We start from the raw sequence: 57,671 nt of genomic DNA on the forward strand, positions 1-57,671 counted from the left end.
ACATTAATTTATAGTGGGAGGTTTTTATTCGTGAGTGATCAAGAGGTACAGATCATTGATTTTGAAGAAATGCTGCGCTTTATCGAGAGCAGGCTTGCATCGGCCGGCTTGTATGCAAAGCGGGATGCCATCATCGCGATTTTGCAGGCAGAAGAAGCGTTTCTGCTGGAAAAAGGAGTCTTGCAAGAGTATAACGAGTAATGAAATGAGACAATCTGCCTGTGGCGGGTTGTTTTTTTGTGTCCAGGTTGTGGATATTCAATTGCAAAAAGAGGAAATTTATCCAGAATGGTGAATATTGTCCATAATCTTTTAACGGGTAATGAGGTGCATGATCTTTGCAAACGCGGACAACTGGACTCAGTGAGGTTCCTATTGCGGAAGAATTGTTAAGGACAGTGGAGAATATGCATAATCAAATCTTTAAGTATTCCCGTAATGAAGAAGGGCATTTTGTCGTAACCTTATCCGTCGGTAAAATTGCCCGTGAGTTCGGGCTGGAAGGGGAGCGGATTGAAGACATCCTGCTGGAGGATGCTGCGAGGCTCATGCCATTGTTTGAAAAGGCTTACAGCGGGCAGGTCGTCGATTACGAGTCCCAACGAGACGGCAGAGTCTTTCACACAATTCTTTCGCCCGTCCACATTGACGGAATCGTCCGGGAAGTGATCGGGTCCTGCATGGAAATCACGGAAAGAAAGCAGATTGAGCAGCAATTGCTTGAAGCGCAGGAACTGTACAGCAGTCTTGTAGAAGACACTCTCATTGGCGTCTACATCGCGTTTGTCGAGCAGGAAGGATTCGTCTACGTCAATCCTCGCCTGGCCGATATGTTCGGCTACACGCAGGAAGAGATGGTCACGATGACGGCAGCAGAGCTGGCAGTCCCCGAAGGAAGAGACACGATAATAGAGCATCAAAGGCTGCGGCTGGAAGGAGACCGCAGGAATTTGCATTACCCTTTTCGCGGACTGTGCAAGGATGGCAGAGTGATCGACGTGGAAGTCTTGCAAAAAACCAGCATGTACAAAGGCAAGCCGGCAGTCATCGGCATTTTGCAGGATGTCACCGAGCGCAAGCAAGCAGAGGAAATGGTGCGCAAGTCAGAATTGCTGTCTGTGGTAGGCCAGATGGCGGCAGGAGTGGCGCATGAGATCCGCAACCCTTTGACCTCTCTGAAAGGGTTTGTTCAGCTTTTGCAGACGCATGGGGGAAAACAGGAATATTTCTCGATCATGCTCTCGGAGCTGAACCGCATTGAATTTATCATTAGTGAATTTCTCGTGCTTGCCAAGCCCCAAGCCGTCGTTCATCGATTGTGCGAAATCAAGCCTCTGCTCGACCACATCATCGCGCTTGCCAAAACACACGCCATCATGAAAAATGTCCAGATCATCACACAATACGAGCCCAACCTCCCGTGTATCAATGCGGAAGAAAATCAGATCAAGCAGGTATTTCTCAATCTGCTCAAAAACGCCATTGAAGCCATGCCGAATGGTGGCGAAGTCAGAGTCACCGTCAGGCGGGAACAGCAGACGATTGTCATTTCCTTTCGTGACGAGGGATGTGGGATTCCGGAGGACAGACTCGCCAAGCTGGGAGAGCCCTTTTATACCACAAAAGAGACAGGGACTGGCTTGGGCCTGATGGTCAGCTTTAAAATTATCTCGCACCATGGGGGGACTATAAGTGTCGACAGCAAAGTGGGAGTGGGTACTACCTTTGAAGTGAGATTGCCTGTACCATGACCCCATTCGCCTGTTTGCGTCTACCGGAAAAAAACGGTATGATGAAGTCGAAAAGACTATTCCATCGTAAGGACGTGAACGCATTGACAGAAGAAAATAAAGACCTCCAACTAGGCGATATTTTTACACTTGATGATGAAGATGGTGAACCGTTGGGCGATTTCGAGGTAATTGCCATGTTTGACTTGAACGGTAAAGAATATATTGCCTTGGTCGAAGCGATCGAGGATGAGGAAGAGGAAGAAGAATTGGAAGAAGAAGTGGATATCTTCGTATTCCAACTCGATAAGGGTGAACTCGTTCCATTGGAAGAGAACGAAGAAAATGCTGTCTACGAGAAACTGAACGAGGTATTGGAAGGCATCGAATTGATCAAGGAAGACGAATAAAATAGGAAGTCACTGCTCTTTTCCCAGCAGTGACTTTTTTTGTATCTGCTTTTTCAATTGTGCATCTTGATGATGTTATCCTTCAAATCACGGACCACCAGCAAGCAGGTGTAGTCCGTCTCCTGCAACTCCCTGACAAGTGCCGAAGCCTCGTCTTTGGTCAGCCCCAGCTTTTCCAAGCGAGTCCGCATCTCTTCTCCGCCGTTGTCAAAAAAGTGAGCCTTGCTGTCAATATCCCCGACTGCACTTTCGAAATGGGTGCTGAATTTATAAAAATTGTTCCGCTGATTCGAGTGGTTCTTGTCCGGGTTCCATTTGATGACCCAAATGTCATCCTTATGGTAGCCGGAAGAATTGAGCGCCTGAATATCGGATACCAGTTCCTGGTCGTAGCGATGAAATTTGACGAACGGTTTGGTAGCGCTGATCATAGATATCCCCCTTATGTCGATCACTGCATCGTGCCTTCTTAGATTTACCCGAACTGTTCATAACATAAATGGTAAAAAATGTACAAATATGGAGGAAATGATAGGAAATTGTTGAACTTTAAAGTAAATCGAAGAATTGATTTTTGAAAGTATGTATCGGAGGGAATGCAAATCATGCCTTCACATTCTGCATGGACGGTTGTGCATGAGCCGTATGAAGTTCCGTTTGCCGCCAGTCATTGCGCTACGATCCCTTTGCAAGCTTTACTGAATGTCCCCCCACCTGCCTTTCGCAACGAACAACTCCTGCATATGTACACGAGACTGACCAGACATGAAGACCCTTTTTCCGACTCTGCCTTGGATGCAAACGCTTATGTCTACAAGCGGGTGGGTCGTGAGGAAAAGGATTTGCACCAGACCATCAAGGACATCGTCAACTGCAGCTATAACTTTCATTACCTGCATGATCAGCTCACCTACGAAGATATTGCCTCCGAAAGCGAAAAGAGGACAGAAGTTTTTATTGTTTACCAGCAAATAGGAGAAGTTATGCTGCCGTTGGTGAGTGTCAGAGTGCTGATGGATCAGGAACTGGATTGCTTCGAACTTTTTACCAGGCAGCAAGCAGATGTCCGCGCAGTGGAATTCTCCCGATTTTCCTACCACCCGCTGTTGGACGTACCAGTCGCATTGCTGGACAAGGAGATCAGGCTTTTGCTGGACTTGCACAAGCGGCATCTCTTTCGCGTCTTGCTGCGGGGAGCCTTCCGCTTTTTGAAAAGCCGCAAATACCGGACAAGCTTCGTGATTATGCCGCCGCATGTAAAACGGTATATGGTCGGGTGCGGATTCGTGATGCACGATATGCCGGAGTCGCAGTTGATTGCATCAGAGGAGCATGACAGAATGCGCCGTTCCTTCAGCAAATATTGGAAGCCGGATCGGCCCGTTCGGGAACAGCCAGCCGTGTATAAGCTCGATTTTCGCATCAAGCCTCTGGTCAAGGAAGTAAAAGGTCAAAAAGTCTTTCTGTAGCAAGGAAGCTCGGATGAGGGGATGAGATTGTGCAAAATTCGATGACGATACTGAATACTCGCTCAAGAGAAGGAGAAAAGCTGCATACCTACAAGCCGCGTTTTTATTGCCTCGCGAATCGCCGGGATAAAGAGCAAATGTCTGCCTTGATGGAGACGGTTCCCCATCTGGAAGTGATGGACACGTATCTCAGTCAACTGGAGGAATGGGTCAAGGCGATGCATCCGGGACGAAGATGGACAACAGAAGAGCTTCGCCAGGAGGTGGAGCGGCAGATCGGGGAGAAGGATGTGGCAGAGCTGGGGGTATGGGTGTACTATCCTTGGAAACAACTCCTCGTTCATCTGCTGGATGAAGAAGCATTCACTTTTGTGCGAACCAATCGCAATCGCAATAAAATCACGGCTGAAGAACAGCTTCGCCTGCGGGAACAAAAAATCGGGGTGATCGGACTTTCGGTCGGCCACTCCATCGCCATGACGCTGGCGATGGAACGAATTGCAGGAGAATTGCGCCTGGCTGATTTTGATGCGCTGGAGCTATCCAATCTGAATCGTATACGAGCAGGCGTCCACGAATTGGGCGTGCCGAAAGTCGTGATCGCTGCCAGAGCAATTGCGGAAATCGACCCATTTTTAAAGGTGATATGCTATGAAGAGGGAATAACCGAAGAGAACATCGACGACTTTTTTTCGGAAGGCGGCAAACTGAATCTGGTACTGGACGAATGCGACAGTCTGGATGTGAAGATGCTGATTCGATTCAAAGCGAGGGAGATGGGCATTCCCGTTGTCATGGAGACAAGCGACAGGGGAATGATCGATGTCGAGCGCTTTGATTTGGAGCCGGAGCGGCCCATCTTTCATGGCCTGCTGGAAGGAATGGACATGGAGGTACTCAAAAACCTCAGCAACCAGGAGAAAATCCCGCATGTCCTGAAAATCGTAGGCTACGAGACGATGTCTTCACGGCTGAAAGAGTCGCTTCAGGAGGTGGGCTCCACAATTTTGACATGGCCGCAATTGGCGTCATCCATCATGCTGGGGGCGGCGAGCGGTACCGATGCTTGCAGAAGAATCGGATTGGGACAAACCTGCGAATCGGGAAGGTATTATGTCGATTTGGAAGAATTAGTGGGGTATAGAAAGCAGGAACAGGCAGGCCGTTCTTTTTGACCCAGCCTGACCACGAATGCTACACTATACGATGTCATTCGATATCCAATCACTATGCGTCAGCCATCTCGCTTAGGGTGAGGTGGCTTTTTGGGTCAACCACGACTGCACAGCAGCCAAGCAGGAGAAGTTCAGGGGCTGTTTAGGGAAAGGAAAAGGGATGAAGTTGAATACATTCAAACGCATACGGTACAATAGCGATTAAGTGTTCGCTTTTTTTGTCCGATATGTATAGGGTGATCTTATTCAGCAGGGGATCAGGAACGAGGCTGGCCGATACGAAGGCTGCCTTGTCCTGGAAGTACGATGAAGTTGCAAATGGCAGAGGGGAGAGCGCGATTGAAGGAAGCAGATACACTCCAAATGACGTATACAGAAGATGATATTCAGGTCCTGGAAGGCTTGATTGCCGTCCGCAAGCGGCCTGGTATGTACATAGGTTCCACCGGAAGCAGAGGGTTGCATCACTTGCTGTGGGAAATCGTCGACAATGCCAAGGACGAAGTGCTGGCGGGAGCCAATGACAGCATTATCGTCACCCTGTACAAGGATGGCAGCATCAGTGTCGAAGACCATGGCAGGGGAATTCCGATAGGCATGCACAAAACGGGCCGTCCCGTACCTGAGGTCATTTTTACGACCTTGCATGCGGGAGGCAAATTTGGCGGCGGCGGCTACAAAAAAAGCGGCGGTTTGCATGGCGTTGGCTCCAGTGTCGTAGTAGCCTTGTCCAAATGGCTCGAGGTGGAGATCCACCGGGAAGGCAAAATTCACAAGCAGCGGTTCGAGTATGTGGTAGACGACAAGGGAGTCGAGCATGTCGGGAAGCCCGTGACTGACCTCGAAATCGTAGGCAGCACGAAGCGAACAGGGACAACCGTTCGTTTTCTCCCGGATGAAGCTGTGTTCGGCACGGTCCGCTTTGATTATGAAACGATCCGCGAACGTTTTCGCGAAACAGCCTTTCTGCTCAAAAAGCTGCGCATGGTGCTGATTGACGAACGCGGACCGGAGAAGAAGCGGGAAGAGTTCTATTTTGAAGATGGGTTGAAATCATATGTTGAGTATTTGAATGAAGGCAAGCAAACGCTGCATCCAATCGTCTATTTTGAAGGCGAGAAGGACAATGTGTATGTGGAGCTTGCTTTCCAGTACAACGACGGCTATGCGGAAACGCTGGTTTCCTATGTCAACTCGATTGTCACGACAGATGGCGGCACGCATGTAACCGGGTTTCGCAACGGGACAACCCGAATTTTCAACGAGTTTGCCCGCAAGAAGGGATACCTGAAGGAAAAAGACCCGAATTTGACAGGAAATGATTTGCGCGAAGGGTTCCTTGGCGTTTTGTCCCTGCAAATGGCGGATGTCCAGTTCGAGTCGCAGACCAAGGACAAGCTGGGGAATGAAGAAGCGCGAACCATCGTGGAGCAGGTCATATCGGAAAAACTTGGCTTTTTCCTGGAGGAGAATCCAGAGATCGGCAAGCTCTTGGTGGACAAGGCCCTGCGTTCGGCAGAAATACGCGAAGAATTGCGCAAGCAGCGCGAAGCCTTGCGCGGGGACAAAAAAGGGAAATCCGCGAAGAAGCGCAAGTCCATATCCGAGAAGTTTACGCCGCCACAGTATAAAGACCCGAAGAAAAATGAATTGTTCCTGGTCGAGGGAGATTCGGCGGGGGGCTCCGCCAAGCAAGCGCGCGACTCCGAATTCCAGGCTTTGTTCAGCTTGCGAGGCAAACCGCTCAATACGGAGAAAGCCAAGCTGTCCGAAGTGTTGGCCAATGAAGAATTCAGGACCATTCTCGAAGTTTTGGAGACGGACATCGGCGAAGAGTTTTCGATCGAGAACTGCGCTTTTGACAAAGTGATCATCATGTCTGACGCGGACGTCGACGGTTCCCACATCCAGACGCTTCTGCTCACCTTTTTCTTCCGCTACATGCGGCCGATGATCGCAGCAGGCCACCTCTACATCGCCCAGCCGCCGCTTTATCAGGTGAAAAAAGAAAGCAAGGGCAAAGGCGCCGAATCCATCTACTGCTGGAGCGATCAAGAGCTGGAGCAGGCGATCAAGCGTCTGGGACGCGGGGCAGAAGTGCAGCGCTACAAAGGTTTGGGTGAAATGAACGCAGATCAATTGTGGGAGACGACGATGGATCCGAAAACCCGCAAGCTGATCAAAGTACAGATCGAAGACCTCGCCCAGAGCGAGAAGCTCGTCACCGTCCTGATGGGCGATAAAGTGCCTCCGCGCCGCGAATGGATCGAGAGCCATGTCACCTTTGAAGTCGGGGAGGATGAATAACGATGTTGTCCAATCAAATCATCGAGCAGAGCTTTGCAGAGATCATGGGCAAGCGCTTTGGCGATTATGCCAACCTGGTCATTCTCTCCCGCGCGATCCCGGACGCCCGCGATGGGCTCAAGCCCGTGCAGCGACGCATCCTGTACGCCATGTACCAGGAAGGAAACACGAATGACAAACCGTACCGCAAATCGGCGAAAACAGTCGGTTATGTGATGGGGACCTATCACCCTCACGGCGATACGGCAATCTATGAAACCATGGTCCGCATGGCGCAGTGGTGGAAGATGCGCCAGGTGCTGATTCAGGGTCACGGCAACTTTGGAAGCCTCGATGCCGACCCTCCTGCAGCCATGCGTTATACCGAATCCCGGCTGTCTGCGCTTGCGAGTGAAATGCTGCGCGACATCGAAAAGGATACGGTCACGTTTATTCCTAACTACGACAATTCGGCACAGCAGCCTGCTGTTTTGCCTTCTCGTTTTCCCAATTTGCTGGTCAATGGCGCGGCAGGGATCGCAGTTGGGTTTGCGACAGATATACCCACACATAATTTGGGAGAAGTCATCGATGCCGCGATCGCACAGATGAAGAACCCGAATATCTCGTTGGATGAGCTGATGAAGCACGTCAAGGGTCCTGACTTTCCGACTGGCGGAATCGTCCAGGGGGTATCTGGAATCCGCAAGGCGTTTGAGACCGGACGGGGTCAGTTCATCATCCGCGGCAAGACGCATGTCGAGGAGCCGAAGGGTGGCAAGGTCAAAAAAATCGTCATTTCCGAGATTCCGTTCGAAGTTGTCAAGTCCAAGCTGGTCGCCCAAATCGATGAGCTGGTCATGGAGCGAAAAATCGAAGGGGCCTTGGCAGTGCGCGATGAAACAGGCCGAAAAGAAGCGGACAGAAAACAGGTGCGCATCGTCGTCGATATTCGCAAGGAAGCGGATGAACAGGCGATTCTCCACTATCTGTTTAAAAATACCGACCTGCAAATCTATTACAACTACAACATGAACGTCATCCATGAGGGAACGATTCGCCAGATGGGACTAAAGGCGCTTCTGGGGGCATACATCGACCATCAGAAGGAAGTCGTGACGCGCCGTTCCCAATACGATCTGGACAAAAAGCAGCACCGCGAGCATATCGTGGAAGGGCTGATCGCAGCCAAATCCATTCTGCGGCAAATCGTCGATACCATCATGGATTCCGAAGACCGTGCGGATGCCAAGAAAAATATCATGGAGAAGTACGGCTTTACCGAGATCCAGGCCGATGCGATTCTCAGCATCCAGCTCGCTTCCTTGACTCGCTTGGACATCATCAAGCTGGAAAAGGAACTGGCGACGCTGGCGAAAGAGATCGAGGAGCTGAAATCAATCCTGGCCAGCGAGAAAAAACTGATTCAAGTGATTACAGCCGAATTGAACGAAATCAAGAAGAAATACGCCGAAGAGCGCCGGACCGAGATCCAGGGCGAAATCGAGGAGATCAAAATCGATATCGCGATGCAGATCAACGCAGAGGACTGCATCGTGACCTTGACGAATGAAGGCTATATCAAGCGGACAAGCCCGCGCTCCTTCAAGTCGATGGGAGGAACGATCGAGACTTGCGGAGTCAAGGACGGGGACAGGGTGCGCCACTTTGTGGAGACGAACACCTCCCATACCGCATTGTTCTTTACCCAGGACGGCAAATATTTCGCTACACTGGTCAATTCCTTCCCGGATGACAAGTGGAAGGATATTGGATCGGCAGTGGTCAATGTCATCCCGCTGGAAAAGACGCAGCGGATCGTCGGGTTCGCCATTGTCGAAGACTTCAAGCAGCCCCTGTACGTCTACCATGTCAGCCGCAGCGGACTGATCAAGAAAACGGCCTTGGCAGATTATGAGACAAACCGCTCCAGTGCATTGGTAGCAGCCAAGCTGAAGTCGGCTGACGATGAGTTCATCACAGTTTTTGTTAGTGGCGAACAGGGCGCTCTCTTGGGAGCGACCCGGGATGGCATGGGCATACGTTTCCTCGCAGAAGAGGTAGGAGCCACAGGGCGTGCTTCCAGCGGCGTGAAAGCAATCACCTTGGCGAAGGAAGACGAGCTGATTAGCTTTATGCCAGTCGGGGCAGAGGACGAACGCGTATTTTCGCTCATTACTGCGGACGGTGTGGTCAAGCGTACGAAAATCGCTGATATTCCGCTGCAAGGACGCGCAGGAAAAGGCGTGCAATTGATTCGTAAAAGAAAGACGAGTCCGCACCAGCTGCTGGCGATCAGCGTAGACGAGACGATGTACGCCCTGACCAAACAAAACGAGTGGCAACCAGTACCGGTGGATCAGGTCAGCATCAACGAGCAGGGAGGAATCGGGCGAACCGTGATCGAAGGCGGCATTGAATCGATTGCCTATGAAACGGTACTGCCTACCGATGAACCCAAGGAGAGCAATGCTACTGATACGGCTTCCGGGAAAAAACCGGAAGAACAAATCAGCCTGTTTTCAGATGAATCCGGTGAGAAAAAAGGATGAGGATAGCATGACAGTTCCATTTGCAGCATTCACTTCCCCGCTCAACTGGCAGCAGGTCTCCCTGTTGCTTGATACGGTACAGTATTTTGAGGATGCACCGAAGTGGTTGTCCATCCCTGATGAGGAGAAAAGAAGCGTCCCCGTCCCCATGACGGCAGATACGCTGCGGGCCATGCTTGAGACTTTGGATGAAGAGGATGCCTTTACAACGCAAGTCTTTACCATAAAATGGGATCCCTCTGAGGCAGAGGATTCCGGGACATTGATCGTAGGATTGCCTTCAGGTGAGCAGATCCGCCAACCTGCCGTACTGTCTCAGTTTTCCCCGGTCTAACAGGCCCATTGGCTTTTTGCTGTCTAAAAGGGATGCCTCCTGCGCACACTATGGTAGGAGGTGTCCACTGTGGAGCGCAATATGAATGTGAATGGCAGAGAGTATCATTTTGCCACTACCTATGACGGGGATTCGCAGTACAATGTGCAGGTACGCAGCGGCGACAAAGTCGTGACGATGTTCAAAATTGCTGCTGAGTCGGAAGAAGAAGTATTCGACGCAGCCAAGGCTCATTTTTCTGCAGATGTAGAAATGGGCAATATAAACGTATAAGAGTTGGCAAGTGCGCTGCTTCCGGTCGTTGGGGGCAGCGTTTTCTTTTCATCCTGCTTGAAATATGCTACAACAGGGAAGAAGGAATGGAGCGGAAGGAGCAATGACATGGATCAGCTTCAGGAACGGGACTTGTACACCACGATCCAGCAGTGGCGAAAGGAGTTTCCCAAAACGGCAGAACTTTCGGAAGGAACCTGCATGGCTATGCTGGAAGAGATCGAACAGCGAAGATCAAAAGAACCGCTGGAATGGCTAGATCGGGCAGAAGCGGTCGTGCTGACCTGCCTTTCCTCGCTGCGCTGGAACAAGGCTGGCGGGCATCGCTTGGCAAGGGAATGGCTGGAACGCGCTGTCCAGTTGGACCCGGAATACCATGTTGCCCTCGAACTGTTGCTTCGTCAGGAAATCTTGCATTTGCGGGAGGAACAGGCATTAAACGAAAATTTCCCGACCATCCGGGAGACCGATAACGTAGTGACGCGCAGGAGAAATGTAGAGGTCTTGACGAAGCTTGCTGGCGAAGCAAAGCAATTCACGGCTCGGCAGCTTGCCAACATCGCGCATGTCCAGGAGCTGGCCCGCAAACTGGCGGATGAGCAGACAATCAAATGGACGGCTGATTTGAACCAGCTTTTCAAAGATCGCGAAGAACTTGTAGAGAAATTGCAGCTCCAGGTGGATGCTTACGCCGCCTCGTTGTCAGGCGTCTTTTTTTCCACAGAGCTGTTGGGACAGCTGCAAGAGACCATTCGCGCCATTCAGGAGCAGCGAAACCGTTTGGAGCAGATCTGGCAGGATTTTGAGCTGCGACAAGACACAGAAGAAAAACCGGCAAAGACGGAATCATCGGCCCTTGAGGAATTGGAAGGATTGATCGGACTGAATGAGATCAAGGAGCGCGTCCGACAGCTTGCCCAGTTTTTGCAATATCGGCAAAAGCGTGAGGAGAAGGGCTGGCACATGCAGGACGAATTGCCCCTTCACCTCGTCCTGATGGGCAAACCCGGCACGGGGAAAACGACCTTGGCGCGTCTGATCGCCCGTCTGTACAAAGAGCTGGGGCTGCTCGCGTCCGGACAGCTGATTGAAGTGGACCGTTCCCATCTGGTCGGCGGTTATGTCGGTCAGACGGAACAGCGAGTCATGGATGCAGTCAAACGCGCAGACGGCGGGGTTCTTTTTATCGATGAAGCCTACAGTTTGAAACGTGCGGACAGTTCCGGAAGCGATTATGGACAGGCTGCGATCGATACGCTGGTGGCTGCGATGACAGGCGGGGAGTACGCCGGGCGTTTTGTCGTCATGCTGGCAGGCTATCCCGAAGAGATGCGGAACTTTTTGTATGCCAACCCCGGCTTGTACAGCCGATTTCCAGAGGCGGGACATTTTCTGCTGCCGGATTATTCGACCGATGAGCTGGTGCAGATCGCATCCCAAGTCGCCCAGCGAAATGACTTTCTCCTCACAGAGGAAGCAATCCGCAGCTTGCGGCAGCGCATCGAAAAATCACGAGTCGACGAAAGCTTTGGCAATGCACGGACGGCCGCCAACCTCATACTTGACGCAATTTTTGCCAAAGGAAAAGCAACGGCAGGCAAAGACCTGCAATGGAGCGATTTCACCGTCCTGTACCCGGATGATATTCATGCAGATGCCTCAAACGAGGAGCCTGCTGCGGCATCCGAGCGGCTGCAAGCTTTGATCGGGCTGGATCAGGTGAAGGCGGAACTGGCGAAAATCACGGCTTTTGTTCGCGTCCAAAAAGAGCGTGCTGAAAGGGGAATGAAGGCAAGCCCCGTGGAGCTGCATGCTGTCTTTACGGGGAATCCCGGGACTGGCAAGACGACGGTGGCTGCCTTGTACGCACAGATTCTGCAGGAGATTGGCTATCTCAAGCGTGGGCATCTCGTCGTAGCAAGCAGAGCGGATCTCGTCGCGGGTTATGTAGGACAGACGGCAGCGCTGACGAAAAGAAAGATTCGGGAAGCCCTCGGGGGAGTGCTGTTCATCGATGAAGCATACGCCTTGTTTGGTACAAGTGAACAGGACTACGGGCAAGAGGTCGTCCATACGCTCGTAGAGGAAATGACGAGACATGGCGAAAATTTGGTGGTTGTCCTCGCTGGCTACACAGAGGAAATGAATCGCTTGTTGCTCAGCAATCCGGGGCTGGTCTCCCGGTTTAAAAAATATGTCCATTTTCCGGATTATACGGTGGAACAACTGGTGCAGATCGTGGCACGGGAAGGGAAGAATGCCGGCTATCTGATCACGGACGAAACCGTCGAAAAGCTGGCCGCTAGGCTCGCAGAGATTGCTGAGAAGCATGGCATCGGCGGCAATGGACGCTTCGCCAAAAATCTGGTGCAGGAAGCGATGCAAAATCAGGCGATTCGCTTGACAGAGATTCCACAAGAACAATGGGATCCCATGCAGCTTGCCGAATTGACGTGGGCAGATTTTCAGCGTTGTCTGGAGTAAATTTTTTTCGTTTTGTGATGATCGTTACAGATTTTTCCCTCTGTACCCTCTATAATCAAAATCAAGAGATAGCACGCAAGAGAAAAGAAAGGAGGTGTAGCTCATGTACCCAGCAAAACCAAGTGTAAAAGAAATTGTCAAAGGAAGCGGCTTTGGCAAGATTTTGAAAACGAATGAACTGCTGAGAGTTAAACCAGCCATTTCTGCGAAGTAATCAAGAAGGTCCTTTTTTCTTCCATTAATGCCCCGCATGAATTCCGCAAACGCCCGAAAATGGGACAAAGCCAACCTTCCTGTTGAGGGTACAAGCCATTCATTGGCTGAATCGTAACGAAAGGAAAAAGGCGTGTGACTGCTAACAGCCCACACGCCTTTTTCCTATTTCTGCATCGAATTCGCAGGAGACTCCTTCTGCACCCAGCTTAGCGAGCGCAGCGCAATCTCCAGACAGATCCGGCGTTCCGGCGAGGTGAAATCTTCTCCGATGCATTCCCTGATTTTATCCAGACGATGGTATAGCGTTTGCCGATGGATAAACAGTTTCTCTGCCGTTTCCTGTTTGGAGAGATGGCAATCGAGATAGACGCGCAATGTGTGGACGAGGGAGGAGCCGTGTTTATCATCATATTGGATCAACGGGCCCAGATAATCCGCGATAAAGCTTTGCAGCACCGGCTCCTGGGGAATGTGGAAAAGCAGCCGGAACAAACCGAGATCCGCGAAGTAGGGACTGGCAGACTCATGCTGAAACAAAAGCGCTTGCTCCGCTTCAGCCAGATGCTTGGACGCATCAGAGAAGCGGTGGCTGCTGCGGCTGACCCCGAACCGGATTGTGGTATCAGCCCCCATCAGCTGGGCAAGAATTCGCTGCAGCTCAGCCATGACTCGATCCAGCAGCTTGCGGGGACGGCTGACCGGCTGTTTTTCCACAAGCAGAAAAGTAAAGCGATTGCCGACACAGCGGATAAAGGGCCGAAAGCCCAAACGCTCCAGCAGTGAACGAAAGACGGCCGTTGCGTCATGGGGCGGAAGCGTCTCTTCCTGACTGCCATTGCGCTCAAAGGCAAGCATCATCAGATGATAAGCTGGCGGACGTGCAGAGGCGGAGATACCCAGGATCGTGCGGATCTGCTCCTCTGTCAAAGGACGTCTGGCGAGCAAATCGTCGAATAAACGGTACTCCATCGCCAGGGCCTGTTCTTCCACAAACATCTTGCGCATCAAAATCTGCGCGATCGCATGAACGGTATTGTCCAGCGTGAGGAGGATGAACTCATCGGCTGTTCGCTCGTATAAAATCATGCCGACATAGGCGAGAAGATGTCCCATCGCCATGACTGGCTGGTAAACAATCTGTTTTTTATCATTCAAGGGTAAAAAATGGGCATTGGGGTTCGCTTTGTCATCTGCTAAAAATTGTTCCCGCATCAAAGCGGACAGCTCCGTTTGAACTACTTGCGCGACCGGAGGAGAGAACAATGGTAAAGAATCCGGCGTATAGAGAAAAACTTGGGTTTGTACAGCTGATTGAAAGTGCTGGAGCAGCTTCGGCAAACCGTGTGACTGCAAGCTGAGCTGTTGCAGGCTTCGCGAGTAGGATTCGAGGTCTCGCAACGCCCGGAGCTGCCGGTTCGTCAGATGCTCATGCAGATCGAGCGTAATGTCGACGAAACGGACAGGCTGATGAAAAACGATCAGGGGGAACTGGTGATGATCCGCCATTTCCAGCATATCAGCTGGAATCATCGGCAGATAGGTGCCCAATTCCACGCATAATCCGACTGCTTTGCGATGAATCAGCTCGGACAGATAGGCCAGGCGCTTTTCCTTCGCTTCCCCGAAGCCCAATCCGGTCGTGAGAATCAGCTCACCCCCATTCAGGTACTTTCCCGTATCAGCAGATTCCAGTACATGAACCCAGCGGATCGGACGGGACAAGCCTTTGCTCCCCGCGACCACCTGGGCGTGCTGAAAAGAAGGACGGCGCAGCGCTTCCCCTACACTCAAACGCCAATCATTGCTCATCTTCCACCTCGTTACAGACTCCAATTGGAGGAACTAGACATACTGTAAGATCAATGTAAGTCAACCAATGACGCTTTGTCTAGTGATAATGGATTGAAAATTCCGATAAAATAAAGCTGAGAAGAACAATGAACGCAAGGAGTTGATAGGATGAGTCAGACAACTGTCACCCAACCTTTGAAAAATTACATCGGCGGTCAGTGGATCGAAGCGAAAGCCTCCCGCTACGAGGATGTACCGAATCCGGCAACGGGAGAAATTCTTTCACAAGTACCGATCTCTACCAAAGAGGATGTGGACAAGGCTGTTCAGGCAGCAAAGGAGGCCTTCCCGGCATGGAGCGAGACGCCAGTAATAGACAGGGCACGCATCATGTTTCGCTTCCACCATCTTTTGACCAAGCACGAGGAAGAATTGGCGCGGATGATTACCATGGAGAACGGAAAAAACCTGCCAGAGGCGCATGCCGAGCTATTGCGCGCACTCGAAATGGTGGAATTCGCCTGCGGCATGCCCACCCTGTTAATGGGCGAGACCTTGCCCAATATCGCAAAGAGTATCGACAGCCATGTCATTCGCTTCCCGCTCGGTGTGGTCGCAGGGATCACGCCATTCAACTTTCCCGTCATGGTGCCAATGTGGATGTACCCCATCGCAATCACGGCAGGCAATACCTTTGTCTTGAAGCCGTCTGAGCGCACGCCGATCTCCAGTGTGCGGATCGCAGAATTGCTGAAAGAAGCGGGACTGCCGGACGGGGTGTTCAATGTCGTCAACGGGGCGCATGATGTCGTCAACGGCTTGCTGGAGCATCCCGATGTGAAGGGCATCTCTTTTGTCGGATCGCAGCCAGTGGCCGAATACGTCTACAAGACAGGAGCGGCCCACGGCAAGCGCGTACAGGCACTGGCGGGAGCGAAGAATCATCACCTTGTCATGCCGGATACAGACCTGCGCCGTGCCGCGAAAACGATTGTCAGTTCGGCATTTGGCTGTGCAGGAGAACGCTGTATGGCAGCCAGTGCCGTCGTTGCTGTCGAAGAGATCGCAGATGAGCTGGTTCAGCTTTTGATCGAGGAATCGAACGCTCTGGTGATGGGCGATGGGCTGGAGCAAGGCGTGGACCTCGGCCCCGTAATCCGGGACAGCCATCTCGCCAAAGTCCACGGCTTCATCGAAAAAGGACTGGAAGCGGGCGCAGATTTGGTGCGTGACGGCAGGGAGGATGCGAAAGGGAAGGACGCGGGTTATTTCCTCGGCCCCACGATTTTTGACAAGGCTGATGCCGAGATGGTGATTGTCCGCGATGAGATTTTTGCTCCGGTGCTGAGTGTCATGCGGGTCGGAAGCTTCGAGGAAGGCCTGGAGACGATCAGCCGTTCCCGCTACGGAAATGGCGCGACGATCTACACCAACAATGGAAAATGGGGACGCGAGTTCGTGCAGCGGGTAGAAGCCGGCATGGTAGGCGTCAACGTCGGAGTGCCGGCACCAATGGGCTTTTTCGCCTTCTCCGGATGGAAGCAGTCTTTTTACGGCGATCTGCACGCGAACGGCAAGGATGGTGTAGAGTTTTTCACCAAGAAAAAGACAGTGACATCACGTTGGTTCGAGGATGGAGATACGAGTATCGGATCGCAAAAAGTCTTTGTGAAATAAAAGGGGGATGCTGCCATGGAACAAGAGCAACTGACAAAACCTTACGATAAGGAGAGCTTGCTTGATTCAGACCGCACGCATATGTGGCATCATATGTCGCCGTACAACCCCAATCCCATGATCGCTACCGAAGCGAGCGGCTCCTGGATCACGGATATCGACGGCAATCGCTACCTGGATGGCATGTCGGGCTTATGGTGCGTCAACATCGGCTACGGCAGGCAAGAGCTGGCTGATGCCGCTTATGAGCAGTTGAAGCAGTTGGCCTATTTCCCACTAACACAAAGCCACGTCCCCGCCATTCGACTCGCCGAGAAGGTAAGCGAGTGGCTGGGAGCGGAGTATCGCGTCTTCTTCTCCAACAGCGGGTCGGAAGCCAATGAAGTGGCGTTTAAACTGGCGCGCCAATACCATCATCAGAATGGCGAGCCGGGACGCTACAAGTTTATCTCCCGTCACCGCGCTTATCACGGCAACACGATGGGCTCTCTGGCAGCGACCGGACAGTCGATCCGCAAAGAAAAATACGAACCATTGGCTCCGGGCTTCCTCCATGTCCCGCCGCCGTATTGCTATCGCTGTCCAGTCGGAAAAACGTACGGGGATTGCAGTCTGGAATGCGCCCAGTTCTTCGATCAAGCGATCAACTGGGAAGGCGAGAAAACGGTGGCGGCGGTCATCATGGAGCCTACGATCACAGGGGGCGGCGTCATCGTTCCGCCGCCGGAATACATGCCCAAAGTACGCGAGATTTGCGATAAATACGGAGTGCTTTTGATTGTCGACGAGGTCATCTGTGGATTCGGACGTTCAGGCCAGAAATTCGGACATCAAAACTTCGGGATCAAACCGGACATCGTGACGATGGCGAAGGGGATTACAAGCGCTTATCTGCCGCTCTCCGCGACGGCTGTACGAGCGGAAATCGCCGATTCCTTCAAAGAACAGGGAACCAACCAGCATTTCCGCCACGTCAATACCTTTGGCGGCAATCCGGCAGCTTGTGCGCTGGCGCTCAAAAATTTGGAGTTGATGGAAGAGGAGCAATTGGTGGAGAGAGCCGAGCAGTTGGGTGCCGAGCTGCGCGCCAAACTCGCTTTCTTGGCTGATCATCCACTGGTTGGCGACATCCGCAGCTTCGGCTTCCTGATGGGTATTGAGATGGTGGAAGACAAACAAACCAAGGAACCGGCGGCCCCGGCCAAATTGACCCAGGCCATCGCGGAATGCAAGAAGCGAGGGCTGATCATCGGTCGCAACGGCGACACGATTCCGGGATATAACAATGTGCTCACCCTGTCTCCGCCATTCTCTACCACAAGCGAGGATCTGGATTTTATTGCCAATGTCATGAAGGAAGCTTTCGAGACGCTCTAAGCTGAAGATAGATCCTGTTTCCCAGTAAAAGGGGAAGCGGGATCTTCTTTTTTGGTATTCTTGGATGACTCAGCATGGTCTTTCACAAAATTATCCTGTACACTATCAAAGGAACGATCAAACAACAACAGGAGGGGCGAGATGAAACGAATTTGTGTCTTTGCAGGATCGAATCCGGGTGTACATACAGCGTTCAGTGAATCTGCTGAGCAGTTAGGAAATGAGTTGCTCGCCCGGAAACTGGACTTGGTGTACGGCGGCTCCAAGCTTGGATTGATGGGACGGGTCGCCAATACGGTGTTGGAAGGCGGCGGTCACGTCATCGGCGTCATGCCGACGGGCTTATTCCGCGGCGAGATTGTCCACACCAGCCTGACCGAGCTGCATGAGGTAAGCACCATGCATGAACGGAAAGCGAAAATGAATGAGCTGGCGGACGGCTTCATTGCCCTGCCGGGAGGATATGGCACGTTCGAAGAGATTTTCGAGGTGGTAAGCTGGGGGCAGATCGGCATCCACGACAAGCCGATCGGATTGTTGAATGTCGAAGGATACTACACTCCCGTCATGGAGTTGGTCAAGCATGCGACTGAAGCTGGCTTCATTCCGGAAACGGCGACGCCATTGCTGATCTGTGAAAGCGATCCGGCTGTTCTGCTGGACCGCATGCGTGATTATCGTCCGCCCGAGAAAGTCAACAAGTGGTCAGAACTTCCTGATGCGGAATAAACGTCGGAATGGGCGGTAAGCCCGTATAAATCTCCTGTCGCAGGATGAACCTATCAGGGATCATCTTGAAACGCACGGGAGGAAACCATCATGAGAGCTGTGACCTATCAAGGCCCCAATCAAGTGGAAGTAAAAGAAGTCGCGGACCCAAAAATCGAGAAGGCAGATGATATTCTCGTTCGAATCACCAGCACGGCTATCTGCGGATCTGATCTTCATCTGTACAAAGGAAATTTTCCTTTGCCCGAAGGATACATCATCGGCCATGAACCGATGGGAATTGTTGAAGAGGTGGGTCCAGAGGTAACGAAAGTGAAAAAAGGGGATCGCGTCGTCATTCCATTCAATGTCGCTTGCGGGGAGTGCTTCTACTGCCAGCATGAACTGGAAAGCCAATGCGACCACTCCAATCCGCATTATGATTCCGGCGGATACCTGGGCTACTCGGAAAAATTCGGCAATTACCCGGGCGGACAGGCTGAATATTTGCGGGTGCCCTTTGGCTCCTTTTCCTCATTCGTCATACCGGAGGCCTGCGAGCTGGAGGATGAGGCATTGCTCTTTTTATCGGATGTCCTTCCTACAGCCTATTGGAGCGTCCTTCATGCCGGGGTAAAAGCAGGGGATACGGTTATCGTGCTGGGGGCAGGTCCAGTTGGATTGATGGCCCAGACATTTGCCTGGTTGAAAGGCGCAAAGCGCGTCATCGCCGTAGATTATCTGGAATACCGCCTGAATCGTGCGAGGGAAATCAATCGAGTGGAGACCTTTGATTTTACCCAGTACGACGATATGGGAGAGCATTTAAAGGAGATCACACAGGGTGGCGCTGATGTTGTAATCGACTGTGTCGGGATGGATGGGAAAAAATCTCCCTTGGAATTCGTAGCGCAAAAGCTCAAGCTGCAGGGAGGAACGATCGGTCCGATTCAGATCGCGACGAAAGCGGTGCGCAAATGCGGCACTGTACAACTGACTGGTGTGTATGGCGGCAACTACAATAACTTTCCGCTGGGCCCGTTTTTCGCTCGTAACATCAGCTTGAAGATGGGACAGGCTCCTGTCATCCACCTGATGCCGGAGATCTTTCAACTCATCACCGAAGGTAAAATCGACCCTACGAACATCATTACGCATCGCATGAAACTGACAGAGGCAAGTCGAGCGTATGAGATTTTTAACGACAGAATGGACGATTGCATCAAAGTCGTCCTGAAGCCGTAAAGCATGAGCAAACAAAGCATGGATGCAAAAAGCAGTTCTCAGCCATCGAGGCGGGAACTGTTTTTTTATCGAAAAGAAGGATTCATGCCTTGACCCCATCACGAAAGAATGGTAGCGTAAGGAAATACATTACCAAGTAAGTTGGTAGGAATTATAGTTGTCTATATGGACAGTCTACAGGAGGAAGAAAGAGAAAATGAACAAACAAAAGAGATTTCTTCAGGTGAGTACAGCTGCATTGTTGGCAGCAGCAATTTCATTCCCCCAAGCTGCAGGTGCAGCCGGACAAGCCACGTCCGCAGCACAACCATATGCTGCTCTGGCAGCAAGTCCTGTCTCGACAGATTTTAGCCAGTATGTATCGCTGCAATACGGCGTTCAACTGAATGGAACGGTATCCCGTGAAGCATTTGCGGCGGCATTGAACAAAATCGTCGCACAAGCAAACGGCATCACGGATAAGGAAGCGGCAGCCAACGAATATGTAGCAAAAGCAAGCGGCAAGCTGGCTGTCTGGGAAGCGGTCAGTGCGACTGTCAAAGCTGCACAACAGCAAGAATTGGCCGGGACATACAGCGAAGAGAAGGTCAAAGCCGCATGGACAAAAGCAGGACTGACCTACGACGAAAAAGGAGCGGTTCCATTTGCTGCAGCACAAGAATTGGCGGCAGCCATCGATTTGGGCTTGGTAAAGGAAGATGTGCTCAAAGCGCAGAAACCAACTGGGGATGTACAAGCTGAGTTGGCTTATCAGTTGCTGGGGAAAGTGGCGGAATTCAACGGTCATGCAAAAAATGTCCTCGGCAAAATCTCCTCGGACGACATCTATGGAAAAGTCGTGCAAGCCTGGAATGAGTCGCAAATCATCAAGGCAGGAGAGCTTCAAGATCTGGTGGACAACATTTTGAAGCAAGATCTGATCACGGGCTACAACCTCAAGGACGCTGCTTATGATCCGCGCTTTGATCCAAAAAGAGCCATTACATACGGACATAGCGACATCGTTCACGCGATTCAGCTGATCGGCTTGTTGAAGAGCGAAGGCATCGATGCGAACGTCCAGCTCGAACCAAAGACCTCTGCGTTCATCTATCTCAAAGAATGGGGCGAGCCAGTACAAACCGAGAACTACCAGGTTGTACAAATCGAAAACGGCAACTACATCGCGTATTCCAAGGAGTATGACCTGAGCTTTGAGTTCGCCAGCCAGGAGGATAAGGAGCGCTTCCAGCCGTTGGTGCTGAAATACGCCAAAAAGAATGACGAAGAGGCGACTGGTCTCTTGAGAGCTTCGTGGTGGCAACCGCTCTACTATTCGTTGACCGAGTTGAAGGATTACCCGATCATCACGAACAACTACGTGCAAAGCGGCCGCCATATCGTGCAGACCTTCTCGCTGAATGAAGATTCCCCGGCTGTGGCAAACGCCTTCAAAAAGCTCGGCAAAGAAGTAGACGTCAAGACCTACAAGTTCTGGGTGGATCAGCCATTCTACAACTACTTGAAAGGTGACGATTTCAAGTAAAATGAAAGGAAATGCTCAGCGCGAATCCTTTCGCTCGGAATGGTAGGAGCGCAGCCCGCGCATCAGCAACTCTGAAATGACTTCATCCTGTGTCTTGTTCTTGACATGGGCACGAATCTGTTCGAGTTCGTCGATCAATTCGGAATCCAGAAACAGATGAATGGTCGAACCTGTTTTTTGCGGATAGATTTCGGCGTGATCTGCATAGACTCTTACCGTCCCTGAGATGCAGACGTCCTTTTTTAGCATCGACGGATCGGGAATGAACAGACAAGGCGCTTCCAGTATGATATGGGTCAGTTCTTCGCTGAATCGAATGGCGAGGGGCTGCCCCTTTTTTTTGTGGTAATCCCGAATTTGTCGTGAGATTTCCTGATTCTCTACATGATTTTTCATCGAGATGACGGCCAGTTCCATAATGCCTCCTTATGGGCGCAACAGATCTTCCTCCGCGATATGTGTCAACAGCTCTCCCGTTGCTTCCAATTGGACGTGATAGGTAAAACTGTTTCCGCAGGGCTCAATCGCGATGATGAGGGCAGGACAGCGACGAGTATCTTTATTGAAAAGGACCCGGTCCAATACCTCGTACCGAGGGCGGAGATACCCTTTTTCACGCAGAAAATGCAATACGTCTTCACGCGGATACAGAAAACGCTTGTTTCCCTGCTTGTTCACCAACAGCGGGAACGCTTCTCTTTCATCGATTACTTCCCCGAGAGCGCCGCTGTCTGCCCAGCGTTTGATCGTCGCCATGCTTCCGACTCTTCCGTGGCGAGCCTCCAGCAGCTCAAGGATCTCCCGAGACGAGAGATAGTTCAGGCGGCGCTGCTGCTGTTCGAGATAAGAGGCCCTTTCCAGTTCCAATTGGGCGATATGAGCCGTGGCAGTGATAACCTGATTTTTCCACGCTTCGATTTCCCGGTCGTAATCTCTCATCAGTTTCACACTCACCTCCCAATCTCCTTACCAACCTATTCAACCTTGAAATCAATCATGCATGAAGCCAGCTTATGATTGCATGGATTTGTCAGAAGATTCCGCAATGAAAAAATCATAAAATCGCTTTTTCCTACATTGATTAATAGCAAGTATCTGTTTTGAGAACTGGTAAGGAGGTCGTGTCGTGATGAGTGCTCCACAGCACATACTGGAACAGTTTCGGGAAGTGGTGCCTGCTTTAAAACCGAAAGAGGCCATCGATGAAGCAAATCGCTGCCTTTATTGCTATGACGCCCCCTGTATCAAGGCTTGTCCGACTTCGATAGACATTCCCAGCTTTATCAAAAAAATCGCGACTGGCAATCTTCTCGGATCTGCTCGGACGATCATGGAGGCCAATCCGGTCGGCGCGAGCTGTGCGCGCGTCTGTCCGACGGAGGAGCTGTGCGAGGGCGCCTGTGTGCTCAATCATGCTTCCGGTTCTCGCGCAATCATGATCGGACTGTTGCAGCGCCACGCTACGGATTGGGCAATCCAAAACAAGGCCCCGCTGTTTCAAAAAGGAGAAGCGACCGGAAAACGAGTGGCGATTGTAGGAGCCGGTCCGGCGGGTTTGTCCGCAGCTCGCGAGCTGGCTCGTGCCGGACATCAGGTGACGGTTTTTGAAGCGAAGGAAAAAGCAGGCGGCTTAAATACGTACGGGATCGTCTCGTTCCGCCTTCCGCAGGAAATCTCCTTGTGGGAAGCGGATCAGATTGAGGCTTTGGGTGTAGAAATCCGCACGAATACTCGTGTGGGGGTCGATATTTCACCGTCGGAGCTGCTGGCGGATTACGATTCTGTTCTTTTGGCGGCTGGAATGGGGTACGTGCCATCGCTGCAGATCGAAGGAGAGGATTTGCACGGTGTCCTGGATGCGATTGCATTGGTAGAAGAGACCAAAACCAAGCCGCTCACAGACGAGATGATCGGCAAAAAGGTAGTCGTAATCGGGGCGGGCAATACGGCGATCGACGCTGCCACCTGTTCCAAGCGATTGGGTGCCGAGCAAGTACAGATCCTTTACCGACGTACGGAAAAAGAGATGACCTGCTATGAATTCGAATACGAGTTCGCCAAGCAGGATGGCGTGGAATTCCGCTGGCTCGTAGCACCGTCGCGGATATTGGGTGAACAGGGTCGGGTGACGGGCTTGGAGCTGACGCGGATGCAGTTGGGAGAGCCGGATGAAAAAGGGCGGAGAAGACCTGTACCGATTCCGGGCAGTGAATTCGTGATCGAAGTCGATTACGTCGTAAAAGCGATCGGCCAGCAGCGTTTTGTGTCTTTGATCGATTCCTTTGGCATTCAGCATAAAAACGGAGTGGTGGAGATCGAGGACGGTACCTATCGGACATCCCATCCCAAGGTGTTTGCCGCGGGAGACGTGATTTTCGGCGGCGGGAAGACCGATGCGATGGTTGTGGATGCAGCCAATCATGGGAAACGCGCTGCATGGGCCATCGACAAGGCTCTACGGGACGTGTCGATCCAACTGTAGATTGTAAATATCGCGAAAAAACCGCTCTGTCAAACGAAGGGCGAAGATGGAGGAGACTGATTATGGCAGATCTCAGCATCAATCTGGCGGGGATTCCATCCCCCAACCCGTTTTGGCTGGCATCCGCTCCCCCGACGAATTCCGGTTATCAGGTGCAGCGCGCATTTGAAGCAGGCTGGGGCGGCGCTGTCTGGAAAACACTGGGCGAACCGATCATCAACGTGACGTCCCGTTTTGCCGGGCTTCATTTTGGCGGTCAGCGCGTGCTCGGATTCAACAATATCGAACTGATTACCGACAAGCCGCTCGAGGTCAACCTCAAGGAGATGGATGAGACCAAGAAGCGTTTTCCCAAGCACACGTTGATCGCTTCGCTGATGGTGGAGCACAAGCAGGAAGCCTGGCACGAAATCGTCAAAAAGGTGGAGGCGATCGGGGTAGATGGGTTGGAGCTCAACTTCGGCTGTCCCCACGGCATGGCAGAGCGCGGAATGGGTTCCGCAGTAGGCCAGCATCCCGACCTGATCCGGCAGCAGGTGGAGTGGGTCAAGGAGGTAGCGCAAACACCGGTCATCGTAAAGCTGACGCCCAATATTACCGACATTCGTTTTACTGCCCGCGCAGCTGCACAGGGTGGAGCAGATGCCATCAGCATGATCAATACGATCAACAGTCTGATGGGCGTCGATCTGGATAAATGGCTGCCGATCCCGCACGTCGACGGCAAAGGGGCGCATGGCGGCTACTGCGGGCCAGCCGTGAAGCCGATTGCGCTGAATATGGTGGCGGAATGCGCGCGCGACCCGCTCGTCGGCATCCCCATCTCAGGCATCGGCGGCATTTCCAACTGGCGCGATGCCGTCGAATTCCTTCTGATGGGTGCGACAGGTGTTCAGGTGTGCACCGCTGCGATGCATCACGGTTTCCGAATCGTAGAGGACATGATTGACGGATTGAACAATTACCTGGATCAGCGCGGCATCGATTCCGTGATGGATTTGGTCGGCAAAGCCGTTCCCACGTATTCAGACTGGGGGCATCTCAATCTCAACTACAAAGTCGTGGCTCGGATCAACGACGAGACGTGCATTCATTGCAACAAGTGTCATATTGCTTGCGAAGATACCTCCCATCAGTGCATTGACAGGGTGACCGATGTTGCGACCGGTAAGGAACGCCTGGTCATTCGCGAAGAGGATTGTGTAGGCTGCAATCTCTGCTCCATCGTCTGCCCGGTGGAAGGAACCATCGAGATGGTCGAGATCCCGACGAACCAGCCTCCGCTCACCTGGAACCAACGTCAGGCAGCTCTTGCAGCAGGCGGAAGCAGCAGTTCGGATACTGCCTGATACTCTCCGTCATCATCTGACCTGCTGCTGCATAGCTTGTACTAGCGAGCGGAAGGAGCTACACCCAAGGGATGCTCAAGATAAGGGAGGGAGCAGATTTGAAAAAATGGATTCGCGGCGGAACGGTCGTGACGGCTGCCGATACGTATCAAGCAGACGTCTTGATTGACGGAGAAAAGGTCGTTGCGATTGGAAAAGACTTGCATGCCGAAGATGCGGAGATCGTCGATGCGACGGGGTGCTATCTGTTGCCGGGAGGGATTGATCCGCATACACATCTAGACATGCCATTTGGCGGCACCGTCACTTCAGATGATTTTTTCAGCGGGACGAAGGCAGCGGCATTTGGCGGTACGACCAGCATCGTCGATTTTTGCCTGACCAAAAAAGGGGAGTCGCTCCATCAGGCGATTGCGACCTGGCATGAAAAAGCAAAAGGCAAGGCTGTGATCGATTACGGTTTCCACCTGATGATTTCGGACGCCAACGATGATGTCCTGCAGGAGCTTGAGTCGGTGATCGCGACAGAAGGCATCACCTCGCTCAAGGTATTTATGGCGTATAAAAACGTTCTCATGGCCGATGACGAGACTTTGTTCAAGACGCTGATCCGCGCCAAGGAACTGGGGGCGCTGGTGCAGGTTCACGCCGAGAACGGCGACGTGCTGGATTATTTGACAAAACAGGCATTGGCAGAAGGGAACACAGACCCGATCTACCACGCCTATACCCGTCCGCCCGAAGCAGAGGGAGAAGCGACGGGCCGAGCCATTGCCTTGACCGCGCTGGCTGACGCCCAGCTGTACGTCGTTCACGTCTCTTGCGCAGATGCCGTCAGACGGATCGCCGAGGCGAGGGAAAAGGGCTGGAATATCTACGGCGAGACGTGCCCGCAGTATCTGGTCCTCGACATTACGGATCTGGACCGCCCCGATTTTGAAGGAGCCAAATACGTCTGGTCGCCGCCGTTGCGGGAGAAATGGAATCAGGAGGTTTTGTGGAGCGCATTGAAAAACGGCATTCTGCAAACAGTCGGTTCCGATCATTGCCCCTTCAATTTTTCAGGCCAAAAAGAGTTGGGACGTGGGGATTTTACAAAAATACCCAACGGTGGGCCGATTATTGAGGACCGCATGACGATCCTGTTCTCGGAAGGCGTGAGGAAAGGAAAGATCAGCCTGAACCAATTCGTCGACATCACCTCGACGAAGGTCGCCAAACTGTTCGGCATGTTCCCGCAAAAAGGCACGATTGCCGTGGGTTCGGACGCTGACATCGTGCTGTTTGACCCGGCCGTCAAGCGTACGATCTCGGTAGAGACGCACCACATGAATGTTGACTACAATCCTTTCGAGGGGATGGAAGTGTACGGGGATGTCGTCTCCGTCCTGTCGCGCGGTTCTTTTGTGGTGCGCGACAAAGCGTTTGTCGGTCAGGCGGGGGCAGGCAGGTATCTGAAAAGGGCGACGTTTACCAGACCATGATCGGACTGATCAGTCGTGACAGGAGGAGGCATCGACGGTGGCAAGCAAGGTGAAGATTGGATTGATCCAAGCAAAGAACGACGTCCATGGCGACGAGCCTGTGCGGGTGCACAAGGAAAAGGCGATCGAAAAACACGTCAAACTGGTGCGTGATGCAGCAGCACAGGGCGCCCAGATCATCTGCCTGCAGGAGATCTTTTACGGTCCTTATTTCTGCGCTGAGCAGAATACGAAATGGTACGAAGCGGCAGAAGAGGTGCCGGATGGTCCCACGGTGCAGCTATTTCGCACCCTGGCCCGCGAACTGGGCGTGGTCTTGATTCTGCCGGTGTATGAACGGGTCGGGATCGGCACTTATTACAATACGGCAGCCGTCATCGATGCGGACGGCAGCTATTTGGGCAAGTACCGCAAGCAGCATATCCCGCATGTCGGAGTTGGCAGCGAAGGCTGCGGCTTTTGGGAGAAGTTTTATTTCAAACCGGGCAATCTGGGCTATCCGGTGTTCGACACGGCCTTTGCCAAAGTCGGGGTCTACATCTGCTACGACCGCCATTTTCCGGAAGGCGCGCGCCTCTTGGGCCTCAATGGCGCAGAGATTATCTTCAATCCGTCGGCGACGGTCGCAGGCTTGTCTGAATATCTCTGGAAGCTGGAGCAGCCGGCGCATGCCGTCGCCAACGGTTACTATGTTGCTGCGATCAACCGCGTCGGGATGGAAGCGCCATGGAATATGGGCGAATTTTACGGGCAATCGTATCTGGTGGACCCGAAAGGACAATTCGTCGCGGTCGGCAGCAGGGATCAGGATGAGGTGATCGTGGCAGAGATGGATCGCAACAAGATTCACGAGGTTCGCGATACCTGGCAATTTTATCGGGATCGCAGACCGGAGACCTACGATGACATGGTAAAACTGCTGCCGTGAGAGGGAAGGGTGGGGAGGTGCTGCGGCGCCTTCCTTTTTCGCATCAGTGATTTGAGGCGAGGAGAGTTGGGAATGAACCAAAAAAGGATCGTCTACCGGGGCGTGGAGTACGAGGAAGCGCGGTACGCTGTAGAGATGCAGCGCTACAAGCGTGCGGAGCGCCGTCATTTTCCAGGAGGAGCCAGTGCCAAGGCCGTCTTCGGCACGGGTGTCTATCTGGTTAGCAGTCCTAAAGTTGCTGCCGAATACGCGATTTGCCACGCCGAGACGACTTGGGACAAGGCAGCGGTACTGCAGCAGGAGCTTGTCGTCAGCGGATTGTACGAGCTTAACCGGGAATACGGTGAAAATGAGCTTCGCCAAGCAGCTCTTTTTGCCCGACACAGTGAATCGGAACTGCTCCAATTGCAGAAGGAGATGAGCCATCAGGAATGGCTGGAATGGACAGGAGAAGAGGTTCGATCGTTCTTGCTGGATGCCGGGTACTCCGGCATTGCGTACATCATCTCGCCGGAGCTGACGTACTATATCTGCTATGAGCCTGACTCCTGTATTTCCGCTATCTCCTTTTTCGCATTGCTTGATTTGCAGGAGTTGGGCTAGCATCCCTTTTTCAAAGATTCATGGCGATAGAGTGAATCTTGTTCAACTTTGTTGATCCTTTTTTTCTCAATCGCTATAATCGAGGCAGGATGGATGAGAAGAAGGGGATGTTTGCAATCGAGTTGTCAGAAATCGGAAAACGAATCAGAAAAGCACGGCTAAGCCAGGGGTTCACCCAGCAGGAGTTGGCGGATCGATGCGGCTTTACGAAAAGTCTTTTGTCCAAAATCGAAAACGGACAAACGGCATCTGCCGTTGCCACGCTGTCCAAAATTGCGGAGCATCTGAAAACGCCATTGGCGTGGTTCCTGGAGGAGCATCGAGAAGATCACCTCGTGCTCTCGCCCCAATCGAAGCGAAAGAGCAAGATGGGCAGCAAGGAGATGGGGTATCTGTATGAAATTCTCGCCAACCGGTCGCGCTTTAGCAAAATTGAGCCTGTCCTGGTGACCGTTCCCCCGGATATGACCGTGACGGAGCCCTTTACCCACCCGGAAGAGGAATTCATCTACGTGGTCAGCGGAACGATTATCCTTTATTACGACGGGGAGCGGCATGTCATGGAAGAGGGGGATACCGCTTACTTTTCCGGCTTGAAACCGCATATTTTCTTGCCTTTTAACAATCAGGAAGCCAAGGTGCTGTCCATCTTCATCCAGCCCAGCAATTAATCGCATAGGGGCCCGTACACGATGCCTCCTGACGGCCAGTTCGAACGCAGCTATTGTGGTCGGCTGGCTTTTTTCTTTTTGTTGTCGACTTTTTGTGTCAGCTGCGAATATTGCGAAAAAAGCGTTTACATTTTCAAAGTGGTATTGTAGTATTAGGTCATTCAACAAAGTTGAATGATGTGAAACAAAGGTGAGTGGAGGTGGACCTTTTTCATTCGCTTTCATCCATGAGGTTGGCAAAAACAATCAAGACAGATAGAGTTGGGAGATAGCATAGATGACGAACAGCAGAATATCCGGCTTTTATCGGCACACACCAGAAGAGAGACTCGAAATGGTGGCGCAAGCCAGAGGATTAACAGAGGAAGAAAAGCAAATCTTGTCGGGGGAGATCCCGTTTCCGCTCCGCTCGGCCAATGTGATGGTCGAAAATGTAATTGGGACGATGGCGATTCCGCTTGGGGTCGCGACAAACTTTAAAATCAACGGGCAAGACCGCTTCATCCCTATGGCGACAGAAGAGCCGTCTGTCGTAGCAGGAGCAGGAAATGCCGCACGCACCTCGTACGCGCTGGGGGGATTCTACACTTCACTGAGCGGGTCGATCATGCGCGGGCAGATCCAGGTTCTCGATGTTGCCGATCCCTATGGCGCGATGGCCAGGGTGTATGAAAACAAGCAATCGATCCTGGATCGCTGCAACGCCAAGGACCCGACACTGGTATCACTGGGTGGGGGAGCCATCGACGTAGAAGTACATGTCATCGAGCGTTCCAAAGAGCCGATGCTGGTGCTGCATCTGCTGGTAGATACACGGGACGCGATGGGCGCGAACGCTGTGAACACCATGGCAGAAGCAGTCGCTCCGTTTATCGAAGAGGTGACAGGCGGACGTGTGGTGCTGCGCATCATCTCCAACCTGGCAGACCGCAGACTGGTTCGGGCACGGGCGGTATTCTCGACAGAGGAATTGGGCGGCGCTGAAGTCGTGGCGAACATCATCCGTGCATACGAGTTCGCAGAGTGCGACCCTTACCGCGCTACGACGCACAACAAAGGGATTATGAACGGGATTACGGCAGTCGTGTTGGCGACAGGAAACGATACCCGTGCAGTAGAGGCAGGCGCGCACGCTTATGCTGCGGTATCTGGCCGCTATCGTTCTTTGACACGCTGGGAATTGAATCGCGAAGGCAATCTGGTAGGGACCCTGGAGCTGCCAATGGCAGTAGGGATCGTCGGAGGCGCGACCAAATCACACCCGACTGCACGCCTTGCGCTGAAAATCATGGATGTGCAGACCGCAGAAGATTTGGCAGGGTGCATCGCGGCTGTGGGACTGGCGCAAAATCTGGCGGCGCTTCGTGCTTTGGCTACCGATGGGATCCAGCGGGGACATATGGCCTTGCATGCACGCAACCTCGCTATGATGGCCGGGGCCACGGATGAACAGATCGAAATAGTCGTCAAGCAGGCCATTCAAGAAAAGGATGTCCGTTATGACCGGATTTTGGCCTTGACCAAACAATTGCAAACGGGGGTTGGCGATGGAAACCAAAGTGGTTAGCACAGAAAAACAAACCGGAAAGTCAAATGAAACATATCTGGAGGTTCTGGGGGACACCGTGGTGCCCTCCAGCATCCTTCTCTCCGTAGCAATCAGCATGACCTTCAGTATCGGCGGCTATTTTGCCGGCAAGAGCATTTTTCCATCCATCGCAGAACCTAAGATGGTGCCTTCCTATTCCTTGCTGCTCGGAATTGCAGGCAGTGTGCTGGCGCTGATTCTCTGTGCCAAGCTGTTCAAACCGAGCCGAATCCTGAAGGAAGAAGAATCGAGCGTCGAGAGCTTTCAGGAAATCCTGCGGGACATGCAGGTGGATGCCAAGGAAGAGTACCAGCTGATTGTCAATGACCCCGTAACGAGAAAAGAGATGGAAGAACTGGGGATTCTGGATACGTTTAAGAAAAGCGGGGTGCAATCGGATAAATGAGTGTATTGATGATCTCACTTTTGTTTGCCTTGCTCGGGGCGATTTTGTTCACCCTGATCGGTTTGGTCTCGGGGACAGATGAAACCGCTATCATGGTTCCTTTTACCTTGTTGGTCATCCTTCTGGGTGCCCCGCCGGAAGCTGTCTTGTCATTCTTTATGGCGGCAGTGCTGGCGAAGCATTTGACGCATGCGATTCCTACTGCATTGATGGGGATTCCGGGTGATACGACGGCTGTTCCGCTGATCGATCACGCTTCCTCGCTGCGGCGTCTCGGAGTGCCCCACGTCGCGTTGCGCAAAATGTTGTCGGGCGGCCTGCTGGGTGCTTTCATCGCACTGCCGACAGCGGTTTTGTTCGGACAGTTTCTCGGGCAGTTTGCGGACTTCTTCAAATCTGCGTCGGGCTTGATCTTTACGCTGGCCGCTGTATTGATTGCCTATTTTTCCAAAGGAAAATGGGTCAGTATTGCGATGATTATTCCTTTTGCCTTCTTTATTAAAAGTTTGGATCAGTTCAGCTTTCAAATCGTGGAAAAGCATCTGAGCATCAGCTTCTTTTTAGGAATTGCAATCGGTCCCATGTTTTATGATTTGCTGCTGTCTCTTTCAGCGAGCGGGAGGGCGAGCCTGACCCGCACGAAACCGAAGGAATATCACCTGGCACCAGAAATCCGCGCCTGGAAGGGATTCTTCCCCAATCCGTTTCGCGTGTTGACAGGCAGACAGGCAGCCCATACTTCGATCACATCGTTTATTTCGTCACTGACATTTGCATTCAGTCCGGTCGGAATGACCTCCCTGATGGGGGAGATCGTCGGCTCCCGCAACAAGGGCGTGTACAAAAAATCGACGTCCAGTCTGGCAGCCATGAACGGCGTGACTGAATCGACGTACATCGCAGAGGCCATTATTCCGCTCCTGGCGTTCGGGATTCCGCTCAGCCCTGTCGCCTTGGGACCGGCAGCACCGCTGTTCAATGCACCGCCTGTCTTTACCAGTGATCCGGTGAACAATCTGCACAACCTGCTGACGCCTTGGGACTTCTTCTTGTACGGCTTGATCGGCTTGGTGGTTGCAGCCGTGATCGCCTATCCATTTGCAATGAACTATGCGCGTACGGCTACCGTATTTGTCATGAAAAATATCAGTCAGGAAGCCATCGTCGGGATGTTTGTCGGTTTGGCATGCTTGCTGGCTTTCCATGAGGCGCAACTGGTCGGCGTCATCTTGACATTGACGATGGCTACCGTCGGGGGCTTGATCAACCGCGTGCTGGGTGTCGGTGCCGGGGTGCAGTTCATGATTTTTTACGGAGCAGGCTACATGATGACAAACCTGTTGGGGGCATAGAAAAATGTTGGACCTTACACCGCGTCAGATTCGTGTCGTGGAGGTTGGACCCCGCGACGGACTGCAAAATGAAGCGCAATTTGTGCCGACTCAGGACAAGATCGCCTGGATTAACCATTTGTCACGTACGGGCATTCCTTATATCGAAATCACGTCATTTGTCCATCCCAGGTGGATACCTGCTCTCGCAGATGCCGCAGAGGTGGCCAAAGGGATCGAACGTGTGCCGGGCGTCACGTATGCAGCACTCGTCCCCAATGTGCGGGGGTTGGAGCGAGCGCTCGAAGCGGATGTGGATGAGGTCGCCGTATTCCTGTCCGCCAGCGAGAGCCACAATCAGCGAAATATCAATAAATCCATCGCGGATACTTTCCCGATTCTCGAGGAGACTGCTCGTGCAGCATTGGCAGCTGGAAAAACGGTACGCGGCTATGTGTCGACTGTTTTCGGCTGCCCTGACGAGGGAAGAGTATCGGTTGATGCCGTCCTTCGGGTTACGCAGAGATTGCTGGAGATGGGTGTCCGAGAAATTTCTCTTGGCGACACGATTGGAGTAGCTCATCCCAAACAAGTTCATCATGTATTGGACACGCTGCTCAAGCATGTTCCCGCCGAGCGCTTGGCGATGCATTTTCACGATACGTATGGAATGGCCGTCGCCAACACACTCATTGCGTTGGATCTGGGAATCTCGACTTTCGACAGTTCCTTAGGCGGATTGGGCGGCTGCCCGTATGCACCCGGAGCTTCCGGGAACATGGCTACGGAGGATTTGCTTTATTTGCTGGATGGACTTGACATGACAACAGGCATTCATCGCGACCGACTGTTCACAAGCGCCCGGCTGCTTGAAGAAAGAACGGGACTAAGCTTATGCAGTCGTGGAAGAAACGGCAATTGAGAGGTTCGAAAAAGTCCACTTTTTTGGAAAGTGGGCTTTTTTTGTTTCGTCTTGAACAGAAGAGGGAAAAGGATAGAGTCATCATTTTTCGATAATGGAGGAAGGTCTTATCTGATGAACATCATGCGAAATATGCGTACACGTGGAAAAATGGCGGTTTTGATCATCTCATTCTCCATTTTTATGATGATCGTCGGGGGGATGGGCTACTACGGCTTGACATCTTCCAACAAGCAATTGGCATCCATGTACCAGGAACAGCTGCTGCCAGTGAAATGGATCAATGAGTGGCGGCAGGAAATGAGGACAATCGACGGACTGGTCTACAAAATGATCCTGAATCCGGGTGCTGAAAGCTATAAGGAATACAAAAAAGAATTGGATCAACGCAGCGCAAATGCGCAGCAAATATTTGACAACCTGAAATCCTCTCAGCTCGACAGTGAAGAAGTGAAGACCGTCGAGATGCTTGAAACCCTGCTGGACCAATATCTAAAAGATCAGAGTGAAGTACTGAAATTAATCGAGCAGGAGCAGGTGGACACGGCTTACGCCTATTACCGCGCGACTGACAAGATCGTGAATTGGATCAATGAAGAACAGCTGGCGTGGGCCAATCACATCTCGGATGAGGCAGATCTGGTGCAAAAGGAGAGTGCAGAGAGAGTCGAGGAATCTATTTTTCTCCTTCTCGTCGTTGAAGCGATCGCGTTGATTCTTGCCATCTCTCTTAGCATGGCGATCTCGCGCATGATCAGCAGCCCGCTGACCGTCGTGTCTACACGGTTGGAGGAATTGGCAAAAGGAAATCTCTCTGTCGAACATACCTCTTATACCGGACGTGACGAGGTAGGGAAGCTGGGAATTGCTTTCAATGAACTCGTGGGCAATCTGCGTTCGTTGATTGAGCAGGTTAAGGTAGCGGGTGAGCAGGTAGCTGCGTCGTCTGCAGAGCTGTCTGCAGGCGCTGAGCAAACTGCCCAAACCACGCAACACTCTCTTGAAAACGTCCGTGAGATCGCTTCTTTCTCCGAGATTCAGTCACAGCGCACACAAGAGAGCGTGCGTGTCATGGAGGAGATGTCGATCGCCATTCAACGCATCGCAGACACCGCAAGCACGGTTTCCGAAAGTTCGGTGCATGCGGCCCAAGAAGCGCAGCAAGGAAACGAGTATATCCAATCGGCGGTTGCGCAAATGGAATCCATCTCGACGTCCGTGAATCAGGCAGCAGGGCTGGTACAGGAGTTGGGCGAGCGGTCCGAAGCGATCGGGAAAATCGTCGACGTCATTACCGGGATTGCTTCCCAGACCAATTTGCTCGCGCTGAATGCGGCGATTGAGGCAGCCCGTGCAGGCGAGCACGGACGAGGATTTGCAGTCGTGGCGGAAGAGGTGCGAAAATTGGCGGAGCAATCGGAGGAATCCGCACGGGAGATCGCCCGCTTGATCAGTGAGATTCAGCAAGAAACCAATCAGGTGGTAACGGTGATGAAAGACGGTACAGTCGTGGTCGAACAAGGTTCTGCCATCGTCCACGAAGCAGGTGCCGTGTTCCACCGTATCGTTGCGTCTTCGCAAGAGGTAGCGGATCAAATCCAGGAAGTATCAGCGGCGACTGAGCAGATGTCGGCCAGCGTTCAGCAGGTAGCGTCTGCCATGGATGAGATGAATCGCCTGGCGCAGGTATCGTCCCAGCATACACAGAGCGTCTCTGGAAATGCCAATGAGCAGCTTGCCTCTGTCAACGAAATTGCACGATCCAGTGCTAATTTGCATGAAATGGCAGAAGATCTGCAAGATTCAATCCGGCAATTCAAATGGTAGAAAATACAGAAAGACTGGTTCCCGTATGCCTGTGGGTGGAGAACCAGTCTTTTCTAAGGAATGCACACTCAGGAAGCTTTTCCTGCTGCTGCTTGACTCGTCACCTGCTCATACTGCTTGGCGGAGATAATCGATGCATTTCCTTTCATAACCCAGGTGTAGACGGCTAGGGATATGAGCAAGCCGATGGTCCAGGCATTGTCCCATACGATCGTCAATCCAGGGATGTATTTGCAGATAAAAGGAATCGCAATCCCGATCAGCATCGCCCAGAGAGCGTGGGTATTGTAGCCGCTTTTGTACGAGTAGATGCCGTTGGTTTTGTACAGCTCAGTCAAATGAATGCGTCTTTTCCGCACGAGCCAGTAATCCGCAATGGCAATGCCGTCAATCGGACCAAGCAAGGCACCGTAAGTCCCGAGCCAGAGGAAAATATAATTTCCGAAATTTTCCAAAATATACCAAGGCTGCATCAGCAAACCGACGAAACCGGCAATGAGTGCCCCATTCTGGTACGAGAGGCGTCGTGGAGCCAGATTTTCGACGGCACGTGCCGGTGCGACAATATTGGCAGCCACATTGGTTGTCAAGGTTGCCAGAACAATTCCAATCGTGCCGAAAAAGATAGCCAGGGGTGAAAACTTTGCCAGTACAGCCGCGGGGTCCCAGAGGGCTTCGCCGTAGATTACGACTGTAGCCGAGGTAACAGCTACCCCGATGAAGGAGAAAAAGCCCATCGTAGTTGGCAAAGCACTGGATTGACCGACAATCTGGGCTTTTTGACTCTTCGCGTAACGGCAGAAATCAGGAATGTTCAAAGCCATCGTTGCCCAGAAAGCAATGGCTCCTGTAAGAGCAGGGAAGAACACCTTCAAGAATTCGCCAGTAGTAGCAAACTTGGATGGAGCAGACAGCATCGGGCCCCACCCGCCTGCACTTGTCAGAGCCCAAATGAGCAGCGCCAAACTCATGATGATCAGGACGGGTGCCGCCCAGGCCTCCATTTTTCGGATTGCTTCGGGACCACGGTAGGCTACCCACACATTAATCGCCCAGAATCCCAAAAAGGAGATCCACAAGTGGCCCGGGACATTTCCCCAGTCGGTCATGGACATCAGCAACGTGTCAATGGCAGCGCCGCCGAACCAACAGTTGATCCCGAACCAGCCTGCCCCGATCAGACCGCGAGCTACGGCAGGGATGTGGGCACCCTTGGAACCAAACCAAAGGCGTGCAAACACCGGATACGGGATGCCAAACTTGGTTCCGGCATGGGAGTTGAGGAGAATCGGGATAAGGACGATACAGTTTCCAAGGATAATGGTAATAATAGCCTGCCACCAGTTCATGCCCAGTGAAATCAAGCCGCCCGCCATGGCGTATGTCGGCAAGCAAATGGACATGCCGATCCACAAACTGGCGAAGTTGTAAGAAGTCCAGCTATGCTCTTCCAGCGTTGTCGGACGAAGCCCCTCATTGTAGAGCGGACTGTCTTTCACCAGCGCTTCTCCTTCTCTGGTCAAGGAAACGATACCGTTTGTGTCGACCTGTGTTTTCACAAAATTCCCTCCTTTTCTAGTTCATTTCCTATACTCGGACAGCCGCCTCAGTTTGTCTCGAATATAAGTTGGTTAAGTATATTGGGGGAATGTACAGCTCATACCACCATTTTGGGCGGTCCTTTTTACATGATGATTGAAACTGTCCTCACAATTGGTTTGGGTGGTAAAATGAACCAGAGGTGAGATGAAGATGGCAAGGTTGAAGAGAGTGCGCCTCTCCTTTCAGACGCGAATGATTTTTTTGATTACATCCGTCATTATTGTGATTATTGGTGCGATCGGTCTGATTTTCTCTTCCATTATTGCCTCCTCCATCGAGGAGCAAATTGGAAAAAGAGCGTTGAGCGTAGCGAAAATAGCAGCCAATGATCCAGAGCTTCGCGCAGCTTTTTTTACCGACAATCCATCTGCACTGATCCAGCCGATCGCGGAAAATGTCCGCTCTCAAACGGATGCTGAATTCGTCGTCGTCGGGAACAAGGAAGGAATTCGCTATGCCCATCCACTGGCGGATCGGATCGGCAAAGAGATGGTAGGAGGGGACAACGAGCTGGGGCTGCAGCATGGGCAGTCATACATTTCCAAGGCAGTAGGCAGCTTGGGCCCTTCCTTGCGCGGAAAAGTGCCGATCAGGGATGAACAGGGAGAAGTGATCGGGATCGTATCGGTTGGTTTTCTTCTCGAGGACATCGAAAATGCCATTGATGATTATCAGGATAAAGTCATCCTGATCATGGGAATTGCCGTCCTGTGCGGAGTGCTGGGAGCAATTGTATTAAGCCGCTATCTCAAGCGTGCGATTTTGGGCTTGGAGCCCGAAGAAATCGCTGCCTTGTACGTAGAGCGCAATGCCGTGCTCGAATCGGTGCGAGAAGGGATTGTCGCGATCGACAAGAACAATCGCATCACCATGATGAACAAGGCTGCACTGCGAATCTTGGAGCTCCCGGTTGACGATGTGCATGGAAAACAGATTTATGAAGTGTTGCCCGATAGCCGGATGCCGGAAATTCTCGCCACTGGCGAGTACCAGTTGGATCGCGAAACCTTGATCGGAGGAAAGGAAATCATTGCCAATCGGCTCCCCATTAAGCTGGGTGATCAAATTGTAGGAGTCGTCAGCAGTTTTCGTTCGAAATCAGAAATCGACCAGCTTGCGTCTGAGCTTTCGCAAGCGCGAAGATACGCTGATGTACTCCGTGCACAAACTCATGAATTTCACAATCTGCTCTACACCATTTCAGGATTGCTGCAACTGGGATCGATTCAGGAGGCCGTCGAGCTGATTACCAGCGAAACCTCATCCCAACAGGAATTAATCCTCTTTTTAGCCAAACAAATTCCGGATCCGCTGATCGGAGCTCTCTTGCTGGGCATGCACAATCGAGCCAAAGAACTGAAAATTCAGTTTTTAATCAATCATGACAGCCGCATATCCGAACTGCATGCTACGATCAATCGTCAACAAGTAATCATCCTGCTGGGCAACCTACTGCAAAATGCGCTGGAGGCGGTCAATGCCTCCGGGAAGGAACCGAAGATTGTCGAATGCTATCTGTCTGATGCCGGAGAGGAGATCCTGTTTGAAGTGGAGGACTCTGGCCCGGGTGTGCCGGAGGAGTTGCGCGATCAAGTGTTTGAATATGGATTCTCGACGAAAGAAGGGGAAAAGCGCGGGCTGGGACTGGCCAAGGTACGTGATATTGTCGGAGAAATGGGCGGTTATATCTTGTTAGGAAGAAGTGAAAGAGGCGGAGCGCTGTTTACGGTATCACTGCCAAAGGAATGGAGGGGCAATCATGCAGAAGGTTGAGGTTTTGATCGTCGAGGATGATCTGCGAATCGTCGATATTAATCGGCGTTTTGTCAGCAAAATAGAAGGGTTTGAAGTGATCGCGACCGCAACGAACGGTGCCGAAGCGAAGGAGCTATTGGGGTTAACCAACCCGCATCTGGTCTTGCTGGACGTGTATTTGCCCGACATGCTGGGCACGGAGCTGGTCTGGCACATTCGACAGCACCACCGCGACACGGACATCATCATGATTACCGCAGCGAAGGAAATCGAAATGGTTCAAGATGCATTGCGCGGCGGAGTATTTGATTATATCGTCAAGCCGCTTGTGTTTGAGCGCTTTCGGGAAAGGCTGGAGTATTATAGAGGGCATCTCCTTCGTACCCGAGAAGCAGGCGAGGTCGACCAGGATGATATTGATCGGATCCTCATGCGCAATTTGGCCAAGGGCAGGATCAGGGAGTCAGCTGTACCCAAGGGAATCGATATCCTTACGCTGGAAAAGGTGTTGGAAGCAATCAAGCGGACGAAGCAGACCGGGATGTCTTCCGAAGAGATCAGCAAGTTGATTGGGACAAGCCGGACAACCGCGCGCCGTTATCTGGAATACCTCGTTGCGGAGAAGAAAGCCCGTGCTGAGCTCATCTATGGATCGGTAGGAAGACCGGAAAGGAAATACCGTTATCTGGAAACGTAAAATCGCGTGAACAATATGAACAAAAAGTACATTACGTACATAATAGGCTTTATGTACGTAAACTAGGCTTGCACGCCCCCTCCATGTTATCTTAAAAGCGATTTTGAATGCGCTTTCAGAAAAGGGAAAATAGGGGGAAGTGTTATGAAAAAAAGAAACGCGTTAGTAGCACTGTCTGTTTTGCTCTCACTCGCATTAGTCGCCTGTGGCGGCGGGAATGCGGGCAGTGGTTCGAGTAGCGGTTCGAGTAACGGTTCGAGCAGTGGATCAACAGCTGGTCAAAGTGAACAGCCAGCTTCCCGTTATCCCGAAAAGCCAATTGTCATGGTAGCGCCCTCTGGAGCAGGCGGCGGTTGGGACAAAACAGCGCGTTCACTTGGGAAGGTATTAAACGAAAGCAAACTGATCGAACAGCCAATCACCGTAGAGAACAAACCAGGCGGTGGCGGCGTGGTGTTCATGGCGGAGTACGTCAGCAAGGACAAAGGCAATGCGTACCGTCTTTTTGTCAATTCGCCACCGATTTTGATCAATCACAACAAAAAAGAAGGAAACAGCCCATTCGGTTATAAAGATGTCACGCCATTGGCGCAAATGACCAAAGATTTTGGCGCTGTTGTCGTGAAAGCAGATTCACCCTATCAGGATCTGAAAAGCCTCTTGGAGGCGCTCAAGACGGATCCAAGCAAAATCACTTTGGCGGGCGGTTCCGCTCCAGGGTCGATGGACCATCTGATAAGCGTTCTCCCAGCAGCGAAATACGGCATTGATCCCAAAAAGGTGAAATACGTCTCTTATGACGGCGGCGGCGAGGCAATCGCTGCACTCTTGGGCAACAATGCCGATATGATCGCCACGGATGCGTCGGGTATTACCGAGTATCTGAAGGCAGGTAAAATTCGCGTATTGGGTGTGACTTCGGAAGAGCGGCTCGGCGGTGACCTGAAGGACGTGCCTACCTTAAAAGAACAAGGTATCGATGCTACCTTCAACATATGGCGAGGTGTATTCGGACCGCCCGACATGCCGGCAGATGCCAAGGCTTTCTGGGAAGGGAAGCTGAAAGAGCTGTCTGAAAGCGAAGCGTGGAAAAAGGAATTGGCAGCGAACGGTTGGGAGAGCGAGTACAGGGGCGCAGAGGAATTTACGAAGTTTCTCGATGAACAAGACAAACTGGTGCAAGAACTGCTGGCATCACTGGGAATGTCGAAATAGGCAAAGCTGGAGAGGGGACTCCCTCTCCTTTTTTAACCGAAGGAGGTTGCGCCATCGTGAACAAAGCATTTGATCGGTACAGCAGTGTTTGTTTTGCTTTGGTAGGGGCACTGTTTGTTATCGAAAGCCGAAATATTTCTACAAGCGCCTATGGCAGCGAAGTGGGACCAAATTTGTTTCCCATGGGTCTTGGCATCATCCTGATTATACTCAGCTTGCGCCTGTTCTGGGAGTCGACGCGAGCCAGAACGGAAAGCTCTACCGCAACAGAAGGCAAAACGCTGCAATACAAACGCTTCCTGGTCATTTTCGCTGCAACGCTGCTCTATGTCTATTTGTTGGAGCCAGTCGGATATGTGATTACGACCTTTCTCTTTTTGTTCGTGACATTCAAAGTAATGGGAAGCAAAAGCTACATCAAAACGACATTCGTGGCTTTCGCCTTTTCTGCAGGCGTCTACTACGTCTATGTACATCTGCTACAAGGAACGCTGCCAGGTTTTCCGGTCTGGCTCGGCTTTTAAGGAGGGGACAATATGAGTACATTGCAGTACCTGGCCGATGGATTTTATATTGCCATGCAATGGCATAATTTGCTCTATGCCTTTATTGGGGTTCTGATCGGCACGGCTGTTGGTGTTTTGCCTGGCATCGGTCCCATGAGTGGAGTAGCCTTGCTCATGCCGGTCACAGCTTCCTTGACGAGCGGCATGAATGCAGAGCAGGCGGCAGCGAGTGCCTTGATTTTGCTGGCAGGCGTCTACTACGGAGCGATGTACGGCGGATCGACAACTTCCATTCTTTTGAATACGCCCGGCGAGTCCTCATCAGTGGTCACCACACTGGATGGCTATCAAATGGCAAAGCAGGGAAGAGCGGGCGCAGCCCTGTCCATCGCGGCGATCGGCTCTTTTGTGGCGGGCGTATTCGCTTTGGTGGCACTGGTTTTTCTCGCTCAGCCGCTGTCTGATCTGGCTTTGCATTTTGGTCCAGCGGAATATTTCTCGCTCATGCTGCTTGGATTGTGTGCTGTGAGCGGCCTCGGCGGCAAATCGATGACCAAAGCCTTGATCATGACGGTTTTCGGTCTGCTGCTGGCTACCATTGGGATCGACAATGTGTCTGGGGTCGCCCGCTTTACGTATGATATTCCGTACCTGTATCAAGGCTTGGAGTTCTTGACGATCGCCGTCGGACTGTTCGCCTTGGGTGAAGTGTTTAAAACCATTTTGGAGAACGACATCAGCTCCAAGCAATTGATCAAGGTTGGACGAATTCTGCCGAGCGCCATGGACTTGAAGCAAAGTGCAGCTCCAATCGCTCGTGGCTCGATTCTCGGTTTCTTTGTCGGACTGCTGCCTGGTGCCGGAGCGACATTGGCCTCCTTTTTTTCCTATATCCTCGAAAAGAAATGGAGCAAAAATCCGGAACGATTCGGCAAAGGAGCGATCGAAGGAGTGGCAGGCCCGGAGTCCTCGAACAACGCTGCTTCTGGAGGAGCAATGATCCCGCTGCTGACGCTCGGCATCCCGGGTTCAGGTACGACTGCGATCCTGATGGGAGCTCTTTTGATGTACAATGTCCAACCGGGTCCCTTGCTGTTTACGGATCATCCACAAGTGGCGTGGGGACTGATCGCCAGCATGTTCATCGGCAACCTGATGCTCTTGGCCTTGAATATGCCGCTGGTGAAAGTCTTTGCCAAAATCATCGAGACACCACCGCATTTCCTGATTCCTTCGATTATCGCCATCTCTGTTTTTGGTGTTTACGCCGTGCAAATCACTACCTTCGATCTCGTCCTGCTGGTATTCTGCGGATTGCTCGGCTACTTCCTGAGTTCTAATGATTTTCCCCTGGCACCGCTTGTCTTGGGACTGGTTCTAGGGCCGATGATCGAAAACAATATGCGTAGAGCCTTGACCACTTCCAATGGAGACTTCACAATCTTCTTGACCAAGCCATTGTCTCTCATCTTCTTGGGCTGCGCTGCTCTGTGGCTGATCATTCCCCTGATTTTGAAGGTAAGAGGCAAAGAAGTTGTGATAAACGAAGAGGCATGATGATCTTCTCTTGACAGTGGGGGCAACCACCATTATCCTTGTAAAAATTTGAGCCAAGTGTTCTGCTGCAAGACTTGGGCAGAACACTTGGGCAAAGGAGAATGGAATATGCTTCAACTGTCACCAGTCATTTTGGAAGGAAAATACGTGCGCCTCGAACCGTTGCGGGAACATCATGCCCAAGGGCTATGGGAGGCAGGAAAATACGAAGAGATTTGGACGTATATGTCCAAAAAAATGAGTTCACTAACAGACATCCAGGATTGGATCAGGATTGCGATGGATAATGAACGTAAGGGAACGGAGCTGCCTTTTGTCATTCTAAAAAAGGAGAGTGGAGAGATTATTGGCAGTACACGGTACATGGCCATCTCCCTTCATGACAAAGGTCTGGAGATCGGGCATACATGGCTAACCCCATCTGTCTGGAAAACGAGGGTCAATACAGATTGCAAATATCTGCTATTAAAACATAGCTTCGAAAAAGGGTGCATACGGGTACAATTGAAGACGGACGCCCGGAATCAGAATTCGCAGCGTGCCATTGCACGAATTGGCGGTGTGCGTGAAGGCGTGCTGCGAAACCATATGATTATCCAGGATGGATACGTGCGGGATACTGTCATGTTCAGCATTCTGGATCGGGAGTGGCCGGAAGTAGCGAAGAAGCTGGAATTGTTGCTGTTTGGTGAATCATGAGCGATGTCGATTGTCGATCCCATGCTGGCATGTATACTATAGAGGAAAGAAAAAGCCTCCGCCAGAAAAGAGGGTTTGCATGGGACATCGTATCATGCCGGCTGGCTATGTACTGTTTGCCGGTGATTTGGTCGCGTTTTGGCTATTCGTCTATATTGGAAAAGGAATACATCAGCTCCCCATAACCTTTTTGGGAATGTTGGAGACGCTTGCGCCGTTTTTGCTTGCGTGGCTTGTCGCATCCTTTTTGCTGAAAAGCTATTATAACAAGCGTTATATGACTGTATGGAGCAATCTGCTTTCCACTTTTTTGACCTGGACATTGGCTGCCCCGATTGGTCTTCTGCTTCGCTCCTGGTGGACAGGCGCGTCTTTGACCTGGATATTTGCGGAAGTAACCTATCTGGTGACATTCGTTTTTTTGCTGGGCTGGCGTGTTCCATTCGCTGTCGTCTATGCTGTTCGTGGTCGAATGCAGCGAATTGAGGGCTAATGCAAAAATCCTGGTGTAAACACCGGCCAACTGGTTACGCTATTCCATGACGAACCGTTGGAGGAGGTGTGCGCAGTGGGCAAAAATAACAACAGCAAGGATCTAGGCAAAAACCGCGGAAAGACGCTGGATGAAAACGATAAGAATACAAACCTGCGACAATCGCATCATAATGACCGCAATGAAGGGACAAGCAAAAGCCGCTGAAAATCTCAGCGGTTTTTTTCTTTCAGGAAGGGTAAATTCTCTGATGCGATAAAGGGAGAAAGCAGTTGGCGAAAGGTCAAGTTTTTCTCATGTTGAAATGGTATAATGGAGGTTGTTTCAAGGGATGGAGGGACAAAAAAGATGCCGGAACCCATAGTGGATGTTCAGCCGGTGACTATGTCGTCACAGGCATTTTTACTATTATGCCGTTTGTTTGACGGCTGTTATGACGAGTTGAAAGAAACGGAATCCTTGCATGAATTGATTGAGTCCATCGCGAATACCCTGCTGGCCGGAGTGGACACCCTGGAAAAACAGGAGAAAAAACCTCGGACGATAACATTTCCCCTGACGCTGCAGCAATCCTTTTTCCTGCGCCGTTTGATCGTGGAAATGCTTGCACGCGCTCCACAAAAAGAAGATCGCATGATGGAGTGGCTGCAAGAGTGTTTAGAAGCATTGTCTGGAGGTGGCGGGGGCGATGCGGCAAAGGCCTGAGCTCCATGTGATCACCAGCGGCAAGCAGCCTCTGGAGGAGGTTTTGCGCATCGCGGAGCTGGCTTACGCAGGCGGGATGGACTATCTGCACATCAGGGAAAAGCAGCGAACGGCGCGCGAGTGTATGGATTGGGCCATGGCCTTGTCTGGAGTCATGCCGCTTGATCGTCTCCTGATCAATGACCGGGTCGATGTAGCGTCGGCAGCAGGCTGCCGCGGGGCTCATCTCGCCTACCACAGCCTGACCGTCCAGGAGGCGAGGAGGGTCGTGCGGGATGACCAGTGGCTTGGCAGATCTGTTCACTCCTATGACGAGGCAGTAGCAGCAGAAGCAGAAGGCGCTGATTATTTGATCTACGGCCATGTGTATTCCAGTGCTTCCAAGCCGGGTCTCAAGCCGCGCGGCGTCGAGGAGCTGAAGCAAATCACTGCGGCATTGCAGACGCCTGTCATCGGCATCGGAGGTGTGACGCCTGACAACGCCGTTGAGCTATTGAAGGCGGGCTGTGCAGGAGTAGCGGTACTTTCTGGCATTACGGCGGCAGATGATGTAAGACAGAACACGTCCGCCTATCGTCAGGCATTGGACCAATGGGAGGAGATCAGGAAATGAGAAATCGGGAAAAACTGCGGCAAAAGCTTGGCGTTTATTTCGTGGTCGGCTCTCAGGATTGCGGTTTTTCAGTGGAGGAAACGCTGCGGATCAGCGAAGAGGCACTGCGCGGAGGTGCAGGCAGCCTGCAGCTGCGAGACAAAGGGAGCAGGCTCTCGGACGAAGAGCGTTTTGAATTGGCAAAAGCCTTGCAACGCTTATGCAAACAGTACGACGCCCTGTATTTTGTCAATGACGATGTCGATCTGGCTATTCGGCTGCAAGCGGATGGCATTCATGTCGGCCAGGATGATATGGCATTGAGCGAGGTGCGCGCTGCTGTCGGTGAGAACATGTACATCGGTATCTCGGCAGGCAACGTGGAAGAAGCCATGGCAGCTAAAGCGGGCGGCGCTGATTGCCTGGGAGTCGGGGCCATGTTCGCTACAGCATCCAAAGCGGATGCTGGAGAGCCGATCGGACCTTCAGGCTTGCGGGCGATTCGGGAGGCAGTCGGAATAGATCTGCCGATTGTAGGAATCGGGGGAATTACTCTCGCCAATGCACCAGAAATCATGTCAGCCGGTGCTGACGGTGTAGCTGTCATCAGTGCGATCAGCCGTGCGGAATCGCCCCGGGAAGCCGCTGCATCGCTCGAGCGGATTGTATCTGCTGTCTAGCACAGACACGTCCGTACATTCATATGGTACGATAAATAACGTGCAGGGGAGCTTGCAAACAGGCATCAAAGGTGGTGGAGACCATGAAGAACCGGATCTATCGAATTGGATATGAGTGGGTCAGCAAACGGGAGTTGCTGGAACGTCTGACTCTGAACGATAGCTCCTTGATCGAGCATAAGCGGTTGCACCCGAAGGCTGAGGATACGGAAGCGGAGGTCTCCCCGGAAGAGGAGCGTCACAAAGTGCTGATTCGCTGTCAACGCCGCCCGGGTGAATGGGTGACGTTCAACGGTCTGTACGAAGTGATGCATCGGGAGCCGATTCCTTGGATTGATTCTCCGCTCGAATACCATCAATTTGGTTCCGAATTGATACCGGGAAACATCAGAAGGGAAAAAGCGCCCCAGGGAAGGATTCCTGCACATACAAAACTGCAAATCGCCGCGATCCGGCAGGATACGGTTTTTGTCACCGTCCCTGGCCATCCTTCGCGGCGCTATGAGATGTCATTGTCCCATGCCCGTTTTGCCAAGGATCATCCGAGTGAGCTGGAGTTGAAACTGCAAGTGTACGCCTATCCACCGAGACATGACATCTATGTGGACTGGCTGCTCAAGGAAGGACGGAAATCAGGGATCATTACCAGACCGAATCAGGAGCGTGTAGAACGATCCGCTTTTCAAGTCTGGGATGAACTGCGAGTCGAATACGGCATCAGTGTGAGTGCGGCTCTCGTCGCTATTAAGCAGGCGTTGATCGTTCTGGACCGCGCCGGCGTCGAGACTGATTTTCCTTACCCGGTCCAGGAGCGTTCCGATTTGTCCTTGTTTAGTGATGCGGAGAGGGACGCTTTTTATTCCTATCACGCTGTACGATGCGCGATGGCTGCTGTCTCCGCTCTCCTTACGACAGATCCCAAGGAACCTTTGCAGGACATCCTTTTGCTTGATATCATGCTGGAGCAACAAACCAACCGGAGACGTGATACCTGACGTCTCCGGTTTTTATGCGTGGCGCAGCCAAGTTTTCTAATTCCAAGGAATGGCGTATACTAAACTAGTAAACAATCGAAAAAGGAAGTGCCGCAGATGTATGTCTCGATGAATCGTTTAGTGGTTCCTGCAGATTATCAGTCTCACCTGGAACGCGCATTCTCGCAGGGAGGCGAGCGCATGAAGGACGTACCAGGGTTCAAGGAATTTTTATTCCTGGCTCCAGCCGAAGGCGACGAATACATCGTGTTCACGAAATGGGAAAGTGAACAGGACTTTCGCAACTGGACGGAGAGCGAAGCATTCAAGCGAGCTCACACTGGTACCAACCCGAATAGTCCGGTGAAATCCGACCTGCGCAACTATGTTGTGAAAGCATTTGCGAACGCGTAAGAAATGGATAGGTGGCGTGATTTTTGATCCAGACAAAAAATCACGCCACTTTACATTGGCCTAATTTTCGCGCAATATTAAAGGTATACATAAAAAAGATTGAAAATTCTGCTATGGGAATATGAGAAGAATGAATCATGACAAAGGAGCCGGAGGCTTTGAATAAGCGAATATGGTCGGATCTTATGAAAATGGTCCCTGATATGACGGCAATGTCCCTGCATATTCTATCCCGACGTCTACCTTTTTCCCTGTACCATCCGGAGGACAGAGGGAGGTTTGAATCCACGTTTTCCATATTTATCAAGTATTTGATTGAGGCGTTAGATACGGGGAAGCACAGCACATTGGAGCGCCAAGTCTATCGCTTTGTCAAAAAATACGGCTTGAAGGATACGCCGATCCTTTTCTATATCGAGCCGTTGCGTGTTTGTAGAGATGTGGTAATGGAACAGTTGCAAAAGCATGCGAACCAGCAGGCAGCCACCCCGGAGGATTTGTTGCGGTATGCGAACATCCAGCTCTCCTTGCATGAATTGTTCGATCTCTTGATGAATCGCATCTTGGAATTATTCCCTCATTCACGTTTTCATCCGGCATCATCCTCGTTTCAGCCCTTCCTTCTGCCATCAGTAGAGGAATCCGAAGCACATGTGATCCTGCGCGGGGTCTTCCAGTTGATCATGCAGTCAAACGAGATGGCCGTTCTGATTATCGATCATCGCCTGAATGTGCTGGAGATTAATCCGCTGTTTGGAAAAATGTTCGGAATTGACAGGGATCAGATCAGGGGAAAATGCGTGGATGAGGTCATACAGTTCGATGAAAGCGATCGATATATACAATGGGTGATAGAACGCGGAGAATCCGGCCATTACCTGCTCGAGCATCAGGGAAGGTGGCTGACGATCAGCACATGTCCGATCGCTCATGAGGATCGTATATATGGTGCTATGGCTGTGGTAAGGAATCTCGAGGCTTCGCAACAAAATGAAGAGGAAATGACGAGGAGCGAAGCACTCGCTTCAGTAGGGCAGCTAGCTGCTGGCATGGCCCATGAGATTCGCAATCCGTTGACGTCCATAAAAGGCTTTATCCAGTTATTGCGCGAGCAGCAGGATCATCAGTTTCGCGATACGTACTACTCCGTCATCTTGATGGAAGTGGAGCGAATCAATGAGCTGTTAAATGACGTACTTGTCCTGGCGCGCTACCGCGATAGCCATATTGTCTCCGAACCGTTCCCGGTTTTGGAGGAGCTGCACAGTGTCGTTCGTTTGCTGGAACCCGAAGCGAATCGCAGGGGGATCCGCCTGGAGGTCGAGGCGACAGAAGGCAATTGGCAGGTAAAAGGGCATCGGGCGCGAATGAAACAGGTTTTTCTTAACCTTCTGAAAAATGCATTGGAAGCCATTCATTTCGGAGGACAACTAGTCTTGGTCCAGGTGCGCGTCACTGGGAAAGATATTGTTTTTACGATTGAAGATGATGGGCCTGGCCTTTCAGATGAAATCAAAAAGAATTTGTTCATTCCTTTTTATACGACGAAAGCAGAAGGAACCGGTCTGGGATTGTCGATGACTCAGCGAATCATCGCGGATCATGGGGGGAGGATATCAGCGGACAATTCCGCTCGTCTAGGCGGCGCCCGATTTGAAGTAAGGCTTCCCCTGGTTCGGGAGTGACCATTTTTCGGACATGCTGAAAAAATCGCCGATTTTGAGGTGGAGTGTAGCGCTTCCAACATCAAAAGAGGCGATTTTCTTTTTATAAGCGCAGAACCAACTTTCGGCAAAAGAAAGGTGTTACTTGACGAGGCGGTGGCGGAGAGCTTTTGCCACCGCTTGCGTACGGTCCTCGACACCCATCTTGTGCAGGATGCGATGCACATGCGTTTTGACGGTTCCTTCCGAGATGTACAAGTTTTGTGCGATCTGATCATTGCGATATCCATATGCAAGCTGTTGCAGGACGTCCAGCTCTCGTTCAGTGAGCTCATCCAGCAGGAATGACTGATCGACGGCGCTCTCCACTTGATTGCGCGAAGAGTGCAAGACCTCCGCGAGAGCTTTGGCGGCCGTAACCGTATGAAAGAGGGCTTCTCCTTGATTGGCTCGCCGGATTAAATCAAGCATTTCCTGTGAATCGGCATCTTTGAGCATATACCCAACAGCTCCGGCGCGGATCCCTTCCACGACATAGTTATGGTTGTCGAAGGTGGTAAGGATCAACACCTTGATTTCCGGATGCATCTGGACAATTTCTTTTGTCGCCTGGATACCGGATTTCTTCGGCATTTGCACATCCATCAAGACCACGTCTGGAGCGAGGGTGGAGACCAGCTCCACAGCTTCTACTCCATCAGATGCCTCGCCGATCACTTCCATGTCCGGCTGCATCTGAATGACGTATCCGAGCCCTTGGCGGATCATGTTTTGGTCATCGACGAGTATGACCTTTATCTTAGAAGGATTGCTTGCTTCGCCCATTTGCATTCTGCTCCTCTCCAGGTGGAATTTCCCCAATTTTGGTCGGAATTGTCACTTCCAATTGAAATCCATGGGGTTCACGGATAAAATAGGAAAGTGCTCCATTCAGCATTTCGATTCTCTCCTGAATGCCAGTCAGTCCAAAGCCAGGCTGGATTTTATTGTCTCTCGTAATCGAGCCGTCGTCCTTGACGCATAGACGAATGTCTTTTTCGCGCATCTCGACGATCACCTGCAAATGCTTGGCATCGGAATGCCGCAGCGTATTGGTTATCGCCTCCTGCAAAATGCGGTAGAGCGAGATGGTAATTTGCTGAGGAAGCGGAACCTCCAGCTCTTCGGTGACGATCTCCACCTGTAGCCCGGTATGCTTTTCCACCTGGGAGACCAGAGCGCGCAGAGGATTTAATCCCAGCCAGGTGTTGTCGCTTGCCAATGTATGGACAGAGGAGCGGATGTCCTCCAGGCTTTGCTTGGCTACTCCCAGCATATTTTGGACCGCTTCCTGTGCTTGTGGAGGCCCTTCATGCAGCATGTACTTGAGCGCGTGTAGCTGGACGATCAAGGAAGTCAGACTATGACCCAATGCATCGTGTATATCTCGCGCTATTCGTGTGCGCTCCTCGAGCACAGCGATCTGCATGGTATCGATTGCGGCTTCCTGCAATTGACGATGCGCTTCCTGCAGATCCCCGTGAGCTTTTTGGAGTTCCTGGTAATGGAGCTGGCTCGCTTCATACGCTTCATTCTGTATGCGGTAGCCTCTGGCGCCGATGTAACAACCGCTGTATGAGAGAATAAAGGAAACGATATGCTGAATCCGCAAGTCTGTATCGAAAATGAGCAGCAAGGTCGCAACGATCGCAAAAAAGGTTGCGTACAGAATCGAGCGTTTGGTTCCGATATTATAGCCGATAAAAATGGCGAGCGGCATCATCATTCCGTATGCTTCTCCGCCTACAAGGAGTCCTTTTAAAAGAGAGAAAATGCCAATGGCGACTGCGATCAGTTCCGCCCAATACGATTTCCAATTTTTTTTGGGAAACCAAAACAAAAAAATGTAACTTATGAATAGGACAATCGTAATAGAAAATTGGAGCGGCGTTTCCCTCATAAAGGATTCGGGAAGCAAGGCTAATACGATCAAGATGGTGAACCAAATGATCAAAATTCGTTTTTGAAGAGCGTCTTTTATCCCCTTCAGCAAAGAGATTTCCTACTTTCTTTCGCTGTATTATACACCCAATTTCATTCTAGCATGGGGTGTCATCTATCTCTAGATAGATACCCGAGACAAATATACAGCCATGTGATAGATTTCACTTTTCCCTTCGATGGTTAGAATGAAAAAGGAAATGAAGCACCTTATCCCTGGCATTCGTATGACTTTTTTCGTTCATATGGCGGGGACGAGGCCTTGCAAGTCTGCGTCGTTGCGTCGCAGGCGTGTCTTTATTTTGTGTAAACGGGGTTGATGAATGGTTGCGGGTTTGATGAAAGGAAGAGAAGAGATCGGAATCTCACGCTGGTACATACTCTTCTTGCAGACACGTGCCATTTTCATTACATGCAACAAGCATCCAAGCAACAAGCTGATTGGGAAGAGGTGAGTGGTAGTGAATGTGTCCGAGTTATCGATTAAACGCCCCGTACTAATGATCATGCTGACGGTGGCCATGATGATTTTTGGCTTCGTATCGCTTCCACGCTTGGCGATTGACCTGATGCCGGAATTGAACTTTCCGGTAGCTGTCGTGGTAACTTCCGTTGACGGCGCATCCCCAAGCGAGGTAGAGAAGCTGGTCACCAAGCCGATTGAAAATGCACTTGGTACTGTGGCGAATCTGGACTCGATTCAATCCGTATCCATCGAAGGAGCTTCACAGGTTATCCTGATGTTCAATTGGGGAACCGATCTGGATATGGCAACACTGGACATGCGCGAAAAAGTGGACCAGGTTCGAGGAGCATTGCCTGATTCCGCAAGATCGCCGCGCGTGTTGCGGATTGACCCTAACAGCATGCCGATCATCACCTTTGCTGTTACGGGAGAAGATGATGTAAACCGCCTGAAGGATTTGACGGAAGATCTGATCCAATCCCGCCTGGAGCGTATTGACGGTGTAGCGTCTGCTTCGCTCAGCGGTGGTCAGAGCCGCGTCATTGATATCGTCGTTGATCCTGCCAAGTTGTCCGCCTATGGACTGACATTGGATCAACTTTCACAAGCCTTGAGTGCGAGCAACCTGTCCGGTTCCGGCGGTATTGTTCGCGAGGGTGACGAAAAACTGAGCATCCGCGTTCAAGGCGAATACGCCAACGTGGAGCAAATCGCCCTGACTCCCATCAATGTCGGGGGCAATTCGATCCGTTTGAGCGATATCGCGCAAGTCAATGATACGCGCGAGCCGGTCAGCCAGATCAGCTATGTAAATGGAAAGCCTAGTCTGGGAATTTCTATTATTAAAGCATCTGGCGGAAATACAATCGAAGTAGCAGATCAAGTCAAGAAAGAAATGGAAAAGATCAAGGCCGAGCTGCCGGAGAATATCGAAGTCATCATGACGATGGATACCTCCACCTACATCAAGGACTCGATCTATACCACAGCAGAGCATGCCTTGCTGGGTGGCGGGATCGGGATGATCCTGTTGTTCTTCTTCCTTGGCAGTCTTCAGTCCATGCTGGTGGCAGTCATTGTTCTTCCTGTCTCCATCGTAGCGACATTCCTGTTGATGTATATGACGGGACAGACGATCAACCTGATCTCCTTGTCCGGTTTGACGCTAGGTCTGGGGTCATTGATTGACTTTGCGGTCGTTATGCTGGAAAACATTTTCCGTCAGCGGGAACAGGGAAAAGGCATGATGGAAGCCGCACTGATTGGTTCCAAAGAAGTAGGTACCGCCGTTATGGCATCCGCCTTGGCTCAGATTTGCGTATTCTTGCCAATCGCGATGACTGAGGGGATTGCTGCCGAATTGTTCGGGCCGCTTGCTTTGACCGTCGTGTATTCGCATATTGCGGCATTGGTTTTCTCCCTCTTGCTGGTGCCAATGCTGAGCTCGCGCATTTTGAAGAAAGTGCCGGATCATGGAGAAATCAAAAATTACCGGGGCATCAATCCTGTAATCTGGTTCAACATCGGATTCAAAAAATTGGAAAAAGCATACCGAGTCGTGTTGAAATGGGCATTGGGTCATCGTAAAACGGTGATGATTTCCTCTGTCGTTCTGATGGTAGGCTCCCTTGCCCTGACACCGATGATCGGGGCCGAATTCATCCCGGCTATGGACGAAGGCCAGGTTAATGTTTCCATCAAGATGCCGAATGGTACTGTTTTGGCCGAGACGGAGAAGGTTGCCAAACAAGTGGAAGAGATTGTGAATACAGTCCCCGAGAAGGATATCGTCTCGACATCCATCGGCAGCAGCGGTTCACCGCTGGCAAGCTCGCTCTCGTCCCATATGGCAAGCGTGACGCTCACGCTGGTCGATGTTACGGAAAGACAGCGTTCTTCCGATGCTATTGCGATTGAATTGCGTCAAAAGCTGCAAAACATCGCGGGTCCTGAAATCACTGTAAGTGCCAGCCAATCGATGTCGACCGGTTCGCCGATCCAGGTAAACCTGTCGGGTGACGATCTGGATGTGCTGCGGGACATCAGTGACATCATCAAAGGCGAAATCGAAACCATCCCTGGTACGACCAACGTGTCTACAAGCCTGCAGGCATCGCTCAAAGAGTTTGAAGTGAAGGTAGATGCCCAAAAAGCCAGTATGTATGGGCTGACTACCGGTCAAATCCTGTCCAGCGTACGCACGTCCTTCCAGGGACAGACCGTCACGAAATACCGTACGGGTGATGACGAAATTGATGTCAAACTGAAGCTTCCTGAAGAATACCAGGAGGACATCAACTACCTGAACAACTTGCGGATCTCCGCGCCAGGCGGAGCGCAAATCGCTCTGTCATCTGTGGCGACCATCAGCAAGGTAGATATCCCGGTTTCCATCAACCGGACGAATCTGACGCGTCAAGTGAGCATTACAAGTGATCTGGAAGGCAGAGACTTGAATTCGGTCAGTACGGAAATTCAAGCGAAATTGGCAAATCTGAACCTTCCTGACGGATATAAGATTGATTTTGGCGGACAGAGTGAAGATATGATGGAATCCTTCGCCAGCTTGGGTCTAGCAGTACTCTTGTCTGTCGTATTGCTTTACATGGTAATGGCTGCGCAGTTTGAATCCTTGTACAGTCCGTTTATCATCATGTTCTCGGTTCCGCCGACCATTTCCGGCGTATTGCTTGGCTTGCTGGTGACGGGAACTCCAATCAGCGTGTCCGTCTTTATCGGATACATCCTCCTGATTGGTCTGGTTGTGAACAACGCCATCGTCATGATCGACTATGTCAATCAGCTGCGTGCAAAAGGCTGGGAGATGTCAGAAGCCTTGCTGCATGCTGCTCCGGTTCGTCTGCGTCCGATCTTGATGACGACACTGACAACGATTCTGGCAATCGGACCACTCGCGTTTGCTGGCGGTTCTGGTACAGAGACGCAGGCACCGATGGCCATCACCGTTATTTTTGGTCTGAGCTTCTCGACCCTGATTACACTCGTGCTGGTCCCTGTAGTCGCTTCATGGTTCCATGACATGGGCAGAAAACGCAAAGAAAAACGCCTGAGAAAGCAACAAAAGAAACTGCAGAAAAAGCAGCAGAAAACCGTTCCGGCTTTGGAATCGTAAGGTGCGCAAGGAGAAGGAGGGACATTATGAATAGAAGTAAAAAACCTGTCATACTGGCCTTGATGGCCATATCGCTGGTGGTGGGTGCGTGCTCGGCTCCAGAACCGGAATCGACTACACCGACCGAAGAAACAAAGGAATCCGTCACCCCTGTACAAATCGACTCGGTTAAGACAGGTGCAGTAGAATCTGATTCCGGTATTACAGCAAAGCTGGCGCCGGTCGAAGAAGTACAAGTCATGCCAAAAGTGGGCGGTAAAATTACTTCCCTGCCAGTCAAACTGGGTCAGCACGTGACAAAGGGTCAAGTTCTGTTCAAATTGGATGAACAAGATTTGATCAATGGCGTACAGCAGGCAGAAGCTTCCTATGCTGTAGCCAAGGCGAACCTGAACCAGACGGGCAACAGTACTGATCAAGGACTGACGCAAGCCCAAAACGGTTTGAAACAAGCAGAGCTGAGTTTGAATGAGGCAAAACTCAATCAACAACGGATGCAGAACCTCTTTACGCAAGGAGCGATCTCATCCCAGCAGATGGAGCAAGCCAACAACCAACTGACGAACGCGCAAACCGCTTATGACAACGCCCAGCAAAATTTGCAAACGGCGCAGAAAAAGACTGGGCTTCAAGTCTCTGAGGCTTCTGTCCAGCAAGCGTCTGTCGCCTTGCAAAACGCCAAGGAACAGTTGGCGAATGCGACCGTCACGTCTCCGATCGACGGATTTATCTCCAGTGTCAACGGCGCAGTCGGTCAGATGGCCGGTCAACAGCCGGTTGTGGTAGTCGTGAATACCAGCTCGCTGATTGTAAAGGCAAATCTGTCCGAAGCAGATATTACGAAGGTAACAGTCGGTACACCAGTTAAGGTACATGTGCAATCTACTGGACAGACGCTGGATGCGAAGGTCACTGCCGTAAGCCCTGTGATGGATCAACAAATGAAGGCGTATCCGGTCGAAGTTACAATTCCGAATGAAAAGAATGAACTGAAATCGGATATGGTCGTGACGGTTACCTTCCCATCCGCTGGTACCGAGGGTGCTTCCAGCCTGATCGTTTCTCGCGCCGCAGTTTTCGAGCGCAGCGGGAAACAGTACGTATTCAAGCTGGAGGGAGATGTCGTGAAACAAATCGAAGTAACGACAGGAAAAGGCTCCAGCGACCAGATCGAAATCGTCTCTGGATTGAGCGAAGGCGATCAAGTCGTGGTAAAAGGACAAACGCTCCTGCATGACGGAAGCAAAGTAAGCATTCAGAACCAATAAGAAATGAAAGAACATGAAAAGAGACGGGTTGCTCCGTCTCTTTTTTTGTGGTGTTGAATACAATCAGAATGGAAAATCCGAGTAAGCGTGTTAGAGCATGAATTGCATTCCGAACAAAGTTTACATAATAAAAATTATGTAGTCTTAAATGTCACGTATTTAAGACAAAGTGCGAGGACTGCTTTTGGCTTCTGGAAAGATTCGTTACAATAGGTACAACAAGCAACTTTTAGTGGAGGTAACGATGAGTGGCGAAATCTCTATTCTGTTAGCCTTTGGAGCAGGCTTTCTGTCGTTTATATCGCCTTGCTGCCTGCCGCTTTACCCGTCTTTTCTCTCTTACATAACCGGAGTTACGATGGATGAAGTGAAGAAAGGCAAGGCTGTGTTCCAAAAACAGGCACTGCTCCATACCCTGTTCTTTATGGTAGGTTTTTCGGTTATCTTTATCGCTTTGGGATTGTCGACATCCTGGATTGGCAGTTTGTTCGTTGACAAGCAGGATCTCATTCGGCAGCTTGGCGGCATTTTGCTTGTCATTATCGGTTTGGTCATGCTGCAGGTCTTTAAAATGGACTGGATGATGCGCACCTGGAAGGTCGATTTAAAATCCCGCCCCTTGGGGTATACTGGGTCTATACTGGTAGGCATGACGTATGCAGCCGGTTGGACACCATGTGTCGGCCCCATTCTTTCCGGAATCATCGTGATGGGTGTATCCGAACCGTCCCTTGCATTGTCTTATACGTTGGCATATACGTTGGGCTTCGCGATTCCCTTTTTCATCATGACTTTTTTCATCAGCAAAGTGAGCGCGATCGTCAAGTATTCGGATCGCTTCATGAAGGCTGGGGGAGTGATCATGATCATTTTCGGCGTGCTCTTGTATACAGACAAGTTGACGGACATTACTCGCGTGTTGATTCAGCTTTACGGGGGCTTTACCGGATTCTAACCGAGAAAGCTGGGGGATTAGATGAAGAGACTGGTATTGGCCATGCTGCTGGCTGTTGGGCTTGGCTATGTCATTGTCGGGCAGCAGAGCGTACAAGTCATGGCACAGGATCAAAAACCGGAAGTTGGCTATCAGGCCCCTCATTTTACGCTGACGGGACTGAACAACCAGCAGTACCGCGTTGCGGGAAAGCGCGAGAAGCCCTTAATCATCAACTTCTGGGCCTCCTGGTGCGGACCATGTAAAATGGAAGCGCCGGATTTGCAAAAAATACACGAGATGTATGGGAAGAAAGTGGATCTATACGGCGTAAATGTGACGAGCAACGATAATCCGGAAGCCGCGATGCAGTTTGTCCAATCCTACAAGCTGACCTTTCCCATTCCTATGGACGTGACGGGAAGCGTTTCCGATCGGTACAAAATCATGGCTTTTCCAACCACGTACCTCGTTGACCGCGAAGGAATTGTCCGCCAAAAAATCATTGGAATGATCGATGCCAAGACACTAGAGAAAGAGCTGCAAAAGCTCTTGGCCGACTAACATGCCCAATTAAAGCCTCTTTGCGGTATTTTGTATCTTTGCCTAAGGTACAGGGTCGATCTCCTACATAGACTGGATTGAGTTCAGGGCTATGGGGGGAATGACGGGTGGCCAAGGGAAAGAAAATCAAAAAGGATAAACGAAACCATCCCAATCAGGTTAATCTGAAAATCGTGACATCCCAAACCTGTCAGGTGTGCAAACAGCAGTGTTCACGAGGGTTGGCTTATTTGGAAAAGATGTCACAGCCCGGAACGATTGGGTTTGGCGTACCATGTATCCTCACCCAAAAAACGAGTGCTGCTAAATAATCGGATAGGTGCTTCGAATAATCCCTTCTATTGCGAGGGATTATTTTTTTTTGCAAACTGGATTGCCCATATACCCTGTATTATACTGAGAGAATGAGAAAGGAGCTGATCGTATGCGACCCTTGCAAATATCACCGGAGACCGCAATTAAGCTGGCGGAGGCTTTGAATGTGCCATTGGAGCGACTGATGCATATGCCCCAGCATATATTGCTGCAAAAAATGATGGAATTGGCGAAAGAGGAAGATCAGCCGGGCAAACAGGCTGATAATAAGGAATAACACCTTTAAAGTGCAATAGAATAGAGGAGTATTGCCTCTTTTCGTGGAAGTGGAAGAGAGAAAGAAGATACACTGGAGGAGAAGCAGATGGCAGTCAATGTCGCTCACAAATTTCGAACTGGAATCAAGCCGCAAGCATTTGTAGAGGGAATGAATAAAAACAAGGAAGCCTTCGAGAATTGGTCACAGTCTTTTGCATGGCCAAGCGAAGAGGATCAGGCGTTTTTTGCTTCCTTGCAGCACCGTGATGATTTGCGTTGCCTGATCTTGGCTGCAGATTGGTGCGGGGATGTCGTGCGCAACGTCCCGGTTGTTTTGAAGGCGTTGGAGCCAACCAT

At 51.4% G+C, this 57,671-nt stretch carries 54 protein-coding genes (1 of these 54 running past the window's edge); 47 read left to right on the plus strand and 7 right to left on the minus strand.

Annotated elements, in window-relative coordinates; all coding sequences use genetic code 11:
• Nucleotides 1–30: 30 nt before the first annotated feature.
• The 3 genes from EDM58_RS25840 (at nt 31) to EDM58_RS20315 (ending at nt 2,140) form a co-directional block, all read left to right on the plus strand.
• A complete protein-coding gene (locus tag EDM58_RS25840; protein WP_246000907.1) occupies nt 31–201 on the plus strand; it encodes a hypothetical protein in 171 nt (56 codons plus the stop codon).
• A gap of 206 nt (nt 202–407) precedes the next feature.
• On the plus strand, nt 408–1,751 hold the full coding sequence (locus tag EDM58_RS20310) for an ATP-binding protein (RefSeq protein WP_122914940.1): 1,344 nt from the start codon (nt 408–410) through the stop codon (nt 1,749–1,751).
• A gap of 83 nt (nt 1,752–1,834) precedes the next feature.
• Nucleotides 1,835–2,140 carry a DUF1292 domain-containing protein gene (locus EDM58_RS20315; protein ID WP_122914988.1) on the plus strand — a complete coding sequence of 102 codons (306 nt, stop codon included), beginning with the start codon at nt 1,835–1,837 and terminating at the stop codon, nt 2,138–2,140.
• Nucleotides 2,141–2,193: 53 nt separating this feature from the next.
• Here EDM58_RS20315 and EDM58_RS20320 read toward each other — a convergent pair whose 3' ends face one another.
• The gene (locus tag EDM58_RS20320) at nt 2,194–2,571 is read right to left on the minus strand and encodes a YflT domain-containing protein (protein ID WP_023557000.1); all 378 of its coding nucleotides are present in this window, start codon (nt 2,569–2,571) and stop codon (nt 2,194–2,196) included.
• A 174-nt stretch (nt 2,572–2,745) separates the two neighbouring features.
• Here EDM58_RS20320 and EDM58_RS20325 point away from each other — a divergent pair, with 174 nt between their 5' ends.
• The 7 genes from EDM58_RS20325 to EDM58_RS20355 all read left to right on the plus strand — a co-directional run bounded on the left by EDM58_RS20325 (nt 2,746) and on the right by EDM58_RS20355 (nt 12,713).
• Complete coding sequence (locus tag EDM58_RS20325; protein WP_122914941.1) at nt 2,746–3,609, plus strand: hypothetical protein; 864 nt, start codon at nt 2,746–2,748, stop codon at nt 3,607–3,609.
• Nucleotides 3,610–3,638: 29 nt separating this feature from the next.
• Complete coding sequence (locus EDM58_RS20330) at nt 3,639–4,784, plus strand: Rv1355c family protein (protein ID WP_246000909.1); 1,146 nt, start codon at nt 3,639–3,641, stop codon at nt 4,782–4,784.
• 306 nt (nt 4,785–5,090) lie between these two features.
• Nucleotides 5,091–7,091: a DNA gyrase/topoisomerase IV subunit B gene (locus EDM58_RS20335; RefSeq protein WP_023556997.1), complete on the plus strand. Its 2,001-nt coding sequence runs from the start codon at nt 5,091–5,093 to the stop codon at nt 7,089–7,091.
• 2 nt (nt 7,092–7,093) lie between these two features.
• The gene (parC, locus tag EDM58_RS20340; protein ID WP_122914942.1) at nt 7,094–9,622 is read left to right on the plus strand and encodes a DNA topoisomerase IV subunit A; all 2,529 of its coding nucleotides are present in this window, start codon (nt 7,094–7,096) and stop codon (nt 9,620–9,622) included.
• 7 nt (nt 9,623–9,629) lie between these two features.
• Nucleotides 9,630–9,956 carry a hypothetical protein gene (locus tag EDM58_RS20345; protein ID WP_122914943.1) on the plus strand — a complete coding sequence of 109 codons (327 nt, stop codon included), beginning with the start codon at nt 9,630–9,632 and terminating at the stop codon, nt 9,954–9,956.
• A 69-nt stretch (nt 9,957–10,025) separates the two neighbouring features.
• The gene (locus tag EDM58_RS20350; RefSeq protein WP_183187572.1) at nt 10,026–10,229 is read left to right on the plus strand and encodes a hypothetical protein; all 204 of its coding nucleotides are present in this window, start codon (nt 10,026–10,028) and stop codon (nt 10,227–10,229) included.
• A gap of 108 nt (nt 10,230–10,337) precedes the next feature.
• A complete protein-coding gene (locus tag EDM58_RS20355) occupies nt 10,338–12,713 on the plus strand; it encodes an AAA family ATPase (RefSeq protein ID WP_122914945.1) in 2,376 nt (791 codons plus the stop codon).
• A gap of 378 nt (nt 12,714–13,091) precedes the next feature.
• Here the strand turns inward: EDM58_RS20355 and EDM58_RS20360 are convergent, their stop codons facing one another.
• Nucleotides 13,092–14,738 (minus strand): PucR family transcriptional regulator, encoded by a 1,647-nt coding sequence (locus EDM58_RS20360; protein ID WP_122914946.1) that lies wholly within the window; start codon nt 14,736–14,738, stop codon nt 13,092–13,094.
• 150 nt (nt 14,739–14,888) lie between these two features.
• On the opposite strand from EDM58_RS20360, the gene EDM58_RS20365 reads away from it, so the two are divergent.
• The 5 genes from EDM58_RS20365 to EDM58_RS20385 all read left to right on the plus strand — a co-directional run bounded on the left by EDM58_RS20365 (nt 14,889) and on the right by EDM58_RS20385 (nt 21,252).
• On the plus strand, nt 14,889–16,397 hold the full coding sequence (locus EDM58_RS20365) for a CoA-acylating methylmalonate-semialdehyde dehydrogenase (RefSeq protein WP_122914947.1): 1,509 nt from the start codon (nt 14,889–14,891) through the stop codon (nt 16,395–16,397).
• A 15-nt stretch (nt 16,398–16,412) separates the two neighbouring features.
• Nucleotides 16,413–17,774 (plus strand): aspartate aminotransferase family protein, encoded by a 1,362-nt coding sequence (locus tag EDM58_RS20370; RefSeq protein WP_122914948.1) that lies wholly within the window; start codon nt 16,413–16,415, stop codon nt 17,772–17,774.
• Between the two features lie 141 nt (nt 17,775–17,915).
• The gene (locus EDM58_RS20375; RefSeq protein WP_122914949.1) at nt 17,916–18,503 is read left to right on the plus strand and encodes an LOG family protein; all 588 of its coding nucleotides are present in this window, start codon (nt 17,916–17,918) and stop codon (nt 18,501–18,503) included.
• 90 nt (nt 18,504–18,593) lie between these two features.
• Nucleotides 18,594–19,727 (plus strand): zinc-dependent alcohol dehydrogenase, encoded by a 1,134-nt coding sequence (locus tag EDM58_RS20380; RefSeq protein ID WP_122914950.1) that lies wholly within the window; start codon nt 18,594–18,596, stop codon nt 19,725–19,727.
• A 196-nt stretch (nt 19,728–19,923) separates the two neighbouring features.
• Nucleotides 19,924–21,252 (plus strand): hypothetical protein, encoded by a 1,329-nt coding sequence (locus EDM58_RS20385; RefSeq protein ID WP_122914951.1) that lies wholly within the window; start codon nt 19,924–19,926, stop codon nt 21,250–21,252.
• Between the two features lie 15 nt (nt 21,253–21,267).
• Here the strand turns inward: EDM58_RS20385 and EDM58_RS20390 are convergent, their stop codons facing one another.
• Both EDM58_RS20390 and EDM58_RS20395 read right to left on the minus strand, forming a co-directional pair.
• Complete coding sequence (locus tag EDM58_RS20390; RefSeq protein ID WP_122914952.1) at nt 21,268–21,669, minus strand: hypothetical protein; 402 nt, start codon at nt 21,667–21,669, stop codon at nt 21,268–21,270.
• 9 nt (nt 21,670–21,678) lie between these two features.
• Nucleotides 21,679–22,206, minus strand: a complete 528-nt coding sequence (locus EDM58_RS20395) for a hypothetical protein (RefSeq protein WP_246000910.1) — start codon at nt 22,204–22,206, stop codon at nt 21,679–21,681.
• Between the two features lie 175 nt (nt 22,207–22,381).
• Here EDM58_RS20395 and EDM58_RS20400 point away from each other — a divergent pair, with 175 nt between their 5' ends.
• From EDM58_RS20400 to EDM58_RS20450, 11 genes are all read left to right on the plus strand, one after another.
• Nucleotides 22,382–23,734, plus strand: coding sequence for an NAD(P)-dependent oxidoreductase (locus EDM58_RS20400; RefSeq protein WP_122914953.1), 1,353 nt, complete (start codon nt 22,382–22,384; stop codon nt 23,732–23,734).
• Nucleotides 23,735–23,796: 62 nt separating this feature from the next.
• Complete coding sequence (gene preA, locus EDM58_RS20405; protein WP_122914954.1) at nt 23,797–25,083, plus strand: NAD-dependent dihydropyrimidine dehydrogenase subunit PreA; 1,287 nt, start codon at nt 23,797–23,799, stop codon at nt 25,081–25,083.
• Between the two features lie 98 nt (nt 25,084–25,181).
• On the plus strand, nt 25,182–26,567 hold the full coding sequence (gene hydA / locus EDM58_RS20410; protein ID WP_122914992.1) for a dihydropyrimidinase: 1,386 nt from the start codon (nt 25,182–25,184) through the stop codon (nt 26,565–26,567).
• A gap of 37 nt (nt 26,568–26,604) precedes the next feature.
• Nucleotides 26,605–27,495, plus strand: coding sequence for a nitrilase-related carbon-nitrogen hydrolase (locus EDM58_RS20415; protein ID WP_122914955.1), 891 nt, complete (start codon nt 26,605–26,607; stop codon nt 27,493–27,495).
• Nucleotides 27,496–27,567: 72 nt separating this feature from the next.
• Nucleotides 27,568–28,098, plus strand: a complete 531-nt coding sequence (locus EDM58_RS20420) for a hypothetical protein (protein WP_122914956.1) — start codon at nt 27,568–27,570, stop codon at nt 28,096–28,098.
• Nucleotides 28,099–28,205: 107 nt separating this feature from the next.
• Complete coding sequence (locus tag EDM58_RS20425) at nt 28,206–28,769, plus strand: helix-turn-helix domain-containing protein (protein WP_122914993.1); 564 nt, start codon at nt 28,206–28,208, stop codon at nt 28,767–28,769.
• A gap of 277 nt (nt 28,770–29,046) precedes the next feature.
• Nucleotides 29,047–30,336, plus strand: a complete 1,290-nt coding sequence (locus EDM58_RS20430; protein WP_122914957.1) for a hydroxymethylglutaryl-CoA reductase, degradative — start codon at nt 29,047–29,049, stop codon at nt 30,334–30,336.
• Entirely contained in the window at nt 30,317–30,763 is a 447-nt protein-coding gene (locus tag EDM58_RS20435) for a hypothetical protein (protein WP_122914958.1), read from the plus strand. Before EDM58_RS20430 ends, EDM58_RS20435 begins: the two co-directional genes overlap by 20 nt.
• The gene (locus EDM58_RS20440) at nt 30,760–32,115 is read left to right on the plus strand and encodes a tripartite tricarboxylate transporter permease (protein WP_122914959.1); all 1,356 of its coding nucleotides are present in this window, start codon (nt 30,760–30,762) and stop codon (nt 32,113–32,115) included. Before EDM58_RS20435 ends, EDM58_RS20440 begins: the two co-directional genes overlap by 4 nt.
• Before the next feature lie 4 nt (nt 32,116–32,119).
• On the plus strand, nt 32,120–33,016 hold the full coding sequence (locus EDM58_RS20445; protein WP_183187573.1) for a hydroxymethylglutaryl-CoA lyase: 897 nt from the start codon (nt 32,120–32,122) through the stop codon (nt 33,014–33,016).
• 114 nt (nt 33,017–33,130) lie between these two features.
• Nucleotides 33,131–34,843 (plus strand): methyl-accepting chemotaxis protein, encoded by a 1,713-nt coding sequence (locus tag EDM58_RS20450; RefSeq protein ID WP_122914960.1) that lies wholly within the window; start codon nt 33,131–33,133, stop codon nt 34,841–34,843.
• A gap of 68 nt (nt 34,844–34,911) precedes the next feature.
• Here EDM58_RS20450 and EDM58_RS20455 read toward each other — a convergent pair whose 3' ends face one another.
• Nucleotides 34,912–36,402, minus strand: a complete 1,491-nt coding sequence (locus tag EDM58_RS20455; protein ID WP_122914961.1) for an NCS1 family nucleobase:cation symporter-1 — start codon at nt 36,400–36,402, stop codon at nt 34,912–34,914.
• A 193-nt stretch (nt 36,403–36,595) separates the two neighbouring features.
• Here EDM58_RS20455 and EDM58_RS20460 point away from each other — a divergent pair, with 193 nt between their 5' ends.
• The 14 genes from EDM58_RS20460 to EDM58_RS20520 all read left to right on the plus strand — a co-directional run bounded on the left by EDM58_RS20460 (nt 36,596) and on the right by EDM58_RS20520 (nt 48,417).
• On the plus strand, nt 36,596–38,218 hold the full coding sequence (locus EDM58_RS20460) for an ATP-binding protein (RefSeq protein WP_122914962.1): 1,623 nt from the start codon (nt 36,596–36,598) through the stop codon (nt 38,216–38,218).
• Nucleotides 38,205–38,897 carry a response regulator gene (locus EDM58_RS20465; protein ID WP_122914963.1) on the plus strand — a complete coding sequence of 231 codons (693 nt, stop codon included), beginning with the start codon at nt 38,205–38,207 and terminating at the stop codon, nt 38,895–38,897. Before EDM58_RS20460 ends, EDM58_RS20465 begins: the two co-directional genes overlap by 14 nt.
• A gap of 144 nt (nt 38,898–39,041) precedes the next feature.
• Nucleotides 39,042–40,112, plus strand: a complete 1,071-nt coding sequence (locus EDM58_RS20470) for a tripartite tricarboxylate transporter substrate binding protein (protein ID WP_122914964.1) — start codon at nt 39,042–39,044, stop codon at nt 40,110–40,112.
• Between the two features lie 56 nt (nt 40,113–40,168).
• Nucleotides 40,169–40,636, plus strand: coding sequence for a tripartite tricarboxylate transporter TctB family protein (locus EDM58_RS20475; protein WP_122914965.1), 468 nt, complete (start codon nt 40,169–40,171; stop codon nt 40,634–40,636).
• A 12-nt stretch (nt 40,637–40,648) separates the two neighbouring features.
• A complete protein-coding gene (locus tag EDM58_RS20480) occupies nt 40,649–42,175 on the plus strand; it encodes a tripartite tricarboxylate transporter permease (RefSeq protein WP_122914966.1) in 1,527 nt (508 codons plus the stop codon).
• 108 nt (nt 42,176–42,283) lie between these two features.
• Nucleotides 42,284–42,874 carry a GNAT family N-acetyltransferase gene (locus EDM58_RS20485; RefSeq protein WP_122914967.1) on the plus strand — a complete coding sequence of 197 codons (591 nt, stop codon included), beginning with the start codon at nt 42,284–42,286 and terminating at the stop codon, nt 42,872–42,874.
• Between the two features lie 79 nt (nt 42,875–42,953).
• The gene (locus EDM58_RS20490) at nt 42,954–43,367 is read left to right on the plus strand and encodes a DUF3054 domain-containing protein (RefSeq protein ID WP_122914968.1); all 414 of its coding nucleotides are present in this window, start codon (nt 42,954–42,956) and stop codon (nt 43,365–43,367) included.
• Between the two features lie 75 nt (nt 43,368–43,442).
• On the plus strand, nt 43,443–43,574 hold the full coding sequence (locus EDM58_RS26425) for a hypothetical protein (protein WP_023556963.1): 132 nt from the start codon (nt 43,443–43,445) through the stop codon (nt 43,572–43,574).
• Nucleotides 43,575–43,715: 141 nt separating this feature from the next.
• Nucleotides 43,716–44,072 carry a hypothetical protein gene (locus EDM58_RS20495; RefSeq protein ID WP_122914969.1) on the plus strand — a complete coding sequence of 119 codons (357 nt, stop codon included), beginning with the start codon at nt 43,716–43,718 and terminating at the stop codon, nt 44,070–44,072.
• A complete protein-coding gene (locus EDM58_RS20500) occupies nt 44,056–44,685 on the plus strand; it encodes a thiamine phosphate synthase (RefSeq protein WP_122914970.1) in 630 nt (209 codons plus the stop codon). The genes EDM58_RS20495 and EDM58_RS20500 overlap by 17 nt, the downstream gene beginning before the upstream one ends.
• A complete protein-coding gene (gene thiE / locus EDM58_RS20505; RefSeq protein WP_122914971.1) occupies nt 44,682–45,344 on the plus strand; it encodes a thiamine phosphate synthase in 663 nt (220 codons plus the stop codon). The genes EDM58_RS20500 and thiE overlap by 4 nt, the downstream gene beginning before the upstream one ends.
• 83 nt (nt 45,345–45,427) lie before the next feature.
• Nucleotides 45,428–46,339 carry a hypothetical protein gene (locus tag EDM58_RS20510; protein ID WP_122914972.1) on the plus strand — a complete coding sequence of 304 codons (912 nt, stop codon included), beginning with the start codon at nt 45,428–45,430 and terminating at the stop codon, nt 46,337–46,339.
• Nucleotides 46,340–46,447: 108 nt separating this feature from the next.
• Complete coding sequence (locus EDM58_RS20515) at nt 46,448–46,732, plus strand: antibiotic biosynthesis monooxygenase family protein (RefSeq protein WP_246000911.1); 285 nt, start codon at nt 46,448–46,450, stop codon at nt 46,730–46,732.
• 158 nt (nt 46,733–46,890) lie between these two features.
• Entirely contained in the window at nt 46,891–48,417 is a 1,527-nt protein-coding gene (locus EDM58_RS20520) for a two-component system sensor histidine kinase NtrB (protein WP_183187574.1), read from the plus strand.
• 120 nt (nt 48,418–48,537) lie between these two features.
• Here the strand turns inward: EDM58_RS20520 and EDM58_RS20525 are convergent, their stop codons facing one another.
• Entirely contained in the window at nt 48,538–49,221 is a 684-nt protein-coding gene (locus EDM58_RS20525) for a response regulator (RefSeq protein WP_122914995.1), read from the minus strand.
• Nucleotides 49,196–50,428: a sensor histidine kinase gene (locus tag EDM58_RS20530; RefSeq protein WP_342769047.1), complete on the minus strand. Its 1,233-nt coding sequence runs from the start codon at nt 50,426–50,428 to the stop codon at nt 49,196–49,198. Before EDM58_RS20530 ends, EDM58_RS20525 begins: the two co-directional genes overlap by 26 nt.
• 409 nt (nt 50,429–50,837) lie before the next feature.
• Here EDM58_RS20530 and EDM58_RS20535 point away from each other — a divergent pair, with 409 nt between their 5' ends.
• The 7 genes from EDM58_RS20535 to EDM58_RS20565 form a co-directional block, all read left to right on the plus strand.
• On the plus strand, nt 50,838–53,975 hold the full coding sequence (locus EDM58_RS20535; protein ID WP_122914996.1) for an efflux RND transporter permease subunit: 3,138 nt from the start codon (nt 50,838–50,840) through the stop codon (nt 53,973–53,975).
• 26 nt (nt 53,976–54,001) lie between these two features.
• Nucleotides 54,002–55,243, plus strand: coding sequence for an efflux RND transporter periplasmic adaptor subunit (locus EDM58_RS20540; RefSeq protein WP_122914975.1), 1,242 nt, complete (start codon nt 54,002–54,004; stop codon nt 55,241–55,243).
• A gap of 244 nt (nt 55,244–55,487) precedes the next feature.
• Nucleotides 55,488–56,198 (plus strand): cytochrome c biogenesis CcdA family protein, encoded by a 711-nt coding sequence (locus EDM58_RS20545; protein ID WP_122914976.1) that lies wholly within the window; start codon nt 55,488–55,490, stop codon nt 56,196–56,198.
• Nucleotides 56,199–56,219: 21 nt separating this feature from the next.
• Complete coding sequence (locus tag EDM58_RS20550) at nt 56,220–56,741, plus strand: TlpA family protein disulfide reductase (protein ID WP_122914977.1); 522 nt, start codon at nt 56,220–56,222, stop codon at nt 56,739–56,741.
• A gap of 107 nt (nt 56,742–56,848) precedes the next feature.
• Nucleotides 56,849–57,052 (plus strand): hypothetical protein, encoded by a 204-nt coding sequence (locus tag EDM58_RS26280; RefSeq protein ID WP_122914978.1) that lies wholly within the window; start codon nt 56,849–56,851, stop codon nt 57,050–57,052.
• A 113-nt stretch (nt 57,053–57,165) separates the two neighbouring features.
• On the plus strand, nt 57,166–57,333 hold the full coding sequence (locus tag EDM58_RS20560) for a YycC family protein (RefSeq protein ID WP_122914979.1): 168 nt from the start codon (nt 57,166–57,168) through the stop codon (nt 57,331–57,333).
• A gap of 87 nt (nt 57,334–57,420) precedes the next feature.
• On the plus strand, nt 57,421–57,671 hold the start of the coding sequence (locus EDM58_RS20565) for a thioredoxin family protein (protein ID WP_122914980.1). The gene runs 316 nt beyond the window's last position; 251 of the gene's 567 nt are visible here — the first part of the coding sequence; the start codon lies at nt 57,421–57,423; its stop codon lies off the right edge, out of view.

Source organism: Brevibacillus panacihumi (assembly GCF_003710985.1).
GTDB lineage: Bacteria > Bacillota > Bacilli > Brevibacillales > Brevibacillaceae > Brevibacillus > Brevibacillus panacihumi.

Excerpts from the sequence above, each read along its gene's own strand:
- EDM58_RS20470 (WP_122914964.1), top strand. The coding sequence starts at position 39,042 with ATGAAAAAAAGAAACGCGTTAGTAGCACTGTCTGTTTTGCTCTCACTC.
- EDM58_RS20400 (WP_122914953.1), top strand. The coding sequence starts at position 22,382 with ATGAGTGCTCCACAGCACATACTGGAACAGTTTCGGGAAGTGGTGCCT.
- EDM58_RS20550 (WP_122914977.1), top strand. The coding sequence starts at position 56,220 with ATGAAGAGACTGGTATTGGCCATGCTGCTGGCTGTTGGGCTTGGCTAT.
- EDM58_RS20375 (WP_122914949.1), top strand. The coding sequence starts at position 17,916 with ATGAAACGAATTTGTGTCTTTGCAGGATCGAATCCGGGTGTACATACA.
- EDM58_RS20420 (WP_122914956.1), top strand. The coding sequence starts at position 27,568 with ATGAACCAAAAAAGGATCGTCTACCGGGGCGTGGAGTACGAGGAAGCG.
- preA (WP_122914954.1), top strand. The coding sequence starts at position 23,797 with ATGGCAGATCTCAGCATCAATCTGGCGGGGATTCCATCCCCCAACCCG.
- EDM58_RS20515 (WP_246000911.1), top strand. The coding sequence starts at position 46,448 with ATGAATCGTTTAGTGGTTCCTGCAGATTATCAGTCTCACCTGGAACGC.
- EDM58_RS20525 (WP_122914995.1), bottom strand. The coding sequence starts at position 49,221 with ATGGGCGAAGCAAGCAATCCTTCTAAGATAAAGGTCATACTCGTCGAT.
- EDM58_RS20435 (WP_122914958.1), top strand. The coding sequence starts at position 30,317 with ATGGAAACCAAAGTGGTTAGCACAGAAAAACAAACCGGAAAGTCAAAT.
- EDM58_RS20465 (WP_122914963.1), top strand. The coding sequence starts at position 38,205 with ATGCAGAAGGTTGAGGTTTTGATCGTCGAGGATGATCTGCGAATCGTC.
- EDM58_RS20445 (WP_183187573.1), top strand. The coding sequence starts at position 32,120 with ATGTTGGACCTTACACCGCGTCAGATTCGTGTCGTGGAGGTTGGACCC.
- EDM58_RS20480 (WP_122914966.1), top strand. The coding sequence starts at position 40,649 with ATGAGTACATTGCAGTACCTGGCCGATGGATTTTATATTGCCATGCAA.
- EDM58_RS20460 (WP_122914962.1), top strand. The coding sequence starts at position 36,596 with ATGGCAAGGTTGAAGAGAGTGCGCCTCTCCTTTCAGACGCGAATGATT.
- EDM58_RS20345 (WP_122914943.1), top strand. The coding sequence starts at position 9,630 with ATGACAGTTCCATTTGCAGCATTCACTTCCCCGCTCAACTGGCAGCAG.
- EDM58_RS20310 (WP_122914940.1), top strand. The coding sequence starts at position 408 with ATGCATAATCAAATCTTTAAGTATTCCCGTAATGAAGAAGGGCATTTT.
- EDM58_RS20365 (WP_122914947.1), top strand. The coding sequence starts at position 14,889 with ATGAGTCAGACAACTGTCACCCAACCTTTGAAAAATTACATCGGCGGT.
- EDM58_RS20485 (WP_122914967.1), top strand. The coding sequence starts at position 42,284 with ATGCTTCAACTGTCACCAGTCATTTTGGAAGGAAAATACGTGCGCCTC.
- EDM58_RS20325 (WP_122914941.1), top strand. The coding sequence starts at position 2,746 with ATGCCTTCACATTCTGCATGGACGGTTGTGCATGAGCCGTATGAAGTT.
- EDM58_RS20540 (WP_122914975.1), top strand. The coding sequence starts at position 54,002 with ATGAATAGAAGTAAAAAACCTGTCATACTGGCCTTGATGGCCATATCG.
- EDM58_RS20370 (WP_122914948.1), top strand. The coding sequence starts at position 16,413 with ATGGAACAAGAGCAACTGACAAAACCTTACGATAAGGAGAGCTTGCTT.
- EDM58_RS20450 (WP_122914960.1), top strand. The coding sequence starts at position 33,131 with ATGAACATCATGCGAAATATGCGTACACGTGGAAAAATGGCGGTTTTG.
- EDM58_RS20495 (WP_122914969.1), top strand. The coding sequence starts at position 43,716 with ATGCCGGAACCCATAGTGGATGTTCAGCCGGTGACTATGTCGTCACAG.
- thiE (WP_122914971.1), top strand. The coding sequence starts at position 44,682 with ATGAGAAATCGGGAAAAACTGCGGCAAAAGCTTGGCGTTTATTTCGTG.
- parC (WP_122914942.1), top strand. The coding sequence starts at position 7,094 with ATGTTGTCCAATCAAATCATCGAGCAGAGCTTTGCAGAGATCATGGGC.
- EDM58_RS20545 (WP_122914976.1), top strand. The coding sequence starts at position 55,488 with ATGAGTGGCGAAATCTCTATTCTGTTAGCCTTTGGAGCAGGCTTTCTG.
- EDM58_RS20380 (WP_122914950.1), top strand. The coding sequence starts at position 18,594 with ATGAGAGCTGTGACCTATCAAGGCCCCAATCAAGTGGAAGTAAAAGAA.
- EDM58_RS20390 (WP_122914952.1), bottom strand. The coding sequence starts at position 21,669 with ATGGAACTGGCCGTCATCTCGATGAAAAATCATGTAGAGAATCAGGAA.
- EDM58_RS20500 (WP_122914970.1), top strand. The coding sequence starts at position 44,056 with ATGCGGCAAAGGCCTGAGCTCCATGTGATCACCAGCGGCAAGCAGCCT.
- EDM58_RS20335 (WP_023556997.1), top strand. The coding sequence starts at position 5,091 with ATGAAGTTGCAAATGGCAGAGGGGAGAGCGCGATTGAAGGAAGCAGAT.
- EDM58_RS20440 (WP_122914959.1), top strand. The coding sequence starts at position 30,760 with ATGAGTGTATTGATGATCTCACTTTTGTTTGCCTTGCTCGGGGCGATT.
- EDM58_RS20560 (WP_122914979.1), top strand. The coding sequence starts at position 57,166 with ATGCGACCCTTGCAAATATCACCGGAGACCGCAATTAAGCTGGCGGAG.
- EDM58_RS20385 (WP_122914951.1), top strand. The coding sequence starts at position 19,924 with ATGAACAAACAAAAGAGATTTCTTCAGGTGAGTACAGCTGCATTGTTG.
- EDM58_RS20510 (WP_122914972.1), top strand. The coding sequence starts at position 45,428 with ATGAAGAACCGGATCTATCGAATTGGATATGAGTGGGTCAGCAAACGG.
- EDM58_RS20355 (WP_122914945.1), top strand. The coding sequence starts at position 10,338 with ATGGATCAGCTTCAGGAACGGGACTTGTACACCACGATCCAGCAGTGG.
- EDM58_RS20490 (WP_122914968.1), top strand. The coding sequence starts at position 42,954 with ATGGGACATCGTATCATGCCGGCTGGCTATGTACTGTTTGCCGGTGAT.
- EDM58_RS20360 (WP_122914946.1), bottom strand. The coding sequence starts at position 14,738 with ATGAGCAATGATTGGCGTTTGAGTGTAGGGGAAGCGCTGCGCCGTCCT.
- EDM58_RS20320 (WP_023557000.1), bottom strand. The coding sequence starts at position 2,571 with ATGATCAGCGCTACCAAACCGTTCGTCAAATTTCATCGCTACGACCAG.
- EDM58_RS20430 (WP_122914957.1), top strand. The coding sequence starts at position 29,047 with ATGACGAACAGCAGAATATCCGGCTTTTATCGGCACACACCAGAAGAG.
- EDM58_RS20425 (WP_122914993.1), top strand. The coding sequence starts at position 28,206 with ATGTTTGCAATCGAGTTGTCAGAAATCGGAAAACGAATCAGAAAAGCA.